Genomic DNA, 56100 nt, shown 5'->3' with positions numbered 1-56100 from the left:
ACTCGACGCTGGCGCCGGGCAGCGCGACGATGCCGAGCAGGACCGTGCCGGCGAATCCGGCGAGCGAGACCAGCGCGGCCCGTACCCGCCCGGTGAGCAGCAGATACACGGCGAAGAGCGCGGGGGTGAGCTTGATGCCGGCGGCGATGCCGATGGCCAGGCCCTTGCCGCGCGCGCCGTCCGGGCGGGTGAGGTCCCACAGGACGAGGCAGGTCAGGGCCAGGTTGATCTGCCCGAAGACGATCGTCTGGTACACCGGCTCCAGCCAGATGGCGAGCGCGGTGGCGACGAGCAGCGAGGGCACGCGGTGGGTGGCGCGCAGCCCGGCGAGCCGCGCGGAGAAGTGGATCAGCAGGGCGAGCAGCGCGACGTTGACGAGTACCGAGGCGAACTCCAGCACGCCGGGGGAGATCCGCGCCAGCGGCACGAACAGTACGGCGGCAAAGGGCGGGTAGGTCGCCGGGAGGTGCCACTCGGTGACCGTGAAGCCGTAGAGGTCGCCGCCGGTCAGGACGGAATCGCCCATCGCCCGGTAGACGAGTATGTCGGAGGTGGGCATCGGTACGAAGAGGTGTACGACGCCGAGCGCGGCCACGGACACCGCGAGCAGCGCTGCCGCGGGGAGCGTGTGGCGGGGGAGAGTACGGCGGGGGTGCGGCGCCGTACTGCGGTCTGCCGGTCCGTCCGGCAGCTCCCGGGTGGTGCGTGGCCTGCCCACGAGGGGCGTTGTCCGCTGGATCGGCTTCCCGTCGGCGGCAGACACGCGGGTGACCCCTCCTTGTCGCCATATGCGGCTTGCACAGTCTTTACAGCCTTTACAGCGACGTTAATCGATCACACAGGAAGTTTCGTGACGCTTTCCGGACGTCCGGATGTCATTCCTCGGGCCGGGTGGTGATCGGAGATCTGTCGTCGGCGTATTCGCCCAGTACGGCGACACTGAAGGCAGTACCCGCGAAGACCTTCACGGCCCGCAGGGCGCTGCCCACGGGGTGCCGGTGTGCCGGGTCGTGGGCCACGGCGCTGGCACCCTGCCGGGCACGGGCCGCCGTTTTCGGTTCGGGTGGCGCATTCATCTGGCTGTTCATCTCTCGGCTGTCCATGCCTCCATGATGGAATTCACCCGGTCGCCGCACATCCGACCAACGACCGATCCGCGTGTCGCCGGGAGTACGGCCCTGGAAGCACCGTCCTGCGGCCCACCCCTAAGGGATTCGGGCCCTATTTAATTCGGTCGCGCCGCCACTGCGTGCTGGCTACAATCGCGCGTCTGCCCGCCTCCCGCCGACCCTCGTCGCGGAGCGCCGCCCGCCGGACGGAAACCGGCCGGCCACCCAGACCACCGCAGCTCCCCGGAGGCGAAGCCGTGCCCTCGCACGCCCCTGACCAGAAGGAAAAGCACGACCAGGACGACCCCCTCGCACACGAACGTGCGCACCTCGCCGCCTCCCGCGCCGCGCTCCGCGCCATGCGCGCGGACGCCGAGGCGCTGAACATCAAGGACGTCACCGCGAACTGGGTCAACGCCCAGATCCTGCAGGGCGAGATCGACGCCCGTATCAAGGCGCTCGCCGACCTCTCCCACACCCCGCTCTTCTTCGGCCGCCTCGATTACCTCCACGCGCCCGGCGTCGACCTCGCGGAGGGCGCCGAGGGGGAGGACTTCTACATCGGGCGGCGGCACGTCCACGACGCCGACGGCGACCCCATGGTCATCGACTGGCGCGCGCCCGTCTCCCAGCCCTTTTACCGGGCGTCCAAGAAGGACCCGATGGACCTGCGGCTGCGCCGCCGCTTCGGGTACACCGGCGGCGAACTGACCGCGTACGAGGACGAGCACCTCACCGATCCGGCGGAGGCGGAGCACGCCAGCAAGCTGCTCCAGACGGAGATCGAGCGGCCGCGCGTGGGCCCGATGCGCGACATCGTGGCCACCATCCAGCCCGAGCAGGACGAGATCGTCCGGGCCGGGATCGGCGGCACCGTCTGCGTCCAGGGGGCGCCCGGCACGGGCAAGACCGCCGTGGGCCTGCACCGGGTCGCGTACCTCCTCTACGCGCACCGCGAGAAGCTGGCCCGCGCCGGCACTCTGGTCATCGGTCCCAACAAGTCCTTTCTGCACTACATCGAGCAGGTGCTGCCCGCGCTGGGCGAGCTGGAGGTCAAGCAGGCCACGGTCGATGACCTCGTGGCGCACGTGGAGGTACGCGGTACGGACGACGCCGCGGCCGCGACCGTGAAGGGCGACGCGCGGCTGGCGGAGGTGCTGCGCCGCGCCGTGCGCTCCCACGTCACGATGCCCACCGAGGCGTGCGTGGTGGTCCGCGGCTCCCGCCGCTGGCGCGTCCCCGCGTACGAACTGGCGGAGATCGTCCAGCAGTTGCTGGACCGGGGCATCCGCTACGGCGCGGCACGCGATGCGCTGCCGCAGCGCATCGCGCACGCCGTGCTCGTCCAGATGGAGCGGGCGGGTGAGGCGCCCGACGACCGGGTGCAGGACGCGGTCGCCCGTAACGCCGCGGTGAAGGCGACCGTCAAGGCGGTCTGGCCGCCGGTCGACCCGGCGAAGCTGGTCCTGCGGCTGCTGTCCGACGCGGACTTCCTGGCCGAGCACGCCGACGGCGTCCTCACCGACGAGGAGCAGAAGACGATCCTGTGGACCCGGCCGGCCCGCAGCGTCCGCAGCGCCAAGTGGTCCGCCGCCGACGCCGTCCTCATCGACGAGGCGCACGACCTGGTGGAGCGCACGCACTCGCTCGGCCATGTGGTGCTGGACGAGGCCCAGGACCTCTCCCCCATGCAGTACCGGGCGGTGGGCCGCCGCTGCTCGACGGGCTCGGCGACCGTACTGGGCGACATCGCCCAGGGCACGACCCCGTGGTCGACGGACACGTGGGAGGAGGCGCTGGCCCATCTGGGCAAGCCGGGCGCCGTGGTCGAGGAGCTGACCCAGGGATTCCGTGTGCCGCGTGAGGTCATCGCGTACGCCTCACGGCTGCTTCCGGCCATCGCGCCGGACCTCTCCGAGGCGACGTCGATCCGTGAGTCCCCGGGCGACTTCGAGATCCGCCCGACGGCGGCGGACGCGCTCGACGAGGCGGTGATCACCGCCTGCCGCGACGCGCTGGCCAAGGAGGGCTCCATCGGTCTGATCGCCGCGGAGCCGCGCCTCCCGGCGCTGCGCGAGGCACTGGCCGCAGCCGGGCTGGCCACGCTCGACCCCGGCGAGGAGACCTCGGCGGACGCCCGGCTCACTCTCGTGCCCGCCACGCTCGCGAAGGGTCTGGAGTACGACTACGTGGTACTGGACGAGCCGGCGGCGCTCGTGGACGCCGAGCCGGACCACCGGACCGGGCTGCGCCGCCTGTACGTCTGCCTCACGCGTGCGGTGTCCGGGCTGACGGTCGTGCACGCGGCGCCGCTTCCGGAGGAGCTGGCGGGCTGAGGCCCTGGCGGCGCCTCGCTCAGCCGTCCAGGGCTGCGCGCCAGGTCTGTACGGCGGCCGGGGAGACCGGCGCCGTCCAGCCGGCCGGGCGTGCCGCGCCGCCGATGTGGAAGGCGGTGACGCCGGCAGCGCGCAGCCGCGGGACGTGCGCGAGGGTCAGGCCGCCGCCCGCCATGATCTGCGGGCCGTACCCGGGCTCGCCGGCCGCCGCGCGCGCCGCCTCGGCGAGCAGCGCCGGCAGCCCGTCGTCGACGCCGGCGGCCGAGCCGGCGGTGAGGTAGGTGTCCAGGCCGGGCCGGTCGTCGAGGCGTTTGCGCAGGCCGTCGCGGTCGGCGGCGCGGTCGATGGCGCGGTGGAAGGTCCATCGGCAGCCGTCGATCACCTCGGTGAGCGCGTCCACGGCGGCGAGGTCGGGTCCGCCGTCCTCGGCGAGGAAGCCGAGGACGAACTCCTCGGCGCCCTCGGCCCGGAGCGCGGCGGCGTCCGCGCACAGCGCGTCGAACGTCCGGGCGTCGCCCGCGGCGAAGCCGTCCGCCGCGCGCAGCATGACGCGCAGCGGGACGGTGACGGCGGCCCTGATGGCGGCGAAGACCTCGCGGGGCGGGGTGAGTCCGTCGGATGCCATGTCCGTGACCAGTTCGAGGCGGTCCGCCCCTCCGGCCTCGGCCGCGGCGGCGTCCGCGGCATCGAGCGCGATCACCTCGAGAATTGGTCTAGACATGTGCTCAAGGGTGCCACACCCGGCATGCCCGCGCTACGGAGCGACACCGATCCGGCGCGAAAGGCGTCCGGCGCGGACGCGCTCGGCGCACTCCGGCGATCGGCGCGATCACCTGTGTGAGGCCGCCCGTCCGGATGCGCACAATGGTCGTATGGCTTCCTCCCCGACGGACCGCACGGACCGCATCGACCCGGGTGAAAACCTGCGCCGCCGCTGGCAAGACGCCGTCCTGGCGCTCCGGAACGCCGATGCGGCGACCGTGCCCGGCACCGCTCTCGCCCTGCCGCCCGACCCCGCTCCGTACGCCGACAACCTGCTGGCGCGCTGGGCCGAGCCGCAGCGCCGCTATCACACGACCGAGCATCTGGCCGCCGTGCTGGACCGGATCGACGAGCTTGCGGGACACGCCGCCGAGCCCGATGTCGTACGGCTCGCGGCGTGGTTCCACGATGCCGTCTACCGCCCCGACCGGTCCGAGAACGAGGAGCGCAGTGCGGCGCTCGCCGAGCGGGCGCTGCCGGAGCTGGGGATCGACGCGGAGCGTACGGCGGAGGTGGCGCGTCTCGTGCGGCTCACGGTCACGCACGATCCGGCCGAGGGGGACAGCAACGGCGAGGTGCTGTGCGACGCGGATCTGGCGGTACTGGCCGGGGCGCCGGAGCAGTACGCGGCGTATGCCGCCGCGGTGCGCGAGGAGTTCGCGTTCGTGCCGGACGAGGCGTTCCGGGCGGGCCGGGCCGATGTACTGCGTCAACTGCTGGCGCTGCCGCGGCTGTTCCGCACGCCGGAGGGGCACGACAGATGGGAGCGGCTGGCCCGGCGGAACCTGACCACGGAGCTCGACCTTCTGACGGCATGAAGCAGGGGTGGTGACGGGGCGGGGGCGCCGGGGTCCGGGGCGCACCGCACTCGCGTTCATTACACGCCGTTCTCGCGCGCCTCGTTCAGCGGCGCTCCCCCCGGCTGCGCGCGTTGGCCAGCGCCGTCCGGGCGGCCAGACGTTCGCGCGGGGTGGCGGCCCGGGCGTCGGCCGGCGGGCAGTCCCACTCGCGTCCGCCACCCGGCGGACGGAGCTGTACGTAGGGCCCTTCGTGCCCCATCACCTCCCCGATCCTGCCGATCCGGGTGTCGACCACATACGAACCCTTCGCCGGGAGCGTCACCGGGTACCTCGCCTCTCCGGTTGCGGACCTCACTGCGCCTCACCGCGCCTCACTGCGCCTCATCGCGCTCCGTGTCGTCTTACTGCTTGTGTCTATATGGTGACGGTCCGGGGTTAAGCTTGACAGAGGGTGACATCCAACAACACCAGGTGCACGACAGGGAGTGGGCCATGCCGAAGCCGAAACAACTGGATCCGTCGCTTTCACCGAGGGCGCTGTACGGCGCTGAGCTGCGGTTCAAGCGAGAAAGTGCGGGGCTGACGCAGGCAGAGCTCGGGGCGCCGATGTTCGTGAGCGGGTCGTTCATCGGCCAGCTCGAATCGGGCGCACGGCGGATACAGGGGGAGTACGCACGGCGGATCGACGAGATCCTCGGCACGGACGGGTTCTTCGAGCGGAACGTCGAAGCCGCCCAGCGTTCCCGCTATCCGGAACACTTCGCGGACGCCGCCGAGTACGAGGCGATGGCGATCTCGATCAGGGAATTCGCCCCGCTGCTCGTCCCGGGGCTGCTGCAAACGGAGGAGTACGCGCGGGCCGTGTTCCGCGCGGTGCACCCGGTCGCTCCGGAGAGCGTCATCGACGATTTACTGTCCGCGCGGCTGGACCGGGCCCGCGTCCTCGAGGATCCAACAACCCCCTTGTTCTGGGCGGTGCTGGACGAGAACGTGCTGCGCCGTCCTGTAGGCGGTCCGGCCGCGATGCACACCCAGCTCACTCATATCGCGGCACTCATACGTCGGAATCGCGTCATCGTGCAGGTGCTGCCGTACGCGGAGGGCGCCCACGCGGCGCTCGAAGGTTCCCTCAAGCTGATGACATTTGCAGATGCACCGCCCGTCGCATACCTACAAGCCCTTGCAACAGGGCAAATGTTGGATGAGCCTTCGCATGTGGAACGGTACGGATTGGCTTACGATCTCGTCCGGGCCGCTGCACTGTCACCCGAAGCGTCCCTCGTTCTCATCGAGTCGGCGGCGAAGGATCACCACGATGGTTATTGATCAACACACGTTCCACCCCGCGCGGCACGGTGCCGTCCACGGGGCGGGCCACGGCGCGGAAGGCGCCGCGGCCCGCCGCCCGGCACACCGCGCGCTCGACCTCTCCGGCATCAGCTGGCGCAAGAGCAGCTACAGCGGCGGCAGCGGCGGCGACTGCGTGGAGATGGGTCACGGCGCGCCGGGCGCGGTCCCGGTGCGCGACAGCAAGAACCCCTGGGGCCCGGCGCTCGTCCTGGCCCCGGCGGCCTGGTCGGCGTTTGTCACGGCGGTATGCGATGGCGTGCTGGAGCGGGCAGCGGACGCCTGAGCCGGGCCGACGGGCTCTAGGACGGCCGTCCGAGGCCGTCCGCCGGCGGACGGCGTACGCGGCGGCGCGAACCCACCGGGAATGTCAGGCGTGTTCACGCTGTTCATGCGTGTCATGCCTGCCCCTCCTGATCGCGCCGAACGCGCCCGTATGCCCATCGCCGTCTACATCCTCGGACTGTCCGTCTTCGCCCTGGGGACCTCCGAGTTCATGCTCTCCGGGATCCTCCAGCCGCTGGCCCGGGACATGCACGTCTCCATCCCGCAGGCCGGGCTGCTCGTCTCGGCTTTCGCGATCGGCATGGTGGTCGGCGCTCCGACGCTGGCCGCCGCCACGCTCCGCCTCCCGCGGCGCACGACGCTGATCGCGCTGCTCGCCGTCTTCGGCCTCGGCCAGGTCGCGGGCGCACTCGCGCCCTCGTACACGGTGCTCTTCATCTCCCGTGTGGTGAGCGCGCTGGCCTGCGCCGGCTTCTGGGCGGTGGGCGCGGCCGTGGCCGTCTCGCTGGTGCCGTTCACCGCGCGCGCCCGCGCGATGGCCGTGATGGTCGGCGGTCTGAGCATCGCCAACATCGCGGGCGTACCGGCCGGCGCGCTGCTCGGGCAGAGCGCCGGCTGGCGCGCCGCGTTCTGGGGCGTGGCGGCCCTCTCCGCGATCGGCCTCGTCGGCGTGGTCGCCTTCGTCCCGCGTACGGAGGTGCCCACGGGCGAGGACCGTCCGCAGCTCCGCCGCGAACTGACGATCTACCGCGACAAGCAGGTCTGGCTCGCGCTCACCGCCACCGCGCTGAACGGCGCGGCGGTCTTCGCGCTCTTCTCGTACCTCTCCCCGCTGCTCACCGACACCGCCGGGCTCGCCGAGAGCTGGGTGCCCACGGTGCTGGCGCTCTTCGGTGTGGGCGCGCTCATCGGTACGTACATAGGCGGCCGGATCGCCGACGCGCACCTCTTCCCGACCCTCTTCGGGGGCATCATCGCCTCCACCCTCGTGCTGGCGATCCTCGCGCTCACCGCGCACAACTCCGTGGCGGCGATCGCGCTGTCCCTGATGCTGGGCGTCACGGCGTTCACCACGGCCCCGGCCCTGAACGCCCGGATGTTCAACGTCGCCAACGCCGCGCCGACGCTGGCCGGCGCCACCACGACGGCCGCCTTCAACATCGGCAACACGCTCGGCCCGTGGCTGGGCGGCCTGGTCATCAGCGCGCACTGGGGTTACCCGGCCGTGGCGTGGACCGGCGCCGTGCTGGCGGCGGCCGCCGTCGCCGCGACCGTCGTCGCCCACCGGCTGCAGCGCTCCACGGGCGCGGCCTCCCGGCTGGTCGCGTCCTCGGAGGAGCACCTCGCGCGCGGGGCCGACCGCTCGCACGAGGCCGCGGCGGACGACCGCAGTGCCGCGGCGGGCGGCAAGCGCCTCTGACCGTCGGCTCCGCGCAGCGGGCGGGGCGGCCCGGTTCAGCCGGTGCCGCCCCGCCTTGCTGCATCGGGCCGTACGAAAGCGGTCAGATCCGGCGGTTTTTCGGACGTCGAAGACCCGCGGCCGTCAGGCGGCGGACCAGCTCCTTGCTGCCGATCTCGACCGCGCCGGCCTGTACGGCGTCGGCGTACCGTTCCGCCGGCAGGTCGTAGTGGTCGCGCTCGAACGCCCGCCGCGGCGCGCCGATCCGGGCCGCGAAGGCGTGCAGCTCCTCGAACGACGCGTCGCTCACCAGATGCGACCACAGCCGGCCGTGGCCCGGCCAGGTCGGCGGATCGATGTAGACCGTCACGCGCTCCCTCAGCTCCCCAGCGGCCCGCCGAGCGAGCCGACCCGGGCCACCGAGACAGCCGTCTTCGGGCAGACCCAGTGCGGGTCGGGCCCCAGCTCCGGCTCCACGTCCAGCGCGTGCGGATCGCCGCCTTCGGTGCACACCGGACACAGCGGCCAGCGGCCGTACCGCTCCAGCAGCGAGTCCTGGACGTCCTGGGCGACGAGCCCGGCGATGAATTCCACGCCCTCCGGCCACTGCTCGACCCACCACCGCCGGTGCGCGACCGCGTCCTCCACCAGCGAGACGATGTCCGCGTCGGCGACATCACCCGCCATCAGATCGGCGATCACCAGGGCCCGGGCGGCGTGCAGCGCCTGTTCCAACTCCATGTGCCCATTGTCGCGCGTACACGCCGGAGCCCCACACGCGTTCCCCTCTTCCCGGCGGCCCGGAGTTGTCCACAGGCCGCAGAGGGGTGTTGACGCCACGGGTGACTGAAATTACTTTTCAGAGGTGAGCACCAGACTGAAGGAAACTTTCAACGGCTCGGCTCCCGGCGCTCCGGCCACGGCTGGCGCGGCCTCCGGCACCCCGGCCACGACCGGCGCGGCCTCCGACGCCGCCCGGCGGCCGCAGCCGGACCCGACCCCGCCCGCCCCCGCAGCCCTCGCGGCGAAGGTGCGCACCCTCGCGCCGTCCATGACCCGCTCCATGCAGCGGGTCGCGGAGACCGTCGCCGCCGACCCGGCGGGCTGCGCCGCGCTCACCGTCACCGGCCTCGCGGAGCGCACGGGCACCAGCGAGGCCACCGTCGTCCGCACCTCCCGCCTGCTCGGTTACCCGGGCTACCGCGACCTGCGGCTCGCGCTCGCCGCCCTCGCGGCCCAGCAGGCCACGGGCCGCGCCCCCGCCGTCACGGCGGACATAGCGGTCGACGACTCGCTCACGGACGTGGTCGCCAAGCTCGCGCAGGAAGAGCAGCAGTGCCTCGCCGACACCGCGGCCGCGCTGGACACCACCCAGCTGGAGGCGGCCGTGGCCGCGCTCGCCGGCGCCCGCAGGATCGATGTGTACGGCATCGGCGCCTCCAGCCTCGTCGGCCAGGACCTGGCCCAGAAGCTGCTGCGCATCGGCCTGATCGCGCACGCCCACTCCGACCCGCACCTCGCGGTGACCAACGCCGTGCAGATGCGGGCCGGCGACGTCGCCGTCGCGATCACCCACTCCGGGCGCACCACGGACGTCATAGAGCCGCTGCGGGTCGCCTTCGACCGCGGCGCGACGACCATCGCGGTCACCGGCCGCCCGGACGGCGAGATCGCCTCGTACGCCGATCACATACTGACCACGTCCACGGCGCGCGAGAGCGAGCTGCGCCCGGCAGCCATGTCCTCGCGCACGAGCCAGCTGCTCGTCGTCGACTGCCTCTTCGTCGGCGTCGCCCAGCGCACGTACGAAACGGCGGCGCCCGCCCTCTCCGCTTCGTACGAGGCCCTGGCCCACCGCCACGCCCCCCGCCCCCGCTGAGCGCCGCCCCGCGCGCACCCCCGACTCCCCCCAGCCGTACTCGGAGAGCCCCCACACCATGACTTCCACCGCTGACCACACCGCCCTGCGGGCCCAGCTCGACACCCTCACCACCGAGGCGTTCCGGCCGGAGCTCGCCGAGATCGACCAGCGCTCCACCCTGGAGATCGCCCGCACGATGAACGGCGAGGACGCCACGGTCCCCACCGCCGTCGCCGAGCAGCTCCCGAGGATCGCCGCCGCCATCGACGGCATCGCCGCTCGCATGTCCCGCGGCGGCCGGCTGATCTACGCCGGTGCCGGCACGGCCGGGCGGCTGGGCATCCTGGACGCCAGCGAGTGCCCGCCCACGTTCAACACCGATCCCGAAGAAGTGATCGGGCTGATCGCGGGCGGCCCGCCCGCGATGATCACCGCCGTGGAGGGCGCCGAGGACAGCAAGGACCTGGCCGCCGCCGAGCTGGACGCGCTGGGCCTGACCGCCGAGGACACGGTGGTCGGCATCTCCGCCTCGGGCCGCACGCCGTACGCCATCGGCGCCGTCGAGCACGCCCGCGCCCAGGGCGCGCTGACAGTCGGCCTGTCGTGCAACGCCGGCTCGGCGCTCGCGGCCGCCGCCGATCACGGCATCGAGGTCGTCGTCGGCCCCGAGCTGCTGACCGGCTCGACCCGCCTGAAGGCCGGCACGGCCCAGAAGCTGGTCCTGAACATGCTCTCGACGATCACGATGATCCGGCTGGGCAAGACCTACGGAAACCTGATGGTCGACGTCCGCGCGTCCAACGACAAGCTGCGGGCCCGCTCCCGCCGCATCGTCGCGCTCGCCACGGGCGCGTCCGACACGGAGATCGAGGAAGCGCTCGCCGCCACCGACGGCGAGGTGAAGCACGCCATTCTGGTGCTCCTCGGCTCCGTGGACGGTCCCACCGCGGCCCGCCTGCTCGCCGACTCCCGCGGCCACCTGCGCGCCGCGCTCCAGGCCGCCGCCCAGGAAAGCTGACCGCCCGGCGCCCTCCTCCCCCGGGGAGGCGCCGCTGCCCCGCGCCCCCGCGGCGCACCCTCCGACAGAACAGCGCCTCGCACATGACCTCTGCATCTCCCCAGGGGAACTCCGGCTCCCCGGACAAGAACCGCGCCACCGCCGCCGCGCTCCTGCCCCTCGTCGGCGGCGCTGCCAACATCACCTCCATCGCCCACTGCATGACCCGGCTCCGCCTCGGCGTCAAGGACCGTTCGCTGGTCCAGGACGACGCGCTCAAGGCGCTGCCGGCCGTCATGGGGGTGGTCGAGGACGACACGTACCAGATCGTGCTCGGCCCCGGTACGGTCGCCCGCGTCACGCCCGTCTTCGAAGAGCTGGTCGAGGAGGAGCGCAGGGCAGCGCCCGACCCGGCCCCCGCCCCCGAGCCGGCTCCCGGATCCCCGTCCGCCCCCACCACCACCGCCGACGAGCTGGCCGCCCAGGGCGCCGCGATCAAGGCCCGGCGCAAGGCGGCCAACGCCACCCCCTTCAAGCTCTTCCTCCGCAGGATCGCGAACATCTTCGTCCCGCTGATCCCCGCGCTCATCGGCTGCGGCATCATCGCCGGCATCAACGGCCTGCTCACCAACCTCGGCTGGCTGCCCACCCTGGTCCCCGCGCTCACCGCCATCGCCTCCGGCTTCATGGCCCTGATCGCGGTGTTCGTCGGCTTCAACACGGCGAAGGAGTTCGGCGGCACCCCGATCCTCGGCGGCGCGGTCGCCGCGATCATCGTCTTCCCCGGCGTCGCCGACATCACCGCCTTCGGCCAGAAGCTCTCCCCGGGCCAGGGCGGCGTACTGGGCGCGCTGGGCGCGGCGGTGCTGGCCGTCTACATCGAGAAATTGTGCCGAAATGGGGTCTCCCCTAGTCGAGCGAAGTCGAGAGCTTGGGGACGGGTGCCCGAGTCTCTCGACGTCCTCGTCACCCCCACCCTCACCGTCCTGCTCACCGGCCTGGTGACGATCTTCGGCCTGATGTACGCGGCGGGCGCGGTGTCCGCCGCGATCGGTACGGCCGCCAACTGGCTCCTCGCCCACGGCGGCGCGCTCGCCGGTTTCGTCCTCGGCGGCCTCTTCCTCCCGCTGGTGATGCTCGGCCTCCATCAGGCCCTCATCCCCATCCACACCACCCTCATCGAGCAGCAGAGCTACACGGTCCTGCTGCCGATCCTCGCCATGGCGGGCGCGGGCCAGGTGGGCGCGGCCATCGCCGTCTACCTCCGCCTCCCCCGCAACGGCTCGATCCGTACGACCATCAAGTCGGCGCTCCCGGCCGGCTTCCTCGGCGTCGGCGAGCCCCTGATCTACGGCGTCTCGCTGCCCCTCGGCCGCCCCTTCATCACCGCCTGCGTCGGCGGGGCATTCGGCGGCGCCTTCGTCGGCCTCCTCAACCAGCTCGGCACGGCCGTCGGCTCCACCGCCATCGGCCCCTCCGGCTGGGCCCTCTTCCCCCTCCTCAAGGGCAACCACGACCTCCCCACCACAGCCCTCATCTACGCCATCGGCCTCCTCGCCGGCTACGTCGTCGGCTTCCTGGCCACATACTTCTTCGGCTTCAGCAAGCAAATGCTCGCCGACCTGAACACCACCACAAACACCCCCACGACCGACACCCCGACGTCAGGCACCAAGGCCACCCCCACAACCTCAGCCCCCGAGCCCCCATCGACCAAGGAACCGGCGGCCCTCTGACTCGCCGAGGGACACGTCGAGTCGCCCGAAACCACGGCCGAGCGCGCGGAGATCCGACTGGCGATGGCCTTCGCCAAGGCGGTGTACGACCGCCGCACGGAGCTGGGGCTGACCCAGGCAGACGTCGCCGAGCGCGCCGGGCTCGCCCAGGCGAAGGTCTCCCGCATCGAAGGCGCCGACACCGTGCCGACGCTGCCCTTGCTGCGACGCCTGGCCCGTGCTCTGGACGCGTCCCTGAGCATCGCCCTGGACGACGAGCACGAAGAAGTCGCGTTCATCGCCCACCCCGCCGCCTGACGAACAGCGGTCCGGAAACGCCCGAGGGCGGCACCCCCGTGATGGGGGTGCCGCCCTCGGTTCGTACAGCGATGAACTGCTGATCCGTTCCCGGAAGGGGTGGATCAGAAGTCCATGTCACCGCCCGGCATGCCGCCCGGGGCGCCGCCCGCGGCGGCCTTCTCCGGCTTGTCGGCGATGACGGCCTCGGTGGTGAGGAAGAGCGCCGCGATGGAGGCGGCGTTCTGCAGCGCGGAGCGGGTGACCTTGGCGGGGTCGATGATGCCCTCGGCGATCATGTCGACGTACTCGCCGGTCGCGGCGTTCAGACCGTGGCCGACGGCCAGGTTGCGCACCTTCTCCACGACGACGCCGCCCTCGAGGCCGCCGTTGACGGAGATCTGCTTCAGCGGGGCCTCCAGGGCCAGCTTCACAGCGGCGGCACCGGTGGCCTCGTCGCCCTCGAGCTCCAGCTTCTCGAAGACCGAGGAAGCCTGCAGCAGGGCGACGCCACCGCCGGCGACGATGCCCTCCTCGACGGCCGCCTTCGCGTTGCGAACGGCGTCCTCGATGCGGTGCTTGCGCTCCTTGAGCTCGACCTCGGTCGCGGCACCGGCCTTGATGACGGCCACGCCGCCCGCGAGCTTCGCCAGGCGCTCCTGGAGCTTCTCGCGGTCGTAGTCCGAGTCGCTGTTCTCGATCTCGGCGCGGATCTGGTTGACGCGGCCCTGAACCTGCTCGCTGTCACCGGCACCGTCGACGATGGTGGTCTCGTCCTTGGTGATGACGACCTTGCGGGCGCGGCCCAGGAGGTCCAGACCGGCGTTCTCGAGCTTGAGGCCGACCTCCTCGGAGATGACGGTGCCACCGGTGAGGATGGCGATGTCGCCGAGCATGGCCTTGCGGCGGTCACCGAAGCCCGGGGCCTTGACGGCGACGGACTTGAAGGTGCCACGGATCTTGTTGACGACCAGGGTCGACAGGGCCTCGCCCTCGACGTCCTCCGCGATGATCAGCAGCGGCTTGCCCGACTGCATGACCTTCTCCAGCAGCGGAAGGAGGTCCTTCACGTTGGAGATCTTGGAGTTGACGATCAGGATGTACGGGTCGTCGAGCGACGCCTCCATACGCTCCATGTCGGTGGCGAAGTACGCCGAGATGTAGCCCTTGTCGAAGCGCATACCCTCGGTGAGCTCGAGCTCCAGACCGAAGGTCTGGGACTCCTCGACGGTGATGACGCCTTCCTTGCCGACCTTGTCCATGGCCTCGGCGATGAGCTCGCCGATCTGGGTGTCGGCCGCGGAGATGGAGGCGGTGGAGGCGATCTGCTCCTTGGTCTCCACGTCCTTCGCCTGCTCCAGCAGGGCGGCGGAGACGGCCTCGACGGCGCGCTCGATGCCGCGCTTCAGGGCCATCGGGTTGGCGCCGGCCGCGACGTTGCGCAGGCCCTCGCGGACCAGGGCCTGGGCCAGGACGGTCGCGGTCGTCGTGCCGTCACCGGCGACGTCGTCCGTCTTCTTCGCGACCTCCTTGACCAGCTCGGCGCCGATCTTCTCGTACGGGTCCTCGAGCTCGATCTCCTTGGCGATGGAGACACCATCGTTGGTGATCGTGGGGGCGCCCCACTTCTTCTCAAGGACGACGTTGCGGCCCTTGGGGCCAAGGGTGACCTTGACGGCGTCGGCGAGCTGGTTCATCCCGCGCTCGAGACCGCGCCGTGCCTCCTCGTCGAACGCGATGATCTTGGCCATGTGAAGTGGTCCTCCCGGACAGGGGTGGATTGCTCCGGACCGCGTGGCGCCCGCGACGGACGGCCTGCGCCTGGTGGTTCCTTCCCCACCCGGCAGCGGGCCTCACCGACCCGGTCCTTCTGTCACTCTCACCTTCAGAGTGCTAACGCAATGATTAGCACTCGACCCCCTCGAGTGCAAGCGCCTGGGTACCGGAACAACCCTCCAGACCACCCCTGAGGCAGCGTGCACAACGAGAGGCCCGTGCCCCCTCGGGGAGCACGGGCCTCCGTACGCTGCAGTCGGTCGGCGCTCAGCCGGCCACGCGAACCATGTCCGCCTGCGGCCCCTTCTGGCCCTGCGAGATCTCGAACTCGACCCGCTGACCTTCCTCAAGGGTGCGGTACCCGTCCATCTGGATCGCGCTGTAGTGGACGAAAACATCCGCACCACCGTCGACCGCGATGAAGCCGTACCCCTTCTCCGCGTTGAACCACTTGACGGTGCCCTGAGCCATTCCTAACTCCCCTATTGCTGGCCCTTGCGCAGGACCGCACTCCGCGGACCCGGGTCAGACCTCACCCCCAAGGAGGGTGTGCGCCGGAACGCGTCGACCGCCGCTGAATGTATCTGCACCGATGCCCAGCGCAACAGGTCAATCGGACGAGAATTCTGCCCACGACCATTCGCCGATTTACGGCGAAGTCTCAATAATTCTGGGCAAGCCGGGCCGGGCATAGCTCATCAACGCGACAAAATACGCACACACTTTGGGCACATCTTGTCGCGTTCTCATATGCGTGGGGCACGCGCGCGAAGAGGATTCACCTCAACTGTATCGCCTTTAACGACATGGAATCGCCCCGTCCGCTTTTGCTGCGGACGGGGCGATTCCAGGAGGCGTATGCAGTCACCCACGAGACGGTGCACAGGGGGCGCACACGGGGCGCACAAAGGAGCGTGCGCCGGGGGCGAGTGTTCAGCAGCCGCCGGCCACCGCGGGGATGATCGAGACGCCGGCGCCGTCCGGCGTCGGGGTCTCCAGGCCCTGCTCGAAGCGCACGTCGTCGTCGTTGACGTAGACGTTCACGAAACGGCGCAGCTTGCCCTGGTCGTCCAGGACACGGGCCGCGATGCCGGTGTGGTTCTTCTCCAGGTCCGCGATGACGTCGGAGAGGGTCGCGCCCTCGGCGGCGACCTCGGCCTGGCCGCCGGTGTAGGTGCGCAGGATGGTGGGGATGCGGACGTTGACGCTCATGGGGTTCTACCTTCCGGGTTCCGGGGAAACGAGTGCGGGGCCTGCCCGGCGGGGCGGCGCTTACTTGTCGAGGCCGGCCTCGCGGAACGCGTCCAGGCTCGGGCGGATGGTCGCGGTCGGGCCGGTGGTCGGCGCCACGGCGTCCAGCGTCTTCAGCCCGTCACCGGTGTTCAGGACGACGAGGGACTTCGCCGGGTCGATCTGCCCGTTCTCGATGAGCTTCTTGGTGACGCCGACGGTCACGCCGCCCGCGGTCTCCGCGAAGATGCCCTCCGTGCGGGCCAGCAGCTTGATCGCGTCCACGACCTGCTCGTCGTCGACGTCCTCGACGGCGCCGCCGGTGCGGCGGGCGATGTCGAGCACGTACGGGCCGTCCGCCGGGTTGCCGATGGCCAGCGACTTGGCGATGGTGTTCGGCTTCTGCGGGCGTACGACGTCGTGGCCGGCCTTGAAGGCCGTCGAGACCGGCGAGCAGCCCTCGGCCTGGGCGCCGAAGATCTTGTACGGCTTGTCCTCGACGAGGCCGAGCGCGATGAGCTCCTTGAGCCCCTTGTCGATCTTCGTGAGCTGCGAGCCCGAGGCGATCGGGATGACGAGCTGGTCCGGGAGCTCCCAGCCGAGCTGCTCGCAGATCTCGTACGCAAGCGTCTTGGAGCCCTCGCCGTAGTACGGGCGGAGGTTGACGTTCACGAAGCCCCAGCCCTCGCCCAGCGGGTCGCCGATGAGCTCGGAGCAGAAGCGGTTGACGTCGTCGTAGTTGCCCTCGATGCCGACCAGGTCGCCACCGTAGACCGCGGCCATGACGACCTTGCCGGCCTCCAGGTCGTGCGGGATGAACACGCAGGAGCGGAAGCCCGCCCGGCGCGCCGCGGCGCCGACCGCACCGGCCAGGTTGCCGGTGGAGGAGCAGGACAGGGTGGTGAAGCCGAAGGCGCGGGCCGCCTCGACGGCGATGGCCACGACGCGGTCCTTGAAGGAGTGCGTCGGGTTGCCGGAGTCGTCCTTGACGTACAGGCCGCCGGTCACGCCCAGCTCGGCGGCGAGACGGTCGGCCTTGACCAGCTTGGTGAAGCCCGGGTTCAGGTTGGGCTTGTCGGCCACGTCGGCGGGGACGGGCAGCAGCGGCGCGTACCGCCAGATGTTGTCCGGACCGGCCTCGATCTGCTTCTTCAGGCCCTCGGGGTCGCCGCTCGGCAGGTCGTAGGCCACTTCGAGCGGCCCGAAACATTCCTGGCACGCGAAGATCGGGCCGAGCGGGAAGCGCGTACCGCACTCACGGCAGGACAGCGCGGCGGCGGGACCGAGGGAGACGGTGGAAGTTTCTGCAGCTTGCACAGCCATGGAGGCGAGGCCCTTTCTCCTCATCTTCCTCACGACGCACTTCGCCGTGAGACGGATTTGGCACCTTCCCTAGCCGGGAGCCTCGCGCGGCGGACATCAGCGTCCTGGCGGCAAGACCGGCTGGAGGGTTGCCGGGGCTTCAACGGGCCGTATCCCTCTGCCCCTCTGGATGAGCGGTATGGCCTGCGTGCGAAACACAGGCGTTTGTTCAGCGGTGACCCCGGCATGCGGTGGTCATCCGCGTTGTTCAAGACTGTAACCGAAGGCATGGACGGTTGAGATAGTCGTCCGATGCGCGAGATGGATCACTTTAGGGAGACGGATACGTGCTGGAAGAGGTGGAGCGCTGGCTGGCCGGCCGCTCCTGGTCTGCCGCCGACCGACCGCTCGACCAGCTGTTGGCTGCGAAAAGCCGCACGGGGCAGACGGTCAGCGTAGTGCTGCCCGCGCTCGACGAGGAGGCCACGGTCGGCACGATCGTGGAGATCATCCGCCGCGACCTGATGTCCGCCGCGGTGCCGCTGGTCGACGAGCTGATCGTGGTGGACTCCGGCTCCACCGACCGCACCGCCGAGGTCGCCGCCGCCGCGGGCGCCCGGGTCGTGCACCGCGACGCGATCCTGCCCCGGCTGGCGACGGTGCCCGGCAAGGGCGAGGTGCTGTGGCGCTCGCTGCTGGCCACCAGCGGCGACATCGTCTGCTTCGTCGACGCCGACCTGCGCGAGTTCTCCGCCGACTTCGTGTCCGGGATCGTCGGGCCGCTGCTGACCGAGCCGCAGGTGCAGTTCGTGAAGGCGATGTACGACCGGCCGCTGGGCGAGGGCGCCGGCGGCCCGAAGGCGGGCCAGGGGGGCCGGGTCACCGAGCTGGTGGCCCGCCCGCTGCTCAATCTGCACTGGCCGCAGCTCGCCGGTTTCGTCCAGCCGCTGGGCGGCGAGTACGCGGCCCGCCGTTCGCTGCTCGAACAGCTGCCCTTCCCCGTCGGGTACGGCGTCGAGCTGGGCCTGCTGGTCGACGCGCTGCACACGGTGGGCCTGGACGCGCTGGCGCAGGTGGACGTGGGCGTGCGCAAGCACCGGCACCAGGACGGGCAGGCGCTCGGCCGGATGGCCGCGGCGATCTACCGCACCGCCCAGCTCCGGCTGGCACGCGGGCACCTCGTGCGACCCCGGCTGACCCAGTTCGACCGCGGTGAACAGGGCGGCTTCGTACCGCGGACGACCGACGTGGACACCGAGGAGCGGCCGCCGATGCGCGGCATACCGGAGTACGAGGAGCGGCGCGCGGCATGAGAGCAGGGGCGGCCGCACGTTTGAGCGGATCTGTGGCGGGTTAGGTCATCGGCATGGTCTCCTCCAGCTCAGGTGCCCAGGTTCTCGTCGCGTCCAACCGCGGTCCGGTCTCCTACTCCTTGGGGGCGGACGGCACGCTGACCTCCCGGCGCGGAGGCGGCGGTCTGGTCTCCGGCCTGTCGGCCATCGGGCCGGACGCCGGGGCCGTGTGGGTGTGCGCCGCGCTCGGCGACGGCGACCGCGAGGCGGCCCGGCGGGCCGCCGCCGGTGACGGGCTGCTGGACCCCGGCGACACCGGCGGACAGTCCGTCCGGATGCTGGACATCGCGCCCGAGGTCTTCGCCGACGCGTACAACGGCGTCGCCAACTCCGTGCTGTGGTTCGTCCACCACCTGCTCTACCAGACGCCGCTGGAGCCCGCGTTCGACGCGGAGTTCCGCGGCCAGTGGGCGTCGTACGAGGCGTACAACGCCGCCTTCGCCGACGCGCTCGCCGAGGCCGCGGCGCCCGGCGCGGCTGTCCTCGTGCAGGACTACCACCTCACGCTGGTCCCGGGGCTGCTCCGTGAGCGCCGCCCCGACCTGCGCATCGGCCACTTCTCGCACACCCCCTGGGCGCCCCCGGACTACTTCCGGCTGCTGCCGGACGACGTGGCGGCCGAGGTGCTGCGCGGCATCCTGGGCGGCGACCGGGCGGCGTTCCTGACCCACCGCTGGGCCGCCGCGTTCGCGGAGTGCTGCGCCGCGGTGCTGGACGCCGAGGTCGCCAGAGACGGGGAGGCGGGGCTGCGCGTCACGTACGAGGGCCGGACCACCCGGCTCGGGGTGCACGGCCTGGGCGCCGACGCGGACTTCCTGCGCGAGCGCTCCCGGCAGCCGGACGTCGACGAGCGGCTGGCGGACCTGCGGGAGCAGATCGGCACCGGCGAGGACGGCGCGCCGCGGAAGACGATCGTCCGGGTGGACCGCACGGAGCTGTCCAAGAACATCGTGCGCGGCCTCCAGGCGTACCGGCGGCTGCTGACCGACCGGCCCGAGTGGCGCGGCCGGGTGGTGCACATAGCGTTCGCCTACCCCTCGCGGCAGGACCTGGCGGTGTACCGGCAGTACACCGAGGAGGTCGGGCGGCTGGCGGCGGAGATCAACGACGAGTTCGGCACGGACGGCTGGCTGCCGGTCGTGCTGCACGTCAAGGACGACTTCGCGCGCTCCCTGGCCGCCTACCGGCTCGCCGACGTCGCGCTGGTCAACCCCATCCGCGACGGCATGAACCTCGTCGCGAAGGAGGTGCCGGTGGTGTCCGAGGCGGGCTGCGCGCTGGTCCTCTCCCGGGAGGCCGGGGCCTGCGCGGAGCTGGCGGAGGACGCGCTGGTGGTCAATCCGTACGACATCGGGGGCACGGCCGAGGCGCTGCACGCGGCGCTGACGATGCCGCAGGACGAGCGCGCGGAGCGCGCGAAGCGGTTGGCGGCAGCGGCTACGGCGCTGCCGCCGGCGCAGTGGTTCCTGGACCAGTTGCGGGCGCTGGGGGGCTGAGGCCCGCGGGTTCCGGGGTGCCCCGGGCTGTGCGTTTGCCGGCCAGCGCGCCGTTGTGGCTGGTCGCGCAGTTCCCCGCGCCCCTTCAGGGCGCCTGCATCGCCGCTTCCGCGAGGGCCGTGAGCAGCTCCACCACGCCCGCCGGGCCCGGTACGACCAGGTCCGCGCGGTCCGCCAGTTCCTCGGCGCCCTCGCCCACCGTTGCCGAGCTGCACACCAGTACCCCGGGCAGGCCCTCGGCGCGCAGCGCGTCGACGGCGGCGTAGGCGGCCAGATCCCCCAGGTCGTCGCCCGCGTAGAGGACCGCGCCGGCGTCCACCTCGCGTACGTACGAGGTGAGCGCGACGCCCTTGTCGACGCCGGGCGGGCGCAGCTCCAGGACGAAGCGGCCCGGCTCGACGATCAGGCCGTGCCGCTCGGCGAGCGCGGCCAGCGGCGCGCGCAGCGCCTCGAAGGTGCCCTGCGGGTCGGCGGTGCGGCGGGTGTGCACGGCGACGGCCCGGCCACCCTTGGTTTCGATCGCGGCGTCGACCGGCCTGTCCTGCCAGGCCCCGGAGCGCTCCAGCAGGCCCGGCAGCTCGGCGGTCGCCGCGGCGACGCCCGGCGGCGGCGCGGGCGCCTCGATCCGGCCGGTGGCGGCCTCCCAGCGCTCCGCGCCGTAGTGCCCGAGGACGACGAGGCGGTCCAGGCCGTCGACGGCCGTGAAGCCGCCGAGCCGGACGGCCGTCTCCGCCGGGCGGCCGGTGATCACCACGACGGCGCGCAGCAGCGGGGCGAGGCGCGTGAGCGCCTGGACGACGCCGGGGTGGGCGCGGGCCTGTTCGGGGTCGGGGACGATGCCGGCGAGGGTGCCGTCGAAGTCGAGCGCGACGACGGCGTCGGCCGGCCGGGCGAGAAAGCCGGCCAGGCCCGCACGGCCCGCTTCGGTCATCGGCTGCGCGAGGAGGTTCTCGGGGCTGCCCATGGGGCCGAGCCTATCGGTGGGGCGGGGCGTACGGAGGCGGTACGACGATCTTTCGGATGGCCATGACGGCCGATCAGCGGCGGGCCCGCCTGGCTTCTCTCACCCGCCGCAGGTGCGTGGCCGTCGGGCCACCGGCGTCAGCGATATCAGCGGCGGGCCCGCCTGGCTTCTCTCACCCGCCGTAGGCGATTGACGGTCACCGGGTCGTGCGCGAGCGCCCGAGGGTCGTCGAGGAGGGCGTTGAGCAGCTGGTAGTAGCGGGTCGGCGAGATGCCGAGCCGCTCCCGTATGGCGCGCTCCTTGGCGCCGGGCCCGGCCCAGGAGCGGCGCTCCACGGCGAGCACGGCCTCGTCGCGCGCTGACAGCCGCTCGGACGGCGATTCGGAGACCACCCGACCACGATAGCCCCGCGGTACGACATCCCTACTGATCACCCGGCCGGGCGGCCGCAGGGCCGGCCGCAGGGCGTCAGCGAGTGGCGCTGTCCGCCTCGTCCGCGGTGTTCTGGATGTCGGTGAGTACCGATGCGGGGTCACCGTTCTTGCCGACCGCGCCGCCCATCTTCGCCTTGATGGTCTTGCTGACCAGCGGCCAGGACGTCTTGTCGGCGGGGTAGAACTCCGCTTCCGGAAGCTGCTTCAGGAAGCTGTGCAGCTTCTTGTACTTGTCGTCAGCGAGCATCTTCTGGGAGGCGGAGACGGTGACCGGCAGCAGGCCGTAATCGCCGGAGAACCGCAGGACGTTGTCCTCGTTGTAGACGAAGTCGAGGAACTGGCCCATCTCGGCGCGGTGTCCGTGCTGCTTGAAGCCCATCATCCAGTCGGCGACGCCCATGGTGGACTTGGCCGGGCCGGTGGTGCCGGGGAGCGCGACGGTGCCGTAGTCGATGCCCTTGGCCTTGGCCTGGTGCATCAGCGTGGGATGGCCGTTGAGCATGCCGGCCTGGCCGCTCGCGAAGGCGTTGAAGCCGTCCTGCCGGTTGAGCTTCGCGGGGTCGGTGCCGGTCAGCCCCGGGGCGACGAGGTTGTCCTTGACCCACTTGAACGTGCGGATGTTCTGCCGCGAGTCGATCGTGTACTTGCCGATGGAGTCGGTGTAGCCGCCGCCCCCGCTCAGCATCCAGATCATGGTCTCGGCCTGGGTCTCCTCGGGGCCGAGCGGCAGCGCGAACGGGATCTTCACGCCCGCGGCCTTCAGGAGCTGCGCGTCCTGCTTGATGTCGGACCAGGTCTTGGGCGGGCTGTCGATGCCGGCCTGCGCGAAGAGCTTCTTGTTGTAGAAGAGGCGGCGCGTGCTGGCCCCGAAGGGCATGCCGTACTGGACGCGGTGGTACTCCCCCGCCTCCGCGAGGCCGGGCGTGAAGTCCGCCTGGGTGCTGATGGAGAGCAGGTCGTCGGCACTGTAGAGCTTGCCCTCGGCGGCGTAGTCGGCGTAGGCGCCGATCTGGGCCAGGTCGGGGGCGTTGCCGGCCTTGACCCGCTTCTCGACCTCCTTGTCGACGTCCTTCCAGCTGTAGACGTCGACGTCGACCTTGATGTGCGGGTGCTTGGCCTCGAACGCCTCGACCACGTCGTGCCAGTAGTGCTTGCTGGAGTTGGCGGCGCCGTCGCCGTAGTCGGCGGCGACCAGCTTCAGGGTGACGTCGTCCTTGCCGACGGGGCCGCCGGAGCAGGAGGCCAGTGTCAGCGTCATGGCCGTCGCGATACCCGCCGCCGCCAGGCTCTTGTAGCGTCGCTGTACTGCCATTGCTGCCCTGTTCCGCCCTTTGAGTCCGATGTGCCGTACGTTCCGGGACGCGCCGCGGCGGCGGGGATCACCCCCCGTCGGACGCTGAGCTGCGAGTCTGCCCCGCACACCCTCACAAGGTCTACACCAAAGCAGGTCTCCGTTTCGCATCAGCGAACCGGAATGCTGGCCTCCCCCGGACGGCCGCCCGGCCGCCCCGTGCCCGCGCCGCGCCGGCGACCGGCCCGCGCCGCGCGCGTGACCCGCCGCCCAACTCCCCATGTACGGCGCACGAACCGGCCCTCCGCCCTGACGCACCGCCACCGGCGCCGCAGTGGACTAGACCTCTCGGCGCTTCTCGCGGGAGACTGTTCCGCGTGAGACATGTCATCGCGCTCGATGTGGGCGGTACCGGGATCAAGGCCGCACTCGTCGGTACGGAGGCGCCGCCCTCCGACGGCACGCCCGCCCGGCCCCCCGTCCTGCTGCACGAGGCACGCCGCCCCACCGGACGCGAGCGCGGCCCCGAGGCGGTGGTCGACACGATCCTCGACTTCGCCGCCGAGCTGCGCGACCTGGGGGCGCAGCGGTACGGCCTCCCCGCGGCGGCGGCCGGCGTCGCCGTCCCCGGCATCATCGACGAGGCCGACGGCACCGCCGTGTACGCCGCCAACCTCGGCTGGCGGGACGTCCCGCTGCGCGCCCTGCTCTCGGAGCGGCTCGGCGGCGTCCCCGTGGCGCTCGGCCACGACGTGCGCACCGGCGGGCTCGCCGAGGGCCGGATCGGCGCGGGCAAGGGGGCCGACCGGTTCGTCTTCCTGCCGCTGGGCACCGGCATCGCGGCCGCCATCGGCATCGGCGGCCGGATCGAAGCCGGAGCCCACGGCAGCGCGGGCGAGATCGGGCACATCGTCGTACGACCCCAGGGCGCGCCGTGCGGCTGCGGCCAGCGCGGCTGTCTGGAGACGCTGGCCTCCGCCTCTGCGGTCGGCCGGGCCTGGGCCGCCGCCTGCGGTGACCCGGACGCCACGGCCGCGGACGCCGCCAAAGCGGTCGAGTCCGGCGACCCGCGGGCCGTGGCCGTGTGGCAGGAGGCCGTCGACGCGCTCGCGGACGGCCTGGTCACCTGCCTCACGCTGCTCGACCCGCGGACCCTGATCATCGGCGGCGGCCTCGCCGAGGCGGGCGACACGCTGTTCGCGCCTCTGCGGGAGGCGGTCCGGCGGCGGGTTACCTTCCAGCCGCTCCCCCCGATCGTTCCGGCGGCGCTCGGGGACGCCGCCGGCTGCCTGGGCGCAGGACTGCTGGCCCGGGATCTTCTCTCCACGGAGGTAACTGCCTGATGGCGGACCGAACCATCCTCAGCGGCGCCCGGGTGGCGCTGCCCGCGGGCGTCGTCGACGGCCTCACCCTCACGGTCGACGGGCACCGGCTCGCCGTGGGCCCCGCGGCCGGCGGCACCACCGTCGACCTGTCCGGGCACCTGATCGTCCCCGGCTTCGTGGACATGCACGTACACGGCGGGGGCGGCGGCTCCTTCTCCTCCGCCGACCCCGAGGAGTGCCTGAAGGTCGCCGACACCCACCGTCGCCACGGCACCACCTCCATGGCCGCCTCCACCGTCACCGGTGACCTGGCCGACCTGGCCCGGCAGGCGGCCGTCCTCTCCGAGCTGGTCGAGCAGGGCGACCTGGCCGGCATCCACTTCGAGGGCCCGTTCATCTCGGCCCACCGCTGCGGCGCCCACCAGCCCGAACTGCTGCGCGACCCGGACCCGTCGGCCGTCCGCAAGCTGGTCGACGCGGCCCGCGGCACGGCGAAGATGATGACGCTCGCGCCGGAACTGCCCGGCGGCCTGGACTCCGTACGCCTGCTGACCGAGTCCGGCGTCATCGCGGCCATCGGCCACACCGACTCCTCGTACGACGCGACGCGCGAGGCCATCGACGCGGGCGCCACCGTCGCCACGCACCTCTTCAACGCCATGCCGGGCCTGAACCACCGCACCCCCGGCCCGATCGCGGCCCTCCTGGAGGACGAGCGGATCACCGTCGAGCTGATCAACGACGGCACCCATCTGCACCCCTCCGTGCTGCAGCTGGCGTTCCGTCACGCGGGCCCGGAGCGCGTCGCGTTCATCACCGACGCGATGGGCGCGGCCGGCATGAGCGACGGCATGTACCCGCTCGGCCCGATGGAGGTCGAGGTCAAGGACGGTGTCGCGCGCATCCACGGCGGCCCCACCGCCGGCTCGATCGCGGGCTCCACGCTCACCCTGGACCTCGCCTTCAAGCGCGCCGTCACGATCGACGGCATCGGTATCGAAGCGGCCGTACAGGCCCTGTCCGGCAACCCGGCCCGGCTGCTGGGCATCGACGACCGCACCGGCTCCATCGAGCCCGGCAAGGACGCCGACCTGGTCGTACTGGACGCGTCGTACGACCTGGTGGCCGTCATGCGCAAGGGCGAGTGGGTGGTACGGCCACCGCAGGCGGGGTAAGGAAGCAGATGCGGACCGTCCGGGCGGCACCCCGCCCGGGCTGGGCCGATTGGTCCGCATCCGCGGCCCGGGCCGCACCCGCGCTCTGTGCCAACTGCCGTCGCCGATGGCATGATCGCTCGCGCACTCGTCCGTACGCGGCCGTGGACCACGGCCGTCCGACCACTGCGCGGGAGGGGGAACCATGATCCTCACGGTCACGCTGAACGCCGCACTCGACATCACCTACCGGGTACCGCGGCTCCGCCCGCGCGGCACCAACCGGGTGACCGAGGTGTCCGAACGCCCCGGCGGCAAGGGCCTGAACGTCGCCCGGGTGCTCGCCGCCCTGGGCCATGACACCGTCGCCACCGGATTCGCCGGCGGCGGCACCGGCGATGCGCTGCGCGCCATGCTCGCCCAGGAGACCGGCGTCACCGACGCGCTGGTACCGATCGGCAGCGCCACCCGGCGCACCGTCGCCGTCGTGGACACCACCGGCGGCGACACCACCCAGCTCAACGAGCCGGGCCCGACCGTCTCCCCCGCCGAGTGGGACGCCTTCCTCACCCGGTACCGCGAACTCCTCGACGGCGCGCAGGCGGTGGCCCTGTGCGGCAGCCTGCCGCCCGGCGTGCCCGTGGACGTGTACGCGCGCCTCACCCGTACGGCCCGCGCGGCCGGCGTCCCCGTCCTCCTCGACACCAGCGGCGAACCGCTGCGCCGCGGCCTCGCGGCGCGGCCCGACCTCGCCAAGCCCAACGCCGCCGAGCTGGCGTCGCTGACCGGGCACAACGAGCCGCTGCGGGCGGCGCGGGACGCGCGCCGCCGGGGTGCGCACACGGTCGCGGCCTCGCTGGGCGCGGACGGCATGCTCGCGGTGACCGCGGACGGCTCCTGGCAGGCCGCGCCGCCGCAGCGGATCGCGGGCAACCCCACGGGAGCGGGCGACTCGGCGGTGGCCGGGCTGCTGTCCGGCCTGGTGGAAGGGCTCTCCTGGCCGGACCGGCTGGCCCGCGCGGTGGCCCTGTCGGCCGCGACGGTACGGGCCGAGGCGGCCGGCGAGTACGACCGCGCCACGTACGAGGAGCTGCTCCCCAAGATCGAGGTGACGGACGCCCCTGCGGCCGCGTAAGCGGCCTTCAGGGGCGCGGGGGGCGTCGATGTGCGGCTCCGCCGCGTGGGCGCGAGCAACCACGACGGCGGGAGCGCCGGCAACCGACGCCCACACCAACGGCGGTCCGCCGCTACGGCTTCGTGACCTGCCCCTGCTTCAACCACACCTGATCAAGGTTGAAGTCGCACTGGTTCCCCTGCTCGCAGGAGATCTTGATCGTATTGGTGCCCTTGGTGAGGTCGATCCAGGCGAAGGTCCGGGTCCAGCCCTTGTCCCACTGGCCTTCCTTGGCCCCGGCGAAGTTCTTCATGTTGAGCTTGGAGTCGCGGGCCTTGCCGTTGATCGACAGGGTCGCGTCGGCGTCCTTGCCCGGCACGCCGTACCCGACGAAGACGGTGTACTGGCCGTCCTTGGGCGCGTCCAGCTTCCAGGTGGCGGCGGCACCCGGCGTGTTCATGCCGGTGACGTACAGACCACCGGCCGAACGAGCCCCCGGAATGGTCTTGTCCGTGGTCGCCGTGCCGTCCAGCCGCAGGCTGCCCGCGTCGGCCTTGGGCAGGTCGGGCTCGGCCGGCTTGTCGGACGGCTTCTTGCTCGGCTCCACGTTCTCGCCCGCGGACGACCCGGCGCCGCCGGCCTCGGCGGACTTGTCGTCGTCGCTGTTGGAGATCATCGCGACGCCGATGCCGACACAGACCACGGCGACCACGGCGATGGCGCCGATGAGCAGGCCGTTGCGGTTGCGGCGCGGGCCCTGGTCCGCACCGCCGGCACCGTGCCCTGCCGGAGCGGCCTGGCGCGGCGCACCGTTCTGCAGCGTCTCGGGCGCCGCGTAGTGCGCGTTCTGCCGGCCGTACGCCTGCTGCTGTGCCTGCTGGCCGTACTGGCGCTCGCCGACCGCGCGCACCTGGTTGTACGACCTCCTGGGAACGCCCGGCTGCCGCACCGCCGCGCCGTCGCCCGCCGATCCCTGCGCGCCTGCCTCGCCGCCCTCCGAGCGGTAGAGGTAGCCGAACGGATCGTCGTTCTCCGGCGTGTCCGTGCCGTTACTACCGGCCGTCATTCCGCGTCACTCCCCAGCGGTCTTGCAAACTGATGTCTACGTGCAGTGATGTCCACACGCACCGTTGTCTACGTGCTTGTGAGGCCCCCTGGCGGCCAGCGCCGCATCGGCGCAGCCTACCCGGTGCGGAGCTGCGTACGCCGGTTCCCTACGGCCACAAGATCACTACAGGACGGTGAACGGCGGGCGCCCGGCGGGGTCGGCGGCGGTCAGCGCGGTGCGGGCGCGCCTGCGGCGGGCCGGAGGTTACTTCGGACACATGGCTTGCGGAGGGGCGCTGGGCGGCGCGAAGGCGCCCCTGCCCTCCGGGGAGCCCGCCGCCCCGGGGAGGTGCCCCCTCAGCTCACTCGCCGGTTCGCCTTCGAGCGGGACCGCTTCTCGACGTACATCCGCTGGTCGGCGGATTGCAGGACCTCCTCGGCCGACATGCCGCAGCCGGCCCAGCCGATGCCGAAGCTGGCGCCGACGCGCACGGCCCGGCCGTCCACCCGGATCGGCGGGATGATCGCGTTCCGCAGGCGTACGGCCAGGTCCTCGGCGTCCGCCTTGCCCAGTCCGTCCGCCAGCACGACGAACTCGTCGCCACCGAGCCGGGCGACCGTGTCCCCGTCCCGTACGCCGTTGGTCAGCCGCCGGGCCACCTCGATGAGCACCGCGTCACCCGTGTGGTGCCCGAAGCGGTCGTTGATCGACTTGAAGCCGTCCAGGTCGCAGAAGAGCACGGCCAGCCCCTTGGCGCCGTCGTCCTCGGGCCCGTCCGACGGCGCGACCGCGTGCACGTGGCTGTCGTACGCGGGCCCCGTACGGGCCAGGTGGAAGCCCTCGAACGCCTCGGCGCCGCCGTCCGGCAGGAAGCCGTGTCCGTCGTCCTCCCCGGCGGCCGTCGAGGCGAACGCGTCCGCCTCGTCCGTGCCGGGCGGCCGCGAGCACAGCCGGGCGCTGAGCCGGGTCCGCAGCTCGGCGCTGTTCGGCAGGCCGGTCAGCGCGTCGTGGCTGGCGCGGTGCGCGAGCTGCAGCTCGTGCCGCTTGCGCTCCTCGATGTCCTCGACGTGCGTGAGCAGGAAGCGCGGGCCGTCGGCGGTGTCGGCCACGACGCTGTTGCGCAGGCTCACCCAGACGTACGAGCCGTCCCGGCGGGCCAGCCGCAGCTCGGCGCGGCCGCCCTCGGCCGAGGTCCGCAGCAGCGTCCCGATGTCCTCCGGATGCACCAGGTCGGAGAAGGCGTAGCGGCGCATCACGGACGCCGGCCGACCCAGCAGCCGGCACAGCGCGTCGTTCGTCCGCAGCAGCCGGCCGTGCTGGTCGCCGCCCATCTCGGCGATGGCCATGCCGCTCGGCGCGTACTCGAATGCCTGCCGGAAGCTTTCCTCACTCGCCCGCAGCGCCTGCTGCTCGCGCTCCAGACGGACCAGCGCGCGCTGCATGTTTGCCCGAAGCCGGGCATTACTGATCGCAATCGCTGCCTGGAAAGCGAACATCTGCAACGCCTCGCGTCCCCAGGCGCCCGGACGCCGGCCGTTGCGCGGCCGGTCGACGGAGATCACGCCGAGCAGGTCGCCGCCCCCGGAGGAGGCCGCGTACATGGGCGCGAAGAGGCGGTCCATCGGATGCCACTCGTCGGGGAAGCGCGGCGCGGGCCCGGCGGTGTGCCACTGCGGGACATCGTCGTCGTCCAGCACCCAGCCCTGGGTGTACGGGATGAAGCACAGGTCGCCCCAGCGCTCCCCCATGGCCAGCCGGCGCTCCCAGGACTCCCGGGAGCCGACGCGGCCGGACAGCAGCGCCTCGGCGCCCGCGCTACCGGCGACCGCGGCCACCACGAGGTCGCCGTCGGGCCGTACGAGATTGACCGCGGCGAGCTCGTAGCCCAGCCCGCTGATCGCTCCGTCGGCGACGGCCTGCAGGGTGTCCGCAAGGCTGCGTGCGGTGTTCAGGTCGGCGACCACTTGGTGCAGCTGCCGCAGGGTCGCAAGACGGACGTATGGCTCCGACTCGGTCTCCATCGCTCGCTCTCCCTGAGACCTCGACAGCAACTCCAGGCTTCTTGTCGTCCTCTAGTCGTCCGATTGCCACGGCCACTGAATCACAGTGAGCTGTACACCCGGTACACAGGGTCAACAATTACCCCTCGCTGTGACTCAAGTCACAGAACACGCCGTGAAGTTACCGAGGTCTCCCCAGGGCCCTTCCGGCGCCTCTTCGGGATCTCCTCCTATGTGTTCGTAAACTTCCTGAACGCAAATTCCGCCCTCTGGAGCGCCCCGGCTCCGTCGGGGGTCCTAGGACGCGGCTGGTCCCAGGGCCCGATGCGGGGAGCGCGCGGTCCCGTCTAGCGTTCATGACGTGTTCACGAACAACCCTGCCGCCGACGTCACCGACCCGCACACCGACCGGGAGACCAGCCCTGCTCCGGAGAAGATCCCGCATGCTGGTGGGGTGAGTGCCGACGAGTTCCGTGCCGCCCTGTCCCGGCTCGCCGCCGGGGTCGTACTGATCACCGCCCTCGACCCGGAGGACGATCCGGCCGAGGACGACCTCGCGGCCGGGGACGGCGTTCCGGTCGGGGAGGACGCGGGGATGACCGCCACCGCGTTCATGTCCGTCTCGCTCGACCCGCCGCTGGTGATGGTGAGCGTTCGCAACGACTCACGGATGGACGACATCCTGGAGCGGCAGCCCCTGTGGGCCGTCTCGGTCCTGACGGAGGGCCAGCGCAACATCGCCGGCCAGTTCGCCATGAAGGGCCGCTTCAGCGACCGGCTCCTCTTCGCGAGCGTCCCGCACGTACGGGGCGAGCGGACCGGCGCGGCACTCGTGAAGGGCGCCCTCGCCACGATGGAGTGCCGCACGGAGCAGCGCGTCGTGGCCGGCGACCACACCCTCACCATCGGCCGCGTACTGACCGCCCACACCCCGAACATCGAGAGCAACCCGCTGACGTACTTCCGGGGGCGGTACCGGAAGCTGGGCTAGGGCGCGCGGCGCCGACGCCGGCGCCGGTCGGTACTCGGTACTGGCTCCGGTCGGTACTCGGTACTGGCTCCGGTCAGTACGCGGTACTGGCTCCGGTCAGTGCCAGTCGCGGCCCGAGCGGCCGCGCTTCGTGTCGCCGCGCTGCTTCTTCTCCCGCAGCCTGCGCTCATTGATGCCGCGCGGGATCCGCGTCTTGCGGCGCGGCTTCGGCGGCGGCGCGGACGCCTCCGCCAGCAAGGACGCGAGCCGGACCGCGGCCGTCTCGCGGTTGCGCCACTGGGAGCGGTGCTCGGACGCCCGTACGGACACCACGCCACCGTCGATCAGCCGTCCGCGCTCCCCCAGCCGCTGGAGCGCGCGCTCCTTCCAGACCTCGGGCAGCGCCTCGGTCGCGGCCAGGTCGAAGCGCAGCTCCACCTGGCTGTCGGAAGTGTTGACGTGCTGGCCGCCGGGCCCGGAAGACCGTGAGAAGCGCCAGACGAGCTCCGACTCCGGGAGGACGACCGAACCGCGGATGACATAGGGCCCGGACATGCCCCCCATGATCCCGCGTCCGCCCCCGATCCGTCACCCGCATTTCCCCGGCCGCGGGAACGGTCGCCGGGACGGTCGTCGGGGTTGGCCGGCGGGGACGGTCGGCGGGACGGCATCAGGGCTTGGCAAAGAAAGTAAAGGAAGCTGGAACCTCATGGTCCCCGGCCGACGTTGTGCAGGGTGACGGTAGCTTCGTCCGGAGTACGGAGCCCGATGATTCGACGAGGAAAGGGCACTCCCATGGCTGTAAGCCTGTCCAAGGGCGGCAACGTCTCGCTCACCAAGGAGGCTCCGGGCCTGACCGCCGTCACGGTCGGCCTCGGCTGGGACGTCCGCACCACCACGGGCACGGACTTCGACCTCGACGCGAGCGCGATCGCGGTCAACCCGAGCGGCAAGGTCTTCTCGGACCAGCACTTCGTGTTCTTCAACAACAAGGCCACGCCGGACCAGTCCATCGTGCACACCGGTGACAACCTCACCGGCCAGGGCGAGGGCGACGACGAGCAGATCAACGTCAACCTCGCCGCGCTGCCCGCCGACGTCGAGAAGATCGTCTTCCCGGTCTCCATCTACGACGCGGAGAACCGCAGCCAGAACTTCGGCCAGGTGCGCAACGCCTTCATCCGCATCATCAACCAGGCCGGCGGCGCCGAGATCGCGCGCTACGACCTCAGCGAGGACGCGGCCACCGAGACCGCCATGGTCTTCGGCGAGCTCTACCGCAACGGCGCGGAGTGGAAGTTCCGCGCGGTCGGCCAGGGCTACGCCTCGGGCCTGGTCGGCATCGCCCAGGACTTCGGCGTCAACGTCTGACGGTCATTGCCGCAGACCTGCCGGGAGGCCCGTCCGGCCTGCGTTCGCGCGGGACGGGCGGGCCTTCGGCGTACGCGGCCTGCGTGCGTGCGGGCGGGGCCTGCGTGCGGGCGGGGCGGGGCCTTCGGCGTGCGCGGAACCCCTTCGCGCCCGGCCACGCGCCCGGCCGGCATGGGGCCGTATGCCACTCGTACTGGAACCGCTCTCGCCCCTCCTCGCCGCACACGACGGGCACCTGCCGGGGCCGCTTCTCGACGAGCTGACGGATCTCTACGCGTCCAACGCCGCGTTCTTCGCCCTCAGCGGCGACTTCCCCGACCCGTACGCCCTTCAGCGCGATGAGGTCGCATCGAGCATCAACGGGGAGCTGGCCCACCCCGCCGCCGAGGTGCTGATCGCCCGTGAGGACGACGGCGAGCACGGCCGGCTGACCGGCCTCGCCGTCACCCTCACCGAGCACCCCGACCCGCTCGACCCGTACCCCTGGATCGGCCTGCTGCTGATCCACGTCGGCCTCCAACGCGCCGGCCGGGGCCGCCGGTTGGCGACCGCCGTCGAGCGGCGCCTGCAGGCGGCCGGGCACGACGGCGTACGGCTCGCCGCCCTGGATGCCAACCCGGACGGGCTCGCCTTCTGGCGCGCGCTCGGCTATCGCGTCATCGACCACCGCACGGACCACGCCCTCGCCCGCCCGTGCACGGTCCTCCACAAGGACCTGCCGAACGGGTAGCGGCTGCGCTCAGGCGGCCGCGGGCGGTGACGCGCCGGCGGCATCGGCCCCGGCTTCGGCCTCGGCCGGCGGCGCGGCGAGTGCCGCCAGTTCGTCGAGGGAGATGCCGAGCGTCGCGCCCAGCGCGGCGACCGTGAAGAACCCCGCCGTCGGCGCGCGCCCCGTCTCGATCTTGCGCAGCGTCTCCGCCGAGAGCCCCGCGGCCGCCGCGATCTCGACCATGCTGCGATCGCCGCGCGCCGCCCGCAGCAGCACGCCCAGCCGCTCGCCGCGCTCGCGTTCCCATGGAGTCAGAGGTGTACGGACCATGCCCGTGATACTAATACCGGTAAAGAAATACCGGTATAAAAATTGGCGACCGGCGCCGCAGGTCGTTCCTGTGCCCGCACCCACGCCCGCGCCCGGCATCACGGAGGTTCCCCCATGGTCGAGATCAAGACCGACACCGCGCTCGACGCCATGCGGCCCGCGGGCCGCGTCGTCGCCGACATCCTCACGGCCGTACGCGCGGCAGCCGCGCCCGGCGTGCGGCTGAGCGAGCTGGACGAGGTCGGCCGGTCGGTGCTGGCCGAGGCCGGCGCCACCTCCCCCTTCCTCCACTACCGCCCGTCCTTCGCGCCCACCCCCTTCCCCGCCACCCTCTGCACCTCCGTCAACGACGCGATCGTGCACGGCATCCCGAGCTCGTACCGGCTGCGCGACGGCGACCTGCTCAGCGTCGACTGCGGCGCGGCCGTGGACGGCTGGACGGGCGACGCCGCGGTCACCTTCGCCGTCGGCACGCCACGCCCCGAGGACCAGCGGCTGATGGACACCACCCGGCGCGCGCTGGAGGCGGGGATCGCGGCAGCCGTGGTGGGCGCCCGCATCGGGGACATCTCGCACGCCATCGGCAGCGTCGGCCGCGCCGCCGGCTACGGCATTCCGGCGGACTTCGGCGGCCACGGCATCGGCCGCCATATGCACGAGGACCCGTCGGTACCGAACGACGGCCGGCCCGGCCGCGGCTTCGTCCTCCGGCACGGCCTCGTCCTCGCCCTCGAGCCGATGTTCCTGGCCGGCGGCAGCGGCGCGTACTACGAGGGGGCCGACGGCTGGACCCTGCTCACGGCGGACGGCAGTCGCGCCGCCCACTTCGAGCACACCGTCGCCATCACCGACGACGGCCCCCGCATCCTCACCCAGCCCTGACCCCCGCCCGTCCCACGGCCCATCTCCCCCAGTCATGCCCCGCCCGTGCCGGAACGATCACTCCGACCGACGTGCGACCATCACTTACGTGATCGACCTCGGCTACTCGCTCTCCCGGCGCTTCCCTGACCCCCCGCAGACGGACTACCGCACCGCGGACGCCCGCGCGCTGCGCCACGACCTGTTCTGCGGGGACGTCTACCTCGCCGACACCGAGTCGGACCGGGAGCTGTCCACGGCCTGGGGCTGGGTGCCGGTCCTGGACTTCGCCTGGGCCCTGTGCGACATCGTCGAGCGGCTCGACCGCGACCCGCACGGCAGCCGCGCCGCCCGCCCGCAACATGCCGAGCTGGACTTCACCGAGTCCGCCGACCGGATGCTGTTCGAGCGCCGCTTCGGCTGGGTCGACGTCACCGCCGACTGGGTACCGGCCGACGAGGCTCCGCTCAGCTTCAACCACGCCGCGCTGCGCCGCGAGGCCCGTGACTTCCTGCACGACCTGATCGCCGACCTCACGGACATGCACGACGGGCTGGCCGACAACCCGCTCGTATGGGACCTCCAGGCCCGCTTCCCCCGCGTCTGACCCCCATCACTCCCCCTCACTCCACCAGTACGCCCACCTCGGCCGCGAAGGCCGGGGCCAGGTCCATGAGCTGCGACGGGCTGATCACCGCGCCCGCGAGCCGGTCGATGCCCCGCGCGATGTCCAGCGCCGCCGCGCCCCGCAGATCGACGTCCCGCATCCGCGCCTGAGTGAAGTCCGTACGCGCCAGCGTGCAGCCGTCGAACGTCACGCGCTCCAGCTCGGCCCCGCCGAAGTCCGCCTCCACCAGCACGCAGTCCTCGAACGCGACGTCCCGGAGCCTGGCCTTGCGCAGATTGAGGAAGTCCAGCTTCCCGCCGCGCACCACGACCCGCTCCAGCACCGCTCCGTGCAACTGCGTCCCGCCCAGCCGGGCGTCCCGCACCTCCACATCGCGCAGCGACACCTGCGAGAGGTCCGTGCCGACGCCCCGCACCCCCTCCAGCACGCTGTCGATGAAACGCGCCCGGGTCAGCACCGTCTCGTCCCACGCGCACCGCCGCACCGCGCAGTCCAGGAAGCGGGCGCCCCGCGCCGACTGCCCCGCGAAGTCCGCGTCGGCGAACTCCAGTCCGTCGTAATCCCCCTCCGGCTCCCACTCCCCTCCGTCGTACGCCACCAGCTCCGGCAGCCGCACCTCCGGCCGTCGTACGGCCCGCACCGTCCGCCCCGCGTCCTCGCCCCGGCCGGCCACCCGACCACCGCCCTTCTCCGCACTCGATCCGCGCGCGACCCCGCGATCGGTCCGCTCTCGTCCCCGTCGCCCCGTCCTGATCCATCGTGCACCCCACCACTGACAATCGCGCTGACCTGCGGAAATGACCGCATGTACGGCAGCCGCGCGACCAGCCGCGCACGCGGACCGCACGCCGGATGTCACATCGCCCCCGCCCCCACCCGTCCACGGGACAAAGGCCGGCAGACACAGCAGCTCACGGGACGGAGACCCGCCATGCCCCACCACCCCCGCCGCATCACCGTCGTCGGAGGCGGCTTCGCCGGCCTCACCGCGGCCATCTCCGCCGCCGAGGCCGGTGCCGACGTCACGCTCCACGAGGCGCACCGTTCGCTCGGCGGCCGCGCCCGTACCGACGAGGCGCCGTACCGCACCAACGAAGGTCCGCACGCCCTCTACAACCGAGGCCCGCACTACCCCTGGCTCAAGCAGCGCGGCCTCCTGGGGCCGCTCGCCCCGCTCAGCCTCCGCGAGGGCGCCCGGATCCGCTTCCACCACCACGGCGAGCTGCGCCGCGTACCGCCCCTCGCCCTACTCCGGCTCCGCAACCGCACGGACGCCCCCGTGGATCAGTCCTTCTTGAGCTGGGCGAGCGCACATGTCGGGGAGCCGGCCGCGCGCGCCGCCGCGTACTACACCGGCGTCGCCACCTTCCACCACGACCCCGGCCTGCTCTCGGCCGCGTTCACCCACCGGATCCTCTACCGCACCACGCGCCTCAACCCGGAAGCCCGGTACATCAAGGGGGGGTTGGGGCGCGCTCATCTCCCGGATGGCGGACCACGCCCGCGGCCTCGGCGTACGGATCGAGACCGGCTCCCGGGTCGACGCGCTGCCCGAGGACCGGCCCGTCATCGTCGCCACCCGGCTCGACTCCGCCCGCGCGCTGCTCGGCGAGGACGCGCTGACCTGGAGCAGCGCCCGTACGGCCCTGATCGACCTGGCGCTGCGCGAGTACCCGAAGAAGCGCCGGTCGACGACCGGCAGGCGCCGCCCCGCCGATCTCTTCATCGTCTCCGACCTCGACCACTCCGGCTGGATCGAACGGTTCACCGCCCAGGACCCCACCCTCGCCCCGCCCGGTGAGCAGCTCCTCCAGGGCCAGGTCGGCATCGCTCCCCATGAGACGCGCGCCGACGGCATCGCGCGCGCCGAGCGCCTCCTGGACGCGGGCTTCCCCGAGTGGCGCGAGCGCGTCACCTGGCGCCGCGACGCGCTCGCCACCGGCCGTACGGGGGCTGTGGACCTGCCCGGTACCACCTGGCGGGACCGCCCCGCCATCGACCGCGGCAACGGCGTCTACCTGGCGGGCGACCAGGTCGCGGCACCAGGTGTGCTGAGCGAAGTGGCGTTCACCAGCGCCATCGAGGCGACCACCCTCGCCCTCTCCGCCGCCCGCCGCTCCTCGCTGTCCTCCTAGCTCACGATCCCCATCTCCCGGGCCGTGTTGTTCAGCCGCCGTCCGCCCGTCTCCGTGCACGTCACGATGTCCTCGATCCGCACCCCGAAGCGCCCCGGCAGATAGATCCCGGGTTCGATCGAGAAGCACATCCCCGGTACGAGGGGCAGGTGTTCGCCCTCGACCATGTACGGCGGCTCGTGCGTCGTCACCCCGATGCCGTGTCCGACCCGGTGGATGAAGTACTCGCCGTATCCCGCCGCCTTGATCACCTTCCGCGCCACCCGGTCGATGTCCTGGCAGGCGGCCCCCGGCCGCACCGCTTCGAACGCCGCCTGCTGGGCCTCCCGCACGATGTCGTGGACCTTGCGCTCCTCGGAGGACGGCTCCCCCACGTGGACGGTCCGCGTGGTGTCGGACCCGTAGCCGTCCAGCAGCCCTCCGAAGTCCAGTACGACCATGTCGCCGTTCTCGATGACTCGGTCGCCCGCCTCGTGGTGCGGGTCGGCCCCGTTGGGTCCGGAGCCGACCACCGTGAAGTCCACCTGGCTGTGCCCGTGTTCGACCAGCAGTCGCGCGAGGTCCGCCGCCACGTCGCACTCCCGCCGGCCCCCGAAGGGCACCTCGAGGATCTGCTCGTACGTGGCGTCAGCGGCAGCGCCCGCCGCCGCCAGCCGCTCCACCTCGTACGCGTCCTTGACGGCGCGCAGCATCGGCAGCGCCTCCGTGAGCGAGGCGTACGCGCTGCCCGGCAGGGTGCGCTGCAGCCCCAGGAGGTGCATCGCCCACGCCGAGTCGGAGATGCCGTACCGCCGCTGCGGTTCCAGCAGCTCCGCGAGCACGGCGTACGGGTCCTCGCCGTCCCGCCACCCGAGGACCTCCGTCGCGCCGGCACCCGCGGCCTGCCGCGCGTCCGCCCGCTCCAGTACGGGCACCAGCAGGCGCGGCCTGCTGCCCACCGCGATCAGCAGCGCGGTCAGCCGCTCGGTGACCGCGGTCGGCCGGTAGCCGGTGAGCCACACCAGGTCGGGGCCCGGCGTGACGATCAGGCCGGCCAGCCCGGCGTCCGCGGCCGCCCGGCCGGCCCGCTCCATCCGCCGCTCGTAGTCCTCCCGGGTCACCTCGGTACGTTCCCGGGTCACCTCGATGCGCCCCGTCGTACTCCCGCTCGCGGCCGCCTCCGTACTCGCAGCCGCCCCTGCGCTCGCCGCAGCCGCCGTCGTCCCCTCAGAAGTCGCCATGCCCGGGAATCTACGCCGGAAGGAGCCGCCCGGGGGCCGAACGTGCCGGGACGCGGCGACTACGCCGCTGACACAGGCTCTCAGCCCGCCAGCAGCTTCTCGACCGCCGCCAGTTCGGCGCAGAGCGCCAGCCCCTCCAGCGCGTCGCCCAGCTCTTCCAGGCGGGGGTAGCTGGGCGCGATGCGGATGTTGCGGTCGCGCGGGTCCTTCCCGTACGGGAACGTCGCTCCGGCGGGGGTCAGCGCGACGCCCGCGTCCTTGGCGAGCTGCACGACACGGGAAGCGCAGCCGTCCAGGACGTCCAGGCTCACGAAGTAACCGCCCTGCGGGCGGGTCCAGGACGCGATGCCGGTGTCCCCGAGCCGCTTCTCCAGGACGGCGTCCACCAGCTCGAACTTGGGCCGCAGCAGCTCGGCGTGGCGCTCCATGTGGGCGTGCACGGCCTCGGCGTCGGGCAGGAAGCGGGCGTGCCGGAGCTGGTTGATCTTGTCCGGGCCGATCGTCCGCTTGGAGAGGTGGCCGAGCAGCCAGGTGACGTTGGCGGGCGAGGAGCCGAAGAAGGCCACGCCGCTGCCGGCCGCGGTGATCTTCGAGGTGGAGCCGAAGACGAACACCCGGTCGGCGTTGCCGTACTCCGCGCACAGGCCGAGGATGTCGGCGACCGGCTCGCGGTCACCCTGGAGCTGGTGCACGGCGTAGGCGTTGTCCCAGAAGACGCGGAAGTCGGGCGCCGCGGTCTCCATGGCGGCCAGCCGCCGCACGGTCTCCGGCGCGTAGGTCGCACCCGTGGGGTTGCTGTACTTCGGTACGCACCAGATGCCCTTGACGCGTTCGTCGGCGACGAGGCGCTCGACCTCGTCCATGTCCGGGCCGCTCTCCGTCATCGGCACGGGAATCATGTCGATGCCGAGCTTCTCGCACAGCGCGAAGTGCCGGTCGTAACCGGGTACGGGGCAGAGCATGGCCGTCCGCCCCTCCCGCTGCCAGGGGCCGGGCGCCCCGGGCAGGCCGAACAGGACGGCGTCCACCACCGACTCGTACATCAGCTCGAGGCTGGAGTTGCCCAGGGCGACGAGCTGCTCCACCGGTACCTGGAGCAGGCCGGCGAAGGTCGCGCGCAGCTCGGCCAGGCCCTTGAGGCCGCCGTAGTTGCGGCAGTCGGTGCCGTCCTCCGCGCTGTGGTCGCCGCCGCCCGGCAGGGACAGCAGCGGCTCCGAGAGCTCGAGCTGCTCGGCGGACGGCTTGCCCCGGGTCAGGTCCAGGCGCAGCCCGCGCTCCTTGAGGCGGGCGTGCTCCTTGCGGAGCCCTTCGAGCCGGTCGGACAGTTCGGTGTGCGTGAGAGTCGTCAGATCCATGCCTGTCATCCCTGCTCAAAGTCGCGTGCGGTACTCAGTGACCGCGGCCACCAGGCGCGCGGGCAGCGCCGAGAGTACCTGGAGGGGGCGGCGCTGCCGATGCCTTTGTGACGTACGCGGCTTTACGACTCGGTCCGGGAGCGGTGGGGGTCACTACCGGCCCGGACCGGGAGCGGTGGGAGTCTTTACGGCTCGGCCCGGGAGCGGCCGGGCAGCAGCGCGACGGCCACCAGCGGTACCGCCGCGAGGACGAGCCACGGGACCGGGGCCGGCAGCCCGGTGTCGAGCAGCGAGCCGGTCGCGGCGCTGCCGGCCAGGACGAGCAGCCCGGAGACCGAGGACATCGCGCCCGTGTAGAGGCCGAGCCTGCCGGTGGGTGCCAGGTCCGGGACCCAGGCCCGGGCGGCCGGCGTGACCAGCATCTGGCCCAGCGTGAGGAGGACCACGAAGGCCGCGGCGGGCAGCAGCCCGGCGGTGCCGGTCCAGGCGGCCGGGCGCGCTGCGGCCACCACGGCGAACCCCGCGGAGATGAGGAGCAGCCCGGCCGCCATGGAGCGGCGGAGGTCGAGCCGGTCGGCGGCCCAGCGGGTGACCGGCAGCTGCGCGACGACGACCAGCAGCGAGGAGAGGGCGAAGAGCCAGGCCAGCGGGGACTGCGAGCCGGCGGCGCGCCCCACTTCGGCGGGGAGGGCGAGGTAGAGCTGGTTGTACGCCAGGAGGTACGCCCCGTAAGCGCCGCACACCGCGAGGAAACGCCGGTTGCGCAGCATCTCGCGCACCGCTCCCGGCGCCCGTACCCGCTCCCGGCCCGGGATGTGCTGCGGCAGCAGCCACAGATGCCCGGCCAGTACGAGGACGAAGACCCCGGCCCCGGCCAGGCACGCCGTACGGAAGTCGACGGCCAGCAGGAGGGCGCCCAGGAGCGGGCCGAGGAACGCACCGGCCTGGCCCGCCACGCTGAGCAGGCCCAGGACGCGGGTACGGGGGCCGTGCCCGGCCTCCTCCCAGAGCACCGACTGGCGGGCGACCTCGGACTCGACGGCGGGCGAGAAGAGGGCGGCGGCGAATCCGATCAGCAGGACAGCGCCGATGACCGCCCAGGGCTGCTGCGCGTACCCCAGCCAGGCGAAGCCGGCGATCCGCAGGACGCAGCCGGTGAGGACGACGGGGCGTACGCCGTACCGGTCGGTCAGGGCACCGCCCAGTACGAAGAGCCCCTGCTGGCTGAACGTCCGCAGGCCGAGCACCAGGCCGACCAGCCAGCCCGCCATGCCGATGGCCGTGCCCAGATGCTCGGCCAGGAAGGGCAGGACGGCGAAGAAGCCGATGTTGAAGGCGAGCTGGGTCGCGATCAGCAGCCGCAGCAGCGGGGAGAGGTGCCGCCAGGTCCGTTCGCGGCGAGTCCGTCGGGAACGCCGCGCGGCGGCAGTCCCCGTCACCGGGCCACCGTCCCGGCACCCGTCCCGGCCGCTGCCCCGGCCGTCACGGCCTCCCGCACCTCGGGCTCCGGCTCCGGCTCCGCCGCAGGCGCGGGCACCTCCGCCCGCCGCGCACGCCGCAGGACCCGCGGCATCCGCATCCGCACCCCGCCCGTCACGGTCACCGCCAGCGCGCCCAGCAGCGCGAGCACGGCGGCCGGCGCGAGCACCGTCCACGGAGCCCGCTCGGCGTACGGCTGGTTCTCGGCGAGCAGCAGGCCCCACTCGGGCGACGGCGGCTGAGCGCCGAGCCCGAGGAAGCCGAGCGCGGCGAGGGACAGCGCGACGGCGGGGAGGCGCAGCAGCGCATGGCGGGTGACGGGCGGCAGGACGGCAGGCAGCAGCTCGCGCCGGAGCAGGTACCAGCGGCTCGCGCCGAGGCTCTGCGTCGCCGCCAAGTGCAGTGTCGCGCGCTCCTGTTGGAGCAGCGCGGCGGCGTGGGCGGCCAGCGGGGTCCAGGCGACGGCGGCCACGGCGAGCGCGGGCGTCGCGGGTCCGCTGCCCGCCACGCCCGCGACGAGGAGGCCGGCGAGTACGGGCGGTACGGCGTTGACCGTGTCGACGAGCGGCCCGGACAGCCGGGGCAGCAGGCCGAGCAGTACGCCGATGACCAGGGCGGCGGCGCTGATCGCGAGGGCGAGCGCGAGGGTCGTGAGCGCGCCGTGCGCGACCCGGGCCAGCATGTCCCGCCCCAGGGAGTCCGTACCGAACGGATGCGCCCACGACGGAACCTCCAGCCGCGCCGCGGTATCCAGAGCGAGCGGGTCACGGGGCAGCCCGAACCCGACGACGCAGACGAGCAGCGCGCCGTACAGGAGGGGCAGCCGGCCGGACCCGGGCCGTTTCGGGCCGTGCAGGACCTCCCGCGCGCCGTGCAGGGACCGCAGGGCGCCGTCCCGAAGGGCGGGCCCGAGCGCGAGCCGGGCCACGAGGCGGACCAGCCCGCCGGCCACGGCGGCGAGCAGGACGAGCGCGAGCGTACTGGTCTGCAGTACGGGCAGGTCCTGCGCCACAGCGGCCTGCAGGGTCGACCGCCCGAGCCCGGGAATGTCGAACACCTGCTCAACGGCGACCGCGCCCCCGGTCAGGCCCACGAGGAACAGACCGAGGTTCGGCAGCAGTCCCGGCACGCAGCGGCGCAGCGCCTGCCGCGCGATGCGCCCCTCCGGTATGCCGCGGGCGGCCGCGGCGCGCGCCCACGGTTCGGCGAAGGCGCCGGGCAGCAGATCGTCGAGGAGCCGCCCGAGCAGTGCCCCGGCGGGCAGGCCGAGCGAGAGCGCGGGCAGCACCATCCACTGCGGGCCGTACCAGCCGAGCGCCGGCAGCCAGCCGAGGTGCACGCCGACCACGGTGGCGAGCACCGACGCGGTCAGGAACTCGGGCAGCGCGGCGAGCACGGCCGCGCCGCTGCCGCCCGGCCGTCGCCCGGCGAGCCGGCGGCGGGCGCCGAGCCGCAGCGTGCGGGCGCAGACCGCGGCGGCCGTACCGACGGCCACCACGATCGCCGCGCCCATCAGCGACAGCGAGAACCCCAGGGCGTGCACCACCGACGGCAGCACCGCGTCTCCGGAGATCCACGACCGCCCCGCGTCCCCATGCAGCAGCCCGCCCGCCCACCGGCCGAGCAGCGCCAACGGCCCGGCGTCGAGCCCGATGTCGGCCCGGACGGACGCCAGTACCTCAGGAGTGGGCGTACGCTCCGCCGCCCGCGCCTTGAGAACGGTCAGCGCCGGATCGGTACGCGACAGCCAGGGCAGCAGCCCGATCCCGCACACGAGGGCGACGGCGAGGGCGAGTCGCCAAAGACCCCTCATCCTGCTCATACCGCTCAGCGCCGGGTGCCGGTGGCGACCAGCGTGCGCTCGTACGGGTCGAGGAGCACGCCCTCCACGGAGCCGCCGACGCCGGTGATGATCCGCTGGTGGACGAGCGGGACGACGGCGTCCGTGCCGAGGATCGCGGCCTCGGCGGCCATCGCCGCGTCCTGGCGCTTCCCGGTGTCGGCCGCCTCCTCGGCCTTCCGCACGGCCGCGTCGACCTTCTTGTCGCAGAGCTGGGCGAGGTTGTAACTGCCGTCGCAGGTGTAGTCGCTGGCGAGGACGGAGACCGGATCACCGGTGTCGAGCATGGTGTTACGGGCGCCGACGAACGCGTCGAACTTCCCGGCCAGCGCGTCCCCTTCGATCCGCGACGACTCGCGGACCTCCAGCTTCACCGCGAACCCGGCTTTCTGGAGCTGCTGCTTGAGCACCTGGGCGACCTCGGGCAGCTCGGGCCGGTTGTCGTACGTGCCGATGGTGATCGCCGTACCGTCGGGGCGCTTCGCCCCGGCCCGCCCGGCGGGCTTGCCGCGCTTGCCTTCCGCCCAGGTCAGCGCGGGCCCGAAGATGCCCTCGCCGGGGTCGGCATGGCCCTCGTACACGTCCTTGGCGAGCGCCGAGGTGTCGATCGCCTCACGGGCCGCTGCGCGCAGCCCCGGGTCCTTGAAGGCGCCGGACTCGGTGTTGAGCTGAAGGCTCGTCGTCCGGGCCGTGGGGGTCTCGCGGCCGCTGCCCTTGTCGAGGGAGGCGGCCTGGGAGACGGGGACCGCCTCGGCGATGTCCACGTCATGGGTGCGCAGCGCGTTCGTCCGCGCGGTCCCGTCGGCGATGAACTTCGCGTCGATACCGGACGCCTGGGCCAGACCGCCCCAGTAGTCGTCGAAGCGGTCGAGGGTGGCCGCGGTGGCCCCGGTGGTTTTCGTGAGCTCGAACGGCCCGGTGGCGGTGCCGACGGGGCTGACCCGGCCGCCGCTCCCCGCCTTCTCGTACGCCTTCGCGGAGAGTACGGCCAGCCCGGGGCTGGAGAGGCGCAGCGGAAGGGCGGGGTCGGGGTCGGCGGTGGTGATCCGGACCTGGTCCTTGCCCACGGGCTCGGCGGTGAGCGTGACGCCCGACAGCGCGGCCGTCACGGGCTCGGCCTTGGTGGCGTGGCCGAGGGCCTTGGCGACGGCGGCCGGCGTGACCCTCGTACCGTCCTGGAACTCCGCCTCCCGCAGCGTGAACAGCCAGCTTCGGCCGCTCTCCTTCTTCCAGGACGCGGCGAGCACGGGGGACGCGGCGCCGTTGGCGTCGAGCTTGGTCAGGCCCTCGGTGACGCCGAGCCGGCTGAGCAGGGTGGCGTCGGCACCGTACGGCGAGAAGTTCTCGGAGGGCGGGAAGGCGAGGGCGACCTTGAGCCGGGCACCGTCCGCCGACCCGTTCGAGGACGAGCCGTCCCTGGCGACGAAACAGCCGGAGAGCAGGCCCGAGAGCAGGGGTGCGACCAGCAGGCCGGCTATGAGCCGGCGGCGGCGAACGGTGTGCATGGTCCTCGTTCTGGGGTGGGGTTCGGGGCGTACGGCAGCCAAAGACTATACGACAACGATTTTCATTAACTATACGGCCGCGGGCGCACGCCCTACGCCACCCTCATGGGCACCTCGAAGTGCACGACCCGCGCACCACCGGGCTCCCCCCGCTCGTCAAGCACCGCCTTGCCCATCGAACGCCAGAAATCCTCGGCACCGGGGACCGCCGGGTCCGTATGCAGATAGACCGAGCGATACCCGCCGGCCGCCGCCGCGAAGTCGAGCAGCTCGCCGACCAGCCGCCGGGCCAGCCCGCGCCGCCGGTGCTCGGCCCGCACGTACACCCGCCGCAGCTGCGCCGTCTCCCCCGAGGGGAACCGCTCGGCGATCCAGGCCGGGTTCGGCGGGTGCGCGGGCCCGCGCGAATCGAGCGCGGCGGTGGCGACGACGCCGCCGTCCTCCTCATCCACGGCGACCAGCAACGTATGCCGCTCGGGCCGCAGATAGGCCCCCTCCGGATCGATGATGTCGCCGTGCCACCGCGGCACGTACCCCGTCCCGAAGTCGCGATAGACGGTGTCGAGCATGACGGCACGCGCAGCGCCGACGTCGTCGCAGGTAGCCGTTCTGATGCCGTAATTCCGCACTTGCGCATCATATGCATTAAGCGGAAAGGGGTGGGGTTACGGGGGTGGGTGGCCCCACCGCCACCCCTGGTCGCATGACAGGCAGCCGACACCATGGGCCCGAATGGCCACCGCGAAAGTGCACACGCGGAGAGCAGGTGCCTGACTGATATGGGCGCTGCCCCGATGGGAAGCCAGCAGCCCGCTCAGAGCTGCGCGTGGCGCCCCCGGACGCCCGCTCCCCCATGGAGGTCACCGCATGCCGGCAGTCACCGACCCGTACACACCCGGCACACCCTGCTGGGCCGACCTGATGGTCCCGGACCAGCAGGCCGCTCTCGACTTCTACCGCGACCTGTTCGGCTGGCAGGGCGAGATCGGGCCGCCCGAGACCGGGGGCTACGCGGTCTGCTCACTGAACGGCAAGCCGGTCGCCGGAATCATGGCGGCGAGGAACCCGGACGGCAGCCTGCCCGACCCGATGCCGCCGGCCACATGGACCACCTACCTCGCCACCGCCGACGTGGACGCCACCGAGAACGCGGCGACGGCCAACGGCGGCCAGGTGCTCATGCCGGGCATGGACGTGCTCACGCTCGGCCGCATGGCGGTCATCAGTGACCCCACGGGCGCCGTCTTCGGCCTCTGGCAGGCCCGCGACTTCCCCGGCGCCGGAATCGTCAACGAGCCCGGCGCGATCATCTGGAACGAGCTCAACACCACCGACCCCGACACCGCCTCGTCCTTCTACTCCCGGGCGCTGGGCCTCACCGCCGCCCCCATGGAGGGCGCACAGGGCTCCTACTACTCCCTCTCGGCGAACGGCCGCATGGTCGGCGGCATGCAGAACCTCTCCACCCTCGAGGACCTCCCCCCGGATACGCCCCCGCACTGGCTCCCGTACTTCGCGGTGGACGACACCGACAGCACGGTCGCCGCCCTGACCCGCTCCGGCGGCAACGTCCTCAAGCCCCCCTTCAACATGGCAGCCGGCCGCATGTCCCTCCTCCAAGACCCCCAAGGCGCCACCTTCGCCATCATCAACACAGGCGCCCCCGCCTGACCGCACCCCCAAAAACCAACGCCCCGGACCGATCACGGTCCGGGGCGTTTCCGCTGTTCAGCGCACTGACGCGCTTGGAGCCCCCTGTCGGATTCGAACCGACGACCTTCGCTTTACGAGTTCGACCAATCTCTCCTGACGTAGCGCCCTCCCAGCTCCTAGGTCATCGCGCTGGATCAGCCAGGAGCGCCGCCGTTCGCATCTGTTGAGTCAGCAGCCCCCTCGCCTCCGCCACAGGCCCTCAGCGTGCTCGTCGCTCCGCCTCAGCAAGGCGTCATAAGCCAAGCCACCGAGAGCGGTGGCCGATGAAAGGGCGTCACACGCCGCAGCGCTGCCAGCACCTCCGTCACTCAAGCCGGCCGTAGCGGTACCACGGTGCAGCAGGCTGCCACGCAGCCCCAACGCGTGCAGCCGAGCAGCGACCTGCCCTGGATGACATGGGTCGCACGGGGCTTGTCGCTAGTTACGGGGATACAGACACGAAGCGCATCAACTCTGGCATGCTGTTCCCCAACGCTCACACACACCGTTGACTGCCACAGGGGCAGCAATGTCGCGCATTGGCTAAAGGGACCGCACATGCAGATCATCTCTTTCAGTGTCGCTGGTTTTCGATCACTGGAAGATGTCGCGGATATCCCAGTAAAACGTCCAACAATCCTCGTCGGGCCGAACGACGGCGGCAAGTCGGCATCCCTCACCGCTCTCTCTTTTTTGCTGGGGAAGTACGCACCAGAGGAAGATGACCTGACTCTGCTTGCGTCTACGGCCGGACTAAATGAGAGCAAAGCGACAGTCCGACGAGCCGCAGAAATCACCGTAACAGGGAATTTCGAATGCTCCGAAGTGGAAGTCGCAGAGCTTGAAATCCCAAAACATCTCACCATCCGCCGCAGGTACCGCCCAGGAACGGGTGTGGACCTTGAGATGCGGATGCGCGTGTGCGCTGAAGCACGCCTCCGACAGCTCGACAAATTGTCCATCAATGAGCTCAAAGAGCTAGCGAAGACTTTTGAGACGAAATCAGATGGCCCCGCATCCGCTAAGGCCAGCTGGAAAGTGCCGCTAGAGCGCCTGGCTCTAGATTTTGACACAGTAGAAGAGTGGGTTACTGTGCCAAATAAAATCGCGCAGCGACTCCCAGCGCTCCTTATTTTCCGCGGAGATGACGCACCGGATCCCGAATCAGCCATTAAGGACGCATTGGCGATCAGGTTCAAGGAGTACGCCGCAGACGAGGAGATTACGTCAACTCTCAATGAGGTCAGCGCGAAGATCTCTTCCAGGCTATCCGAAGATGCTCAAGGTATTCGTGACCACATCGCCGAGCGTTGCCAGGTACGCAATGTGACGATTGAGCCGCAAATCAATATTCGCCCCACGCTTGCCCACCCCAAGTTGCGCCTTGAAGATGCATGGGGTAACTCCGTTGCTCTTGGTAGCTCCGGTGCCGGTCGAGCCCGCAGGGTGTCTCTTGCGGTATGGGAATCCTCAAGCGGTCTACTAAAGGAAAGCAAGCATTCGGAGGAGGTCGACCAGGAGTCATTTACCCATACAGACGTTGTCGTTATTTACGATGAGCCCGATACTCATCTCGACTACAATCATCAACGACGCGTAATGAGCTTGGTCCGAGAACAGTGTAGCTTCCCTAACGTTCGCATCATGATGGCGACTCATTCACTGAATCTCATTGATGGGGTAGACATCGGCGATATCGTACAAGTCGAGTCGGACGGGAGCACAAAATGTCGCGTAGTCGTGGAAACACCCGATGACGTCATCGAGCGGAAGCTAGTAACAGATCTGGCCGTCGCTCTCGGCTTTCGCAACAGCGTTCTACTCCACGAGAGGTTTTTTGTCGGCGTCGAAGGCGTAACAGAACAACAGGCATTTCCAGTCCTATTTAGGACTTACGCTGGCCGCTCATTGCAGTCCGCAGGGATCTCTCTGTGGCCTTGCGGGAACAATGAAGGAGCACTGAACTTCGCATCGTTCCTTCGCGCCAACAATCGCGCAGTAGCGTTTGTTGTTGACAATGACAGCACCATTAATCGCAAGGATCTTTTTCATGAAGACCGCCTGAAGCGTTTCGGCCTTGATCCGACAGAACATTGCCAGTACATCGGCAATCCGATGGAATTTGAAGACATCTTCGATGATGCCACCTGGTGCACAGCTGCCGACACTCTATGGCCGCGGGATGATGGTGAACCATGGAACAAAGTAGAAGTAGGAGCCCTCAGGGACGGCAAAAAGTTCAGCGACAAGCTGTGCACTTTCTTCGCCGAGCATTCCAGTAAAGCTGCACGCGGAAAGGCTGAAATGATGTTCGGCCTAGCTAGCTGGATCAGTGAGCCAACGGAAATCCCGCTACAGCTACGGCAGGTATTCGACTATCTCATCGAGAAGTCCGACGCGCTGAGCTTGCAGATGGAGGAAGCATCCGGTACTAGCGAGCCCGCTGAGAACGCCGAACGCGCCGTGCCTTCATCCTAGCGAGGCGCAAACTAGGCGTAGGGCTCTCCCACTTGTGCATGCCGACGGTGCTGACCCACCGTCGGCCGTGGTTGCCTTTAGGTACGCCACACCAACGGCAGGCATTCGGTTCAGCGATGCACTGATCCGAGAAAACGCGAGAAGTCGCGTAGAGAGCTTCCGGACGCGCCATGATGCCTCCCGCCATCTGGTGGGGTGGTCTCCCCGTGCTTCACACTCTCTCAGAGGGCACTGACACTCACACCTAGGAGCTTGCCCAACTGGACGACGGCTAGTCAACGCCGAACCGACTCGCTAGGTCGGCAGGGCTACCTTGGCCGATGACCTGGCTGGTTGGGGGCGAGCGTACTCAGGGTCGGACGCTGGCTGGCAAGCCAGGCTGGCTTCGGCCCTGCTCGCGATGATCATGGGTGACCTCCTGTTTCTGCTCGACGCGAGTTCCGGACCGCGCCCCAGAAGCTGCTCCCACCCATACAGCACGCAGCCACGATGAGCGCGTGTCCGTCGTGGACGCGGAGATGTGGGCCGTCGGTGGTGAGTGTGGCCAAGACGCGAATGGCGTGGGACCTCGCTCATTCGCTCAGCCACCTGTTCATGCGTTAGCCAGGACAAGGCTTGCGACTCGTGGGACGTCTGCTCCCCATCACCGACGGGTTGGCCGTGGAAGGCCAGCACCACGCCCCCGCGAGTCGTGTTTTTGTAGACACCAGCCAAGTGGCCCATCTGGACACAGACGCCCGCCGCCTCCATAACCTCGGCGGGTGCCGGCCTGGGGGATCTCCTAGCTCCACGGCTCCGCCTCATGGATCACACCTGCCGTTATCCGCGCATTGGATCACCAGGATGCGACCGTCGTCGCGAACTACCACATCCGCTACAGAAACCGAGCAGTGGACTGCTCATCGGTGCCAGGCGGCGTTTGTGAGTCGGCTGGTGAAGCCGTCATGGCATAGGCGTTCGAACGACTCGATGACATCGGACGGCACTGCTTGTTCGATCATGAAGCCTTGCTTCGGGTAGATCATGAGTCGCTGCAGGGCGCCCACGAGCATGTCGATGACGAGGTGTTCGTCTCCGATGGAGTCGACGTACTCCTCGTAGGTCATGGGTGATGAGGCGCAGGTGACGTCCACCTCGGGCCAGAGTTGGCGTGCGGTGGCGTAGGCGCGGCGTTCCTCGTACGGCTTGGCGACGAGGAGAATCGATTCGACCACCGCGCCGGCCTCGTCCAGGGCCGCGCGAGAGAAGCGGATGTTCTCGCCTGTGTTCGTCGCCTTGGGCTCCACGATGATGGCTGACTCGGGGACGCCCAGCTCGACGGCGTGTTCCTTGTAGTGCACCGCTTCGCCGCGGGGCATCCGCTCGCGCGTCGTGGGGCTGTTGGCGCCGGTGAAGACGACGAGCGGCGCCAGGCCGGACAGGTACAGGTTCGCCGTCGTGGTCGCCACGCCGAGGTCGTGGCTGCCCAGGCCGATGGCGACCGAGCAGGGCCGTGGCTCGTGGTGCATCTGGTGGTAGTCCCAGATGCGGCGCGCGTCTGCCCGTGCCTGCTCGGAGATCACTGTGCGGCCTTTCCGTCGCGGGTGGAGTCGGGGACCTTGAAGTCGTACTTCCAGGCAAAGCGCGAGGCGGCGTGCACACCGATCGCGTACTCGACCACCGTGTCATCTGCCGTGTACGTGGTCCGGTGCCGTTCCACGACGGGTTCGCCGGCGGGCAGCTGCAGGAGCTTCACCTCGTCCGGGGTGGGGGTGCGGGCGAACAGCTCCTCGGTCATGCGGTCGATCTCGTACCCGGCGTCGTACAGCACCCGGAAGCCGCCGCCACGGCCAGCAGGTCCCGGAGCCGGGTCGACGATCCGCGTGCCTTCCACGTGCTCGGGACGGTAGTAGCTGGTCAGAGTGTGCGTCGGCTGCTCGCCTTCCTTCACCAGGCGGGCCCGCGCGTACACCTCCGCACCAGGCTCCAGGCCATGCGCGGCAGCGACGGCCGGCGGGGCTTCGTCACGGCTGACGCTCTGAGTCTGCTCTCCGCGTCGGTACGCGCGTCCAGTGGCCACGCGGTCAGCGATGAAGGCCACCTCATCAGCATCGCGCCACTTGGCCTTGCCGTAGCGAGCGATGCCGAGTCGTTTGAGCGGAGTCTGCTGGCGCACGACGGTGCCATGACCGCGTGACGAGGTGACCAGCCCTTCCGCCTCCACTGCCCGGTAGGCCGCATGGACGGTGAACTTCAAGAGAGGCGAGGGGTGCGCGAGCAGCGATCATTCCGCCGGTCGGCTGGTGTCGATCGTGGATGTCAAAGCACCCCGGTCGGGTCTCTTTGAGGGTCCGGCCGGGGCGCTTGCGCTGTTCAGCGTCCTGAGCCCCCTGTGGGGAGGTGCCCACAGGCTGTTTGACCTGCGAAAACCAGTCCCACCCTGTCACTCATATCCCGAGGCTTCCCGGCCTCGTGTGTACGGCATGCGTACCGCATCCGTACTGCTGAGCACATGCGACACCACCAAGCGTCGAGGCGAAAACTCGCTGGGCGAGCGCGGACCGCAGGGGCTCAGACCCTGACGGTCTTGCTGAGTTCCACGAAGCCAGCCCAGGAGGTCGGCGGGAACACCAAAGTGCCGGCGTCCCGGTCCTTGGTGTCCCGGACCATGACCTTGGAAGGATCGTTGTCGGCAACTTCGACGCAGGTGTCTGACTTCGTGTAGGAGCTGGTACGCCAATTCGGCACTTCAACCACGGCTTCCCCTTCCCATACGATCAAAATGATCGATAGCGTTCAAGATGAGGTCTCTTGCAGGTTGCCCATAGACGGCAGACTGGCGATGAATCTCGAATGCCTTGCGGTAGAGCTCGATCTCCCTCGGCTGTGTCACGGACATCTCCGCGGAGTACGTCTCAACCATGACGAGCTTGTCGTCGAACATCGAAAAGCCGTGCCCGATCCAGAGAGCAAGAGGAGCGGACCGCGGGATGATGCCTAGGCTGAGCCGCGGAAGCGCCAATACGGCGAGCAGACGATCGAGTTGCGCCCTCATGACCTCAGAGCCGCCATGGTTCGAGTAGAGGGCCTGCTCGCCGAGGAGCACGTTGAAGATCCGGTTCCCCTCGTAGAGATACTTCTGCCGTTCGAGGCGCTTCGCCACGGCAGCTTGCGTATCAGCCGGCGTCTCGTGGAAGTTCGATACCTGTTCGAAGACGTTCTCTGCGTAGTCGGCAGTCTGGATGGTGCCCCAGATCATGGCGGGCTCCCAGATCCGGAAGACCTTGGTCTTTTGGTAGAGCGGCAGTGACTTCTTCTGACGGTTCTCGGCCCCGCCCTGGATCTGTCGGCGCCACTCCATCCACATCTCGTCGATGTGACGAACTGTGGCGATCAGGTCAGCGAGATCAGCCTCGCGCCCAGTCGTCCGGCACCAGACGCGGATGTCGTCCTCGCTCGCGTTCTGCTTACCATTCTCGATGCGAGAGACCTTGGACTCCTGCCAGCCGGTGGCAGCGGCGAAGGCCCGGCCGCTACTGAACCCCGCGTCCTTACGGAATCCACGCAGCCGGGCACCCAACGCCTCGCGTGTCTCTTGTGCTTGGTCACTCACGGAACAGTCAGGGCTTGTACTCGTTGTGTGGGGTGGCCATGTCCCAGAGCAGGTCTCGGACGCGGACGCACTCATCGACGATGACGGGGTCCTCGATGACCTCAGAGCCCAGGACACGCCCTGCGTCGTCGAAGTGCCCCACGGCCAAGAGCTTGTCGTCGAAGAGCCACCAGTCGTTACCCGCCACGGGTAGCACAAAGCCCTCGGGCAGCTTGTGACGCGGAAGCCACCGGATGGACTCGCCGGCCTCTTCGTTGACGTTGGTGGTGGCGTACTCCCACCGGATGTAGGAGCTGTGCGGCTCAGTGACGACCCGCACCCGGCGCACGGCCTTCCCTGAGTCGGTGACGCGCCTCATGAGCTGCAACCACGGTTCCATAAACGAGTCGTCGACTGTCCCCTTGAGCCAGTCCCCATACGGGCCCTCCTCGTTTGGGACTGAGTAGTCATCCCTCAGCTCCAAGTGGAATGCGTCGTGCGCGAAGCTCTCAAAGAGCTGGTTGCGCTCGGCGCTGGAGATCAGCTCCACGCGGTTCCTCCAGTAGCACTGTGATCGCGGCCTTGGAGACCTCGACCACGGTCTCGTAGTCCTGAATCTCCATCTGTGCCAAGGCGTCGGGGTCGGTCACCTCCCGGCCTTGGACAACGTACGTCCCCCCTGACGTCAGGACCATGAGTGGGTCCTCAAGACGCCTGAACTGGCCAGAGGGGAGACCGTCCTTCTCCAGGTGCTCGAACAACTCGGTGGGCACCTCCACAGCAGTCTCACCCTCGGGAATGGTGAGCTGCATCAGCAGGTCGTTCGCGAAGATTCTCCACCCCTGAACGAGGTAGGTGTCGCGGTCGGTGGCGTAGAGGGTCGGGCAGTCCCCCTGTTTGGAGTCCTTACCAAGGAACCGTAGCTTCATGGCGTTTCCCCTGTCTGCCGTCTTGCGCAAAATTGCGCGATGCACCGATGGTCGATCCGTCCCCTGAGTCCGTCAACCAGCTTGCAGCAAACTCGCGCAATCCCCTTGGGGGTTGGTTCCGGCGCGCTCTACGTTCGTTCTCGCATCCGCGTGACGCCGCCGGGTCGGGCCCGTCGGTGATGGAGAGCGTCCCGGCCTTGCTCGGCCAGGTGTTCCACCGCCCCGGAGGGAAGCCCCGTGACCATGACCGTGACTCGGCCCCACGCGATAGGAGCCCCCGGCTACAGCGAGACATGGCGCTGTGAGCCACAGACGGTTGGCCGTGCTCGGAGCCTGGTCAAGGCAGCTTTGAACACCTGGGGACTCGAATGTTTGGTGGACCGGAGCGAGCTCATCGTGTCCGAGCTGGTCACCAACTCGGTTGAGCACAGCCAGTCCCGAGTGGTGCGGGTGAGTATCACCCGACCGAAGTCCGCGTTGGTGGTCATCGCTGTGTCGGACAGGTCGAAGGCTCTCCCTGCCTACCAGGTCCCCGAGGAGGACGCGGAAGGTGGGCGCGGCCTCTACCTCGTGGACGTGACGGCGGACTGCTGGGAGACCGATGTCCGGCACTGGGGAAAGACCGTGCGCGCCGAGCTACGCGTCAAGGAGGACGACTAATGGCCCGGCATGCCAAGGAACGCACCGCGTTCGATCCAACCACTCAGGAACTCAACGTTCAGCGGCTGCTCAACTCGCCCCGCCGCACGCTCGTCGAGCGAGCACGCTCGGCCTGGTGGGCGGCCGAGGACTGGTGGTGCCGGCACGTCACCGAGCGCGAGCTACACAGGCACCTCGATGGGCTGAGAGACGCGTTCCGCTCCCAGCTTCCCCCTGAGTGGGAGACCCCAGAGCACGACGCGGACATGCTCCGGCGGCTCACTGAACGGATCGCGGCGCATCGCGATCCCAACTCCCCATGACCGCCCGCCCCGGCTGCGAGAACGGACAGCCGCAGCTCGGGCGGGCCACCAGCCCCGTTCCGGTAGCTCACCACTCCCCCGCGGGCGCCCCGGTGAGCGGCCGGAACGGGCCGGCAAGTGCAGCACTCCAGCATCTCGCCAAGTAGGAGGCACGCACCGATGACCATCACCCTCGAACGCTCCTTGGTCACGCGCACGCGCGACCCGAAGGAACTCCTCAACGCCGTACAGCCGCACATCAAGCACCTGACCATCAATGTCCTCGACAGCGGCATGACCTTGTGGGACCGCGAGATCGCGCTCCTTCTCCGCGATCACACCATGGTCAGCGACATGGCCGAGCGCATCCTCGGCAACGCGGTCATGTACACCATGGCCTCGATCGAGCACCCCGAAGTACACCTCGGGGTCGGCAAGCTCGTCGACATCGGCGTGCATCAGCTCATCCTCGACACGCCGGTCTGGTGGGCGATCTGCGACGTCTACAACGGCGGCGCGTACAAGCACCACGCCCCGTTCATCAAGCGCCGCGGTGATGGCCTGTGCCTGCGTACAGCCGACTTCCTCAAGTCGATCGGCTTCACGATCGACGAAGAACTGTGGGAGATCGACGGCGCCGAGTGCTCGCCGTGCGACAACAAGGTCCCCGACAGCCACTGACGCCCGATACGGTGCCCCTGCCCTCGCTTCGAGGGTGGGGGCACCGCCGCCCGCACCACGGATAGAGGACTCCATGCCCGTGCCCCACGACCTCGCCGCAGAAGCCGAACTGTGGGACGCCTACGCCGAGTCAGCGTTCAAGGACGACGCCGAGCCTGTCTTCAATTGGACGCAGTACACCGGGCATGGCCCGGGCCCCGAAATCCTCGGCGAGCCCTCGACCGTGCTTGAGATTGGTTGCGGCACGGGCCGGGCCCTGGCGTACCTCGCCGGACGGGGCATCAAGGCGCACGGGGTCGACCTGTCGCCGGTCATGGTCAAGAAGACGTCGGAGCGATGGGCAGACACCGGGACGACGTTCCACCACGGCGACGTCTTGGAACACCTCGCTACGCACGATGCCACCTACGATGCGATCTACTCGGTATTCGGGGCCGCCTGGTTCGCCGATCCCGGCCGGCTCTTCCCCCTCGTGCGAGCCCGCCTCAATCCGGGCGGGGTGTTCGCGTTCTCCCAACCGCCGGCCATCCCGGGCGCCTACGGGCCGCAGGGCATGTACAAGGGCGGTTTCGCGGGGAAAGCGATGTTCACCTATCGCTACAGCTACCGGCCCGCGGTGTGGGAACGACTGCTGATCCGAGCAGGGTTTGCTACCGCGTCGGCGAACGTGCTCGACGCACCGAACGAGGACCACATCGGAACCCTCATCGTGCGGGCTGACGTGCCCTGAACCGCGGCGACCGCGATCAACGAACGCTCCCGCCGGGATCGAAACTGGCGGGAGTATCCGCGCAAGCGCCAGGGCTCAACGCCCGGGGTGGCGGGGGACTCCCCTCCCCCCTTCGCCGCCCCGGAAGGTGCTGTGGGCGTCGTTCTGTACGAGTCTGGGGATTCCGCGCTCGCCGCTCTTTTCCGACCCATGGCGGGACCGTGGGCGCCCGTTCGCGGGTCGGCTGGGGCGATCTGCCCCCTGTGTGGTCAGGCGGGCGCCTATCGCTTCGGTGTGTCGCGTCGTCCGCGGCCGCGCTGCCGGCATGCCGTACACCTGCTGCGACACGCCGAAGCGCCAGACGCTCGCCGATCGTCAGGACACACAGCGAGAAGCGATCAGCCACATGGACCGGCTGCCGAAGAGGCGCGTCGAGCGCGAGCGATGATCGTTCCACCGGTCAGCTGATGTCAGGTGCCATGCCAAAGCGCCCCGGTCGAGCCCTCGAAAGGGCCCAGCCGGGGCGTTTGCGCTGTTCAGCGCACTGACGCGCTTGGAGCCCCCTGTCGGATTCGAACCGACGACCTTCGCTTTACAAGAGCGGTGCTCTGGCCAGCTGAGCTAAGGAGGCGTGTCTGGTGAAGTGTACCCAGGGCTGCAGGTTACCTGGGCGGAGAATTTTCGTGATGTCCGGGCTACTGACACCGGGTGCCGGGGCCGGTACCGTCCCTGGCAGCCCGTGTGCAGTGGCCTACACCACATCGCGCAGCGGGCTGCCCCATTCATTCCTTTACTCGGATCGTCCGGCACGTTCCTGCCGGTGAAGGGACATATCACCATGGCTACGGTCACGTACGACCAGGCAACCCGCATCTACCCGGGTTCCGACAAGCCCGCCGTCGATCAGCTCGACATCCAGATCGAGGACGGGGAGTTCCTCGTCCTGGTCGGGCCGTCCGGGTGCGGCAAGTCCACCTCCCTGCGGATGCTCGCGGGCCTGGAGGACGTCAACGGCGGCGCGATCCGCATCGGCGACCGCGACGTCACGCACCTTCCGCCCAAGGACCGGGACATCGCCATGGTGTTCCAGAACTACGCGCTGTACCCGCACATGACGGTCGCCGACAACATGGGCTTCGCGCTGAAGATCGCGGGCGTGAACAAGACGGAGATCCGGCAGAAGGTCGAGGACGCGGCGAAGATCCTGGACCTGACCGAGTACCTGGGGCGGAAGCCGAAGGCGCTGTCCGGTGGTCAGCGGCAGCGTGTGGCCATGGGGCGCGCGATCGTGCGTGAGCCGCA

The 56100-nt window shown here is 70.7% G+C and carries 54 protein-coding genes, 1 tRNA gene, 3 pseudogenes and 1 riboswitch (2 of these 59 only partly in view); of the genes and pseudogenes, 27 read left to right on the top strand and 31 right to left on the bottom strand.

Going from position 1 to position 56100, the window contains the following annotated elements; all coding sequences use genetic code 11:
* On the bottom strand, positions 1-610 hold the 5' portion of the coding sequence (locus IG84_RS0115150; protein WP_063761803.1) for a glycosyltransferase 87 family protein. It extends 581 nt beyond the left edge of the window; only the first 610 of its 1191 coding nucleotides appear in the window; the start codon lies at positions 608-610; its stop codon lies beyond the left edge, outside the window.
* Positions 611-875: 265 nt separating this feature from the next.
* Positions 876-1103, bottom strand: a complete 228-nt coding sequence (locus tag IG84_RS0115145) for a hypothetical protein (protein WP_382467374.1) — start codon at positions 1101-1103, stop codon at positions 876-878.
* Positions 1104-1366: 263 nt separating this feature from the next.
* Here IG84_RS0115145 and IG84_RS0115140 point away from each other — a divergent pair, with 263 nt between their 5' ends.
* Positions 1367-3445, top strand: coding sequence for a HelD family protein (locus IG84_RS0115140; protein WP_031056448.1), 2079 nt, complete (start codon positions 1367-1369; stop codon positions 3443-3445).
* 19 nt (positions 3446-3464) lie between these two features.
* Here the strand turns inward: IG84_RS0115140 and IG84_RS0115135 are convergent, their stop codons facing one another.
* Positions 3465-4166 carry a copper homeostasis protein CutC gene (locus IG84_RS0115135; protein WP_031056445.1) on the bottom strand — a complete coding sequence of 234 codons (702 nt, stop codon included), beginning with the start codon at positions 4164-4166 and terminating at the stop codon, positions 3465-3467.
* 151 nt (positions 4167-4317) lie between these two features.
* Here IG84_RS0115135 and IG84_RS0115130 point away from each other — a divergent pair, with 151 nt between their 5' ends.
* On the top strand, positions 4318-5025 hold the full coding sequence (locus IG84_RS0115130; RefSeq protein ID WP_051861730.1) for an HD domain-containing protein: 708 nt from the start codon (positions 4318-4320) through the stop codon (positions 5023-5025).
* 85 nt (positions 5026-5110) lie between these two features.
* On the opposite strand, the gene IG84_RS0115125 is transcribed toward IG84_RS0115130, so the two are convergent.
* Entirely contained in the window at positions 5111-5329 is a 219-nt protein-coding gene (locus IG84_RS0115125) for a hypothetical protein (RefSeq protein WP_031056439.1), read from the bottom strand.
* Positions 5330-5499: 170 nt separating this feature from the next.
* Between IG84_RS0115125 and IG84_RS0115120 the strand changes: the two genes are divergently transcribed.
* The 3 genes from IG84_RS0115120 to IG84_RS0115110 all read left to right on the top strand — a co-directional run bounded on the left by IG84_RS0115120 (position 5500) and on the right by IG84_RS0115110 (position 8059).
* Positions 5500-6333, top strand: a complete 834-nt coding sequence (locus IG84_RS0115120) for a helix-turn-helix domain-containing protein (protein WP_031056436.1) — start codon at positions 5500-5502, stop codon at positions 6331-6333.
* Positions 6323-6640 carry a DUF397 domain-containing protein gene (locus tag IG84_RS42800; RefSeq protein WP_078648841.1) on the top strand — a complete coding sequence of 106 codons (318 nt, stop codon included), beginning with the start codon at positions 6323-6325 and terminating at the stop codon, positions 6638-6640. The genes IG84_RS0115120 and IG84_RS42800 overlap by 11 nt, the downstream gene beginning before the upstream one ends.
* A gap of 150 nt (positions 6641-6790) precedes the next feature.
* On the top strand, positions 6791-8059 hold the full coding sequence (locus IG84_RS0115110) for a Cmx/CmrA family chloramphenicol efflux MFS transporter (RefSeq protein WP_169749879.1): 1269 nt from the start codon (positions 6791-6793) through the stop codon (positions 8057-8059).
* 82 nt (positions 8060-8141) lie between these two features.
* On the opposite strand, the gene IG84_RS0115105 is transcribed toward IG84_RS0115110, so the two are convergent.
* Positions 8142-8408, bottom strand: coding sequence for a DUF4031 domain-containing protein (locus IG84_RS0115105; protein ID WP_031056431.1), 267 nt, complete (start codon positions 8406-8408; stop codon positions 8142-8144).
* Positions 8409-8416: 8 nt separating this feature from the next.
* A complete protein-coding gene (locus IG84_RS0115100; protein ID WP_031056429.1) occupies positions 8417-8779 on the bottom strand; it encodes a hypothetical protein in 363 nt (120 codons plus the stop codon).
* Between the two features lie 124 nt (positions 8780-8903).
* Between IG84_RS0115100 and IG84_RS0115095 the strand changes: the two genes are divergently transcribed.
* The 4 genes and pseudogenes from IG84_RS0115095 to IG84_RS37990 all read left to right on the top strand — a co-directional run.
* On the top strand, positions 8904-9917 hold the full coding sequence (locus IG84_RS0115095; protein ID WP_031056427.1) for a MurR/RpiR family transcriptional regulator: 1014 nt from the start codon (positions 8904-8906) through the stop codon (positions 9915-9917).
* Between the two features lie 58 nt (positions 9918-9975).
* A complete protein-coding gene (murQ, locus tag IG84_RS0115090) occupies positions 9976-10917 on the top strand; it encodes an N-acetylmuramic acid 6-phosphate etherase (protein ID WP_031056425.1) in 942 nt (313 codons plus the stop codon).
* Between the two features lie 83 nt (positions 10918-11000).
* Entirely contained in the window at positions 11001-12632 is a 1632-nt protein-coding gene (locus IG84_RS0115085) for a PTS transporter subunit EIIC (RefSeq protein ID WP_031056422.1), read from the top strand.
* A gap of 48 nt (positions 12633-12680) precedes the next feature.
* Positions 12681-12929: pseudogene (locus tag IG84_RS37990) on the top strand (helix-turn-helix domain-containing protein); the annotation flags it as partial.
* 104 nt (positions 12930-13033) lie between these two features.
* Here IG84_RS37990 and groL read toward each other — a convergent pair.
* The 4 genes from groL to thrC all read right to left on the bottom strand — a co-directional run bounded on the left by groL (position 13034) and on the right by thrC (position 17237).
* Positions 13034-14659 (bottom strand): chaperonin GroEL, encoded by a 1626-nt coding sequence (groL, locus tag IG84_RS0115075; protein WP_030254570.1) that lies wholly within the window; start codon positions 14657-14659, stop codon positions 13034-13036.
* A 292-nt stretch (positions 14660-14951) separates the two neighbouring features.
* Positions 14952-15155, bottom strand: coding sequence for a cold-shock protein (locus tag IG84_RS0115070; protein WP_003986833.1), 204 nt, complete (start codon positions 15153-15155; stop codon positions 14952-14954).
* Positions 15156-15617: 462 nt separating this feature from the next.
* Entirely contained in the window at positions 15618-15896 is a 279-nt protein-coding gene (locus IG84_RS0115065) for a ubiquitin-like small modifier protein 1 (RefSeq protein ID WP_031056414.1), read from the bottom strand.
* 60 nt (positions 15897-15956) lie between these two features.
* Positions 15957-17237 (bottom strand): threonine synthase, encoded by a 1281-nt coding sequence (thrC, locus tag IG84_RS0115060; protein ID WP_031056412.1) that lies wholly within the window; start codon positions 17235-17237, stop codon positions 15957-15959.
* Between the two features lie 17 nt (positions 17238-17254).
* A riboswitch (SAM riboswitch) is annotated at positions 17255-17413 on the bottom strand.
* Positions 17414-17563: 150 nt separating this feature from the next.
* On the opposite strand from thrC, the gene IG84_RS0115055 reads away from it, so the two are divergent.
* Positions 17564-18529 (top strand): glucosyl-3-phosphoglycerate synthase, encoded by a 966-nt coding sequence (locus tag IG84_RS0115055; protein WP_031056408.1) that lies wholly within the window; start codon positions 17564-17566, stop codon positions 18527-18529.
* A 53-nt stretch (positions 18530-18582) separates the two neighbouring features.
* Positions 18583-20064, top strand: a complete 1482-nt coding sequence (locus IG84_RS0115050; protein ID WP_031056405.1) for an alpha,alpha-trehalose-phosphate synthase (UDP-forming) — start codon at positions 18583-18585, stop codon at positions 20062-20064.
* An 85-nt stretch (positions 20065-20149) separates the two neighbouring features.
* Here the strand turns inward: IG84_RS0115050 and otsB are convergent, their stop codons facing one another.
* The 3 genes from otsB to IG84_RS0115035 form a co-directional block, all read right to left on the bottom strand.
* On the bottom strand, positions 20150-21028 hold the full coding sequence (otsB, locus tag IG84_RS0115045; protein ID WP_031056402.1) for a trehalose-phosphatase: 879 nt from the start codon (positions 21026-21028) through the stop codon (positions 20150-20152).
* Positions 21029-21174: 146 nt separating this feature from the next.
* Positions 21175-21420, bottom strand: coding sequence for a DUF3263 domain-containing protein (locus tag IG84_RS0115040; RefSeq protein ID WP_031056390.1), 246 nt, complete (start codon positions 21418-21420; stop codon positions 21175-21177).
* Between the two features lie 76 nt (positions 21421-21496).
* Positions 21497-22774: an extracellular solute-binding protein gene (locus IG84_RS0115035; protein ID WP_031056388.1), complete on the bottom strand. Its 1278-nt coding sequence runs from the start codon at positions 22772-22774 to the stop codon at positions 21497-21499.
* 356 nt (positions 22775-23130) lie between these two features.
* On the opposite strand from IG84_RS0115035, the gene IG84_RS0115030 reads away from it, so the two are divergent.
* The 3 genes from IG84_RS0115030 (at position 23131) to pfkB (ending at position 26367) form a co-directional block, all read left to right on the top strand.
* Positions 23131-24096 carry an ROK family protein gene (locus IG84_RS0115030; protein WP_031056387.1) on the top strand — a complete coding sequence of 322 codons (966 nt, stop codon included), beginning with the start codon at positions 23131-23133 and terminating at the stop codon, positions 24094-24096.
* Positions 24096-25253 carry an N-acetylglucosamine-6-phosphate deacetylase gene (gene nagA, locus IG84_RS0115025; protein ID WP_031056385.1) on the top strand — a complete coding sequence of 386 codons (1158 nt, stop codon included), beginning with the start codon at positions 24096-24098 and terminating at the stop codon, positions 25251-25253. Before IG84_RS0115030 ends, nagA begins: the two co-directional genes overlap by 1 nt.
* A 184-nt stretch (positions 25254-25437) precedes the next feature.
* The gene (pfkB, locus tag IG84_RS0115020) at positions 25438-26367 is read left to right on the top strand and encodes a 1-phosphofructokinase (protein ID WP_031056381.1); all 930 of its coding nucleotides are present in this window, start codon (positions 25438-25440) and stop codon (positions 26365-26367) included.
* A 112-nt stretch (positions 26368-26479) separates the two neighbouring features.
* Here pfkB and IG84_RS0115015 read toward each other — a convergent pair whose 3' ends face one another.
* Both IG84_RS0115015 and cdgB read right to left on the bottom strand, forming a co-directional pair.
* The gene (locus tag IG84_RS0115015; RefSeq protein ID WP_031056377.1) at positions 26480-27412 is read right to left on the bottom strand and encodes a carbohydrate-binding protein; all 933 of its coding nucleotides are present in this window, start codon (positions 27410-27412) and stop codon (positions 26480-26482) included.
* 338 nt (positions 27413-27750) lie between these two features.
* Positions 27751-29415 carry a diguanylate cyclase CdgB gene (cdgB, locus tag IG84_RS0115010; RefSeq protein WP_031056374.1) on the bottom strand — a complete coding sequence of 555 codons (1665 nt, stop codon included), beginning with the start codon at positions 29413-29415 and terminating at the stop codon, positions 27751-27753.
* Between the two features lie 340 nt (positions 29416-29755).
* On the opposite strand from cdgB, the gene IG84_RS0115005 reads away from it, so the two are divergent.
* Positions 29756-30385 carry a flavin reductase family protein gene (locus IG84_RS0115005; protein WP_107053883.1) on the top strand — a complete coding sequence of 210 codons (630 nt, stop codon included), beginning with the start codon at positions 29756-29758 and terminating at the stop codon, positions 30383-30385.
* Between the two features lie 96 nt (positions 30386-30481).
* On the opposite strand, the gene arfB is transcribed toward IG84_RS0115005, so the two are convergent.
* Positions 30482-30919, bottom strand: a complete 438-nt coding sequence (gene arfB / locus IG84_RS0115000; RefSeq protein ID WP_031056367.1) for an alternative ribosome rescue aminoacyl-tRNA hydrolase ArfB — start codon at positions 30917-30919, stop codon at positions 30482-30484.
* A 240-nt stretch (positions 30920-31159) separates the two neighbouring features.
* Here arfB and IG84_RS0114995 point away from each other — a divergent pair, with 240 nt between their 5' ends.
* Positions 31160-31735, top strand: a complete 576-nt coding sequence (locus IG84_RS0114995; RefSeq protein ID WP_031056366.1) for a TerD family protein — start codon at positions 31160-31162, stop codon at positions 31733-31735.
* 181 nt (positions 31736-31916) lie between these two features.
* Positions 31917-32465, top strand: a complete 549-nt coding sequence (locus IG84_RS0114990) for a GNAT family N-acetyltransferase (protein ID WP_031056363.1) — start codon at positions 31917-31919, stop codon at positions 32463-32465.
* A gap of 9 nt (positions 32466-32474) precedes the next feature.
* On the opposite strand, the gene IG84_RS0114985 is transcribed toward IG84_RS0114990, so the two are convergent.
* The gene (locus IG84_RS0114985) at positions 32475-32774 is read right to left on the bottom strand and encodes a helix-turn-helix domain-containing protein (RefSeq protein WP_031056359.1); all 300 of its coding nucleotides are present in this window, start codon (positions 32772-32774) and stop codon (positions 32475-32477) included.
* 114 nt (positions 32775-32888) lie between these two features.
* On the opposite strand from IG84_RS0114985, the gene map reads away from it, so the two are divergent.
* Both map and IG84_RS0114975 read left to right on the top strand, forming a co-directional pair.
* Positions 32889-33656 carry a type I methionyl aminopeptidase gene (map, locus tag IG84_RS0114980; RefSeq protein WP_031056354.1) on the top strand — a complete coding sequence of 256 codons (768 nt, stop codon included), beginning with the start codon at positions 32889-32891 and terminating at the stop codon, positions 33654-33656.
* 88 nt (positions 33657-33744) lie between these two features.
* Positions 33745-34242, top strand: a complete 498-nt coding sequence (locus tag IG84_RS0114975) for a hypothetical protein (protein ID WP_031056351.1) — start codon at positions 33745-33747, stop codon at positions 34240-34242.
* Between the two features lie 16 nt (positions 34243-34258).
* Here the strand turns inward: IG84_RS0114975 and IG84_RS0114970 are convergent, their stop codons facing one another.
* Positions 34259-34903 (bottom strand): pentapeptide repeat-containing protein, encoded by a 645-nt coding sequence (locus tag IG84_RS0114970; RefSeq protein ID WP_031056349.1) that lies wholly within the window; start codon positions 34901-34903, stop codon positions 34259-34261.
* Between the two features lie 291 nt (positions 34904-35194).
* Here IG84_RS0114970 and IG84_RS37985 point away from each other — a divergent pair.
* A pseudogene (locus IG84_RS37985) lies at positions 35195-36398 on the top strand (FAD-dependent oxidoreductase).
* Here IG84_RS37985 and IG84_RS0114960 read toward each other — a convergent pair.
* From IG84_RS0114960 to IG84_RS0114935, 6 genes are all read right to left on the bottom strand, one after another.
* Positions 36395-37498: an aminopeptidase P family protein gene (locus IG84_RS0114960; RefSeq protein WP_031056346.1), complete on the bottom strand. Its 1104-nt coding sequence runs from the start codon at positions 37496-37498 to the stop codon at positions 36395-36397. The pseudogene IG84_RS37985 and the gene IG84_RS0114960 sit on opposite strands and share 4 nt — an antisense overlap.
* Positions 37499-37698: 200 nt before the next feature.
* Complete coding sequence (locus tag IG84_RS0114955; RefSeq protein WP_211266466.1) at positions 37699-38973, bottom strand: aspartate aminotransferase type Ic; 1275 nt, start codon at positions 38971-38973, stop codon at positions 37699-37701.
* A gap of 185 nt (positions 38974-39158) precedes the next feature.
* Positions 39159-40340, bottom strand: a complete 1182-nt coding sequence (locus IG84_RS0114950) for an MDR family MFS transporter (RefSeq protein ID WP_245659362.1) — start codon at positions 40338-40340, stop codon at positions 39159-39161.
* Between the two features lie 68 nt (positions 40341-40408).
* Positions 40409-42274 (bottom strand): ABC transporter permease subunit, encoded by a 1866-nt coding sequence (locus tag IG84_RS0114945; protein ID WP_107053880.1) that lies wholly within the window; start codon positions 42272-42274, stop codon positions 40409-40411.
* 5 nt (positions 42275-42279) lie between these two features.
* The gene (locus tag IG84_RS0114940; RefSeq protein WP_031056336.1) at positions 42280-43797 is read right to left on the bottom strand and encodes an ABC transporter substrate-binding protein; all 1518 of its coding nucleotides are present in this window, start codon (positions 43795-43797) and stop codon (positions 42280-42282) included.
* 92 nt (positions 43798-43889) lie between these two features.
* Positions 43890-44426, bottom strand: coding sequence for a GNAT family N-acetyltransferase (locus tag IG84_RS0114935; protein WP_031056334.1), 537 nt, complete (start codon positions 44424-44426; stop codon positions 43890-43892).
* Positions 44427-44664: 238 nt separating this feature from the next.
* On the opposite strand from IG84_RS0114935, the gene IG84_RS0114930 reads away from it, so the two are divergent.
* Positions 44665-45468, top strand: a complete 804-nt coding sequence (locus IG84_RS0114930) for a VOC family protein (protein ID WP_031056332.1) — start codon at positions 44665-44667, stop codon at positions 45466-45468.
* 579 nt (positions 45469-46047) lie between these two features.
* On the top strand, positions 46048-47967 hold the full coding sequence (locus tag IG84_RS40660; RefSeq protein ID WP_157848885.1) for an ATP-dependent nuclease: 1920 nt from the start codon (positions 46048-46050) through the stop codon (positions 47965-47967).
* Between the two features lie 899 nt (positions 47968-48866).
* Here IG84_RS40660 and IG84_RS0114920 read toward each other — a convergent pair.
* The 6 genes and pseudogenes from IG84_RS0114920 to IG84_RS0114895 form a co-directional block, all read right to left on the bottom strand.
* On the bottom strand, positions 48867-49529 hold the full coding sequence (locus tag IG84_RS0114920) for a YdcF family protein (RefSeq protein WP_031056329.1): 663 nt from the start codon (positions 49527-49529) through the stop codon (positions 48867-48869).
* Positions 49526-50200 (bottom strand): annotated as a pseudogene (locus IG84_RS0114915) (GntR family transcriptional regulator); the annotation flags it as partial. The pseudogene IG84_RS0114915 and the gene IG84_RS0114920, both read right to left, overlap by 4 nt.
* Positions 50201-50517: 317 nt before the next feature.
* Positions 50518-50703 (bottom strand): DUF397 domain-containing protein, encoded by a 186-nt coding sequence (locus IG84_RS0114910; protein WP_031056325.1) that lies wholly within the window; start codon positions 50701-50703, stop codon positions 50518-50520.
* The gene (locus tag IG84_RS0114905) at positions 50696-51559 is read right to left on the bottom strand and encodes a helix-turn-helix domain-containing protein (RefSeq protein ID WP_031056323.1); all 864 of its coding nucleotides are present in this window, start codon (positions 51557-51559) and stop codon (positions 50696-50698) included. The genes IG84_RS0114910 and IG84_RS0114905 overlap by 8 nt, the downstream gene beginning before the upstream one ends.
* A gap of 7 nt (positions 51560-51566) precedes the next feature.
* Positions 51567-52088 carry a DUF6879 family protein gene (locus tag IG84_RS0114900; protein ID WP_031056321.1) on the bottom strand — a complete coding sequence of 174 codons (522 nt, stop codon included), beginning with the start codon at positions 52086-52088 and terminating at the stop codon, positions 51567-51569.
* A complete protein-coding gene (locus tag IG84_RS0114895) occupies positions 52048-52467 on the bottom strand; it encodes a hypothetical protein (protein ID WP_031056320.1) in 420 nt (139 codons plus the stop codon). Before IG84_RS0114895 ends, IG84_RS0114900 begins: the two co-directional genes overlap by 41 nt.
* A 243-nt stretch (positions 52468-52710) precedes the next feature.
* On the opposite strand from IG84_RS0114895, the gene IG84_RS0114890 reads away from it, so the two are divergent.
* The 4 genes from IG84_RS0114890 to IG84_RS0114875 all read left to right on the top strand — a co-directional run bounded on the left by IG84_RS0114890 (position 52711) and on the right by IG84_RS0114875 (position 54819).
* Entirely contained in the window at positions 52711-53127 is a 417-nt protein-coding gene (locus tag IG84_RS0114890) for an ATP-binding protein (RefSeq protein WP_031056317.1), read from the top strand.
* Positions 53127-53429: a hypothetical protein gene (locus tag IG84_RS0114885; RefSeq protein WP_031056314.1), complete on the top strand. Its 303-nt coding sequence runs from the start codon at positions 53127-53129 to the stop codon at positions 53427-53429. The genes IG84_RS0114890 and IG84_RS0114885 overlap by 1 nt, the downstream gene beginning before the upstream one ends.
* A gap of 159 nt (positions 53430-53588) precedes the next feature.
* Positions 53589-54089, top strand: coding sequence for a hypothetical protein (locus IG84_RS0114880; RefSeq protein ID WP_031056299.1), 501 nt, complete (start codon positions 53589-53591; stop codon positions 54087-54089).
* A gap of 73 nt (positions 54090-54162) precedes the next feature.
* A complete protein-coding gene (locus IG84_RS0114875; protein WP_031056296.1) occupies positions 54163-54819 on the top strand; it encodes a class I SAM-dependent DNA methyltransferase in 657 nt (218 codons plus the stop codon).
* Positions 54820-55352: 533 nt separating this feature from the next.
* Here IG84_RS0114875 and IG84_RS0114870 read toward each other — a convergent pair.
* A tRNA-Thr gene (locus IG84_RS0114870) sits at positions 55353-55429 on the bottom strand.
* 207 nt (positions 55430-55636) lie between these two features.
* On the opposite strand from IG84_RS0114870, the gene IG84_RS0114865 reads away from it, so the two are divergent.
* Positions 55637-56100 carry the 5' portion of an ABC transporter ATP-binding protein gene (locus IG84_RS0114865; RefSeq protein WP_031056293.1) on the top strand. 673 nt of this gene lie beyond the right edge of the window, so the window shows 464 of its 1137 coding nt (coding positions 1-464); the start codon lies at positions 55637-55639; the stop codon falls past the right edge of the window.

The organism is Streptomyces ochraceiscleroticus, assembly GCF_000720485.1.
Lineage (GTDB): Bacteria > Actinomycetota > Actinomycetes > Streptomycetales > Streptomycetaceae > Streptomyces > Streptomyces ochraceiscleroticus.
This window is presented reverse-complemented; position numbering and strand designations above follow the sequence as displayed.

Coding starts and splice junctions, on each gene's coding strand:
- IG84_RS0115130 (WP_051861730.1), top strand. CDS start 4,318: ATGGCTTCCTCCCCGACGGACCGCACGGACCGCATCGACCCGGGTGAA.
- IG84_RS0114955 (WP_211266466.1), bottom strand. CDS start 38,973: ATGGATCTGACGACTCTCACGCACACCGAACTGTCCGACCGGCTCGAA.
- IG84_RS42800 (WP_078648841.1), top strand. CDS start 6,323: ATGGTTATTGATCAACACACGTTCCACCCCGCGCGGCACGGTGCCGTC.
- IG84_RS0115135 (WP_031056445.1), bottom strand. CDS start 4,166: ATGTCTAGACCAATTCTCGAGGTGATCGCGCTCGATGCCGCGGACGCC.
- map (WP_031056354.1), top strand. CDS start 32,889: ATGGTCGAGATCAAGACCGACACCGCGCTCGACGCCATGCGGCCCGCG.
- IG84_RS0114880 (WP_031056299.1), top strand. CDS start 53,589: ATGACCATCACCCTCGAACGCTCCTTGGTCACGCGCACGCGCGACCCG.
- otsB (WP_031056402.1), bottom strand. CDS start 21,028: ATGGGCAGCCCCGAGAACCTCCTCGCGCAGCCGATGACCGAAGCGGGC.
- IG84_RS0115085 (WP_031056422.1), top strand. CDS start 11,001: ATGACCTCTGCATCTCCCCAGGGGAACTCCGGCTCCCCGGACAAGAAC.
- IG84_RS0115015 (WP_031056377.1), bottom strand. CDS start 27,412: ATGACGGCCGGTAGTAACGGCACGGACACGCCGGAGAACGACGATCCG.
- murQ (WP_031056425.1), top strand. CDS start 9,976: ATGACTTCCACCGCTGACCACACCGCCCTGCGGGCCCAGCTCGACACC.
- IG84_RS0115120 (WP_031056436.1), top strand. CDS start 5,500: ATGCCGAAGCCGAAACAACTGGATCCGTCGCTTTCACCGAGGGCGCTG.
- IG84_RS0114885 (WP_031056314.1), top strand. CDS start 53,127: ATGGCCCGGCATGCCAAGGAACGCACCGCGTTCGATCCAACCACTCAG.
- IG84_RS0115145 (WP_382467374.1), bottom strand. CDS start 1,103: ATGGACAGCCGAGAGATGAACAGCCAGATGAATGCGCCACCCGAACCG.
- IG84_RS0114990 (WP_031056363.1), top strand. CDS start 31,917: ATGCCACTCGTACTGGAACCGCTCTCGCCCCTCCTCGCCGCACACGAC.
- IG84_RS0115100 (WP_031056429.1), bottom strand. CDS start 8,779: ATGGAGTTGGAACAGGCGCTGCACGCCGCCCGGGCCCTGGTGATCGCC.
- IG84_RS0114930 (WP_031056332.1), top strand. CDS start 44,665: ATGCCGGCAGTCACCGACCCGTACACACCCGGCACACCCTGCTGGGCC.
- IG84_RS40660 (WP_157848885.1), top strand. CDS start 46,048: ATGCAGATCATCTCTTTCAGTGTCGCTGGTTTTCGATCACTGGAAGAT.
- IG84_RS0115070 (WP_003986833.1), bottom strand. CDS start 15,155: ATGGCTCAGGGCACCGTCAAGTGGTTCAACGCGGAGAAGGGGTACGGC.
- IG84_RS0115110 (WP_169749879.1), top strand. CDS start 6,791: ATGCCCATCGCCGTCTACATCCTCGGACTGTCCGTCTTCGCCCTGGGG.
- thrC (WP_031056412.1), bottom strand. CDS start 17,237: ATGGCTGTGCAAGCTGCAGAAACTTCCACCGTCTCCCTCGGTCCCGCC.
- nagA (WP_031056385.1), top strand. CDS start 24,096: ATGGCGGACCGAACCATCCTCAGCGGCGCCCGGGTGGCGCTGCCCGCG.
- IG84_RS0114875 (WP_031056296.1), top strand. CDS start 54,163: ATGCCCGTGCCCCACGACCTCGCCGCAGAAGCCGAACTGTGGGACGCC.
- arfB (WP_031056367.1), bottom strand. CDS start 30,919: ATGTCCGGGCCCTATGTCATCCGCGGTTCGGTCGTCCTCCCGGAGTCG.
- IG84_RS0114940 (WP_031056336.1), bottom strand. CDS start 43,797: ATGCACACCGTTCGCCGCCGCCGGCTCATAGCCGGCCTGCTGGTCGCA.
- IG84_RS0115050 (WP_031056405.1), top strand. CDS start 18,583: ATGGTCTCCTCCAGCTCAGGTGCCCAGGTTCTCGTCGCGTCCAACCGC.
- IG84_RS0115035 (WP_031056388.1), bottom strand. CDS start 22,774: ATGGCAGTACAGCGACGCTACAAGAGCCTGGCGGCGGCGGGTATCGCG.
- IG84_RS0114985 (WP_031056359.1), bottom strand. CDS start 32,774: ATGGTCCGTACACCTCTGACTCCATGGGAACGCGAGCGCGGCGAGCGG.
- pfkB (WP_031056381.1), top strand. CDS start 25,438: ATGATCCTCACGGTCACGCTGAACGCCGCACTCGACATCACCTACCGG.
- IG84_RS0114895 (WP_031056320.1), bottom strand. CDS start 52,467: ATGAAGCTACGGTTCCTTGGTAAGGACTCCAAACAGGGGGACTGCCCG.
- groL (WP_030254570.1), bottom strand. CDS start 14,659: ATGGCCAAGATCATCGCGTTCGACGAGGAGGCACGGCGCGGTCTCGAG.
- IG84_RS0115065 (WP_031056414.1), bottom strand. CDS start 15,896: ATGAGCGTCAACGTCCGCATCCCCACCATCCTGCGCACCTACACCGGC.
- IG84_RS0114995 (WP_031056366.1), top strand. CDS start 31,160: ATGGCTGTAAGCCTGTCCAAGGGCGGCAACGTCTCGCTCACCAAGGAG.
- IG84_RS0114890 (WP_031056317.1), top strand. CDS start 52,711: ATGACCGTGACTCGGCCCCACGCGATAGGAGCCCCCGGCTACAGCGAG.
- cdgB (WP_031056374.1), bottom strand. CDS start 29,415: ATGGAGACCGAGTCGGAGCCATACGTCCGTCTTGCGACCCTGCGGCAG.
- IG84_RS0114945 (WP_107053880.1), bottom strand. CDS start 42,274: ATGAGCAGGATGAGGGGTCTTTGGCGACTCGCCCTCGCCGTCGCCCTC.